Annotated in this window: 49 protein-coding genes and 1 pseudogene (1 of these 50 running past the window's edge); 32 read left to right on the top strand and 18 right to left on the bottom strand. The window is 34.9% G+C overall.

Features of this window, described 5'->3' with window-relative positions; genetic code table 11:
* From ACJ5H0_RS06125 to ACJ5H0_RS06105, 5 genes are all read right to left on the bottom strand, one after another.
* Positions 1-224, bottom strand: partial view of an MFS transporter gene (locus ACJ5H0_RS06125; protein WP_411248165.1) — the beginning only. Its footprint begins 379 nt before the window's first position; 224 of the gene's 603 nt are visible here — the first part of the coding sequence; the start codon lies at positions 222-224; its stop codon lies off the left edge, out of view.
* A complete protein-coding gene (locus tag ACJ5H0_RS06120; RefSeq protein ID WP_411248163.1) occupies positions 187-1,029 on the bottom strand; it encodes an MFS transporter in 843 nt (280 codons plus the stop codon). Before ACJ5H0_RS06120 ends, ACJ5H0_RS06125 begins: the two co-directional genes overlap by 38 nt.
* Entirely contained in the window at positions 1,026-1,676 is a 651-nt protein-coding gene (locus ACJ5H0_RS06115; RefSeq protein ID WP_411248162.1) for a uridine kinase family protein, read from the bottom strand. The genes ACJ5H0_RS06120 and ACJ5H0_RS06115 overlap by 4 nt, the downstream gene beginning before the upstream one ends.
* Before the next feature lie 44 nt (positions 1,677-1,720).
* Positions 1,721-2,842 (bottom strand): glycoside hydrolase 100 family protein, encoded by a 1,122-nt coding sequence (locus ACJ5H0_RS06110; RefSeq protein WP_411248160.1) that lies wholly within the window; start codon positions 2,840-2,842, stop codon positions 1,721-1,723.
* Between the two features lie 62 nt (positions 2,843-2,904).
* Positions 2,905-5,328, bottom strand: a complete 2,424-nt coding sequence (locus ACJ5H0_RS06105; RefSeq protein WP_411248158.1) for a TonB-dependent receptor — start codon at positions 5,326-5,328, stop codon at positions 2,905-2,907.
* Between the two features lie 245 nt (positions 5,329-5,573).
* Between ACJ5H0_RS06105 and ACJ5H0_RS06100 the strand changes: the two genes are divergently transcribed.
* A complete protein-coding gene (locus ACJ5H0_RS06100; protein WP_411248156.1) occupies positions 5,574-5,999 on the top strand; it encodes a LacI family DNA-binding transcriptional regulator in 426 nt (141 codons plus the stop codon).
* The gene (locus ACJ5H0_RS06095) at positions 5,884-6,507 is read left to right on the top strand and encodes a substrate-binding domain-containing protein (protein WP_411248154.1); all 624 of its coding nucleotides are present in this window, start codon (positions 5,884-5,886) and stop codon (positions 6,505-6,507) included. Before ACJ5H0_RS06100 ends, ACJ5H0_RS06095 begins: the two co-directional genes overlap by 116 nt.
* Positions 6,508-6,639: 132 nt before the next feature.
* Here ACJ5H0_RS06095 and ACJ5H0_RS06090 read toward each other — a convergent pair whose 3' ends face one another.
* The 5 genes from ACJ5H0_RS06090 to ACJ5H0_RS06070 form a co-directional block, all read right to left on the bottom strand.
* Positions 6,640-8,583, bottom strand: coding sequence for a UvrD-helicase domain-containing protein (locus ACJ5H0_RS06090; protein WP_411248152.1), 1,944 nt, complete (start codon positions 8,581-8,583; stop codon positions 6,640-6,642).
* Positions 8,565-9,242 (bottom strand): toprim domain-containing protein, encoded by a 678-nt coding sequence (locus ACJ5H0_RS06085; protein ID WP_411249481.1) that lies wholly within the window; start codon positions 9,240-9,242, stop codon positions 8,565-8,567. The genes ACJ5H0_RS06090 and ACJ5H0_RS06085 overlap by 19 nt, the downstream gene beginning before the upstream one ends.
* A gap of 49 nt (positions 9,243-9,291) precedes the next feature.
* Entirely contained in the window at positions 9,292-9,927 is a 636-nt protein-coding gene (locus ACJ5H0_RS06080; RefSeq protein WP_411248150.1) for an ATP-dependent nuclease, read from the bottom strand.
* Positions 9,890-10,723 carry an AAA family ATPase gene (locus ACJ5H0_RS06075; RefSeq protein ID WP_411248148.1) on the bottom strand — a complete coding sequence of 278 codons (834 nt, stop codon included), beginning with the start codon at positions 10,721-10,723 and terminating at the stop codon, positions 9,890-9,892. Before ACJ5H0_RS06075 ends, ACJ5H0_RS06080 begins: the two co-directional genes overlap by 38 nt.
* A gap of 257 nt (positions 10,724-10,980) precedes the next feature.
* On the bottom strand, positions 10,981-11,085 hold the full coding sequence (locus ACJ5H0_RS06070) for a hypothetical protein (RefSeq protein WP_411249479.1): 105 nt from the start codon (positions 11,083-11,085) through the stop codon (positions 10,981-10,983).
* 221 nt (positions 11,086-11,306) lie between these two features.
* Between ACJ5H0_RS06070 and ACJ5H0_RS06065 the strand changes: the two genes are divergently transcribed.
* The 10 genes and pseudogenes from ACJ5H0_RS06065 (at position 11,307) to ACJ5H0_RS06020 (ending at position 24,078) form a co-directional block, all read left to right on the top strand.
* The gene (locus ACJ5H0_RS06065) at positions 11,307-11,846 is read left to right on the top strand and encodes a hypothetical protein (protein WP_411248146.1); all 540 of its coding nucleotides are present in this window, start codon (positions 11,307-11,309) and stop codon (positions 11,844-11,846) included.
* Positions 11,847-12,114: 268 nt separating this feature from the next.
* Complete coding sequence (locus ACJ5H0_RS06060; RefSeq protein WP_411248143.1) at positions 12,115-13,734, top strand: T9SS type A sorting domain-containing protein; 1,620 nt, start codon at positions 12,115-12,117, stop codon at positions 13,732-13,734.
* Between the two features lie 186 nt (positions 13,735-13,920).
* The gene (locus ACJ5H0_RS06055) at positions 13,921-15,531 is read left to right on the top strand and encodes a hypothetical protein (protein WP_411248141.1); all 1,611 of its coding nucleotides are present in this window, start codon (positions 13,921-13,923) and stop codon (positions 15,529-15,531) included.
* A 220-nt stretch (positions 15,532-15,751) separates the two neighbouring features.
* A complete protein-coding gene (locus ACJ5H0_RS06050; protein ID WP_411248140.1) occupies positions 15,752-17,029 on the top strand; it encodes a hypothetical protein in 1,278 nt (425 codons plus the stop codon).
* Positions 17,007-17,063 (top strand): annotated as a pseudogene (locus ACJ5H0_RS06045) (hypothetical protein); the annotation flags it as partial. The gene ACJ5H0_RS06050 and the pseudogene ACJ5H0_RS06045, both read left to right, overlap by 23 nt.
* A 30-nt stretch (positions 17,064-17,093) precedes the next feature.
* On the top strand, positions 17,094-18,380 hold the full coding sequence (locus tag ACJ5H0_RS06040; protein ID WP_411248138.1) for a DUF5977 domain-containing protein: 1,287 nt from the start codon (positions 17,094-17,096) through the stop codon (positions 18,378-18,380).
* 6 nt (positions 18,381-18,386) lie between these two features.
* A complete protein-coding gene (locus ACJ5H0_RS06035) occupies positions 18,387-22,004 on the top strand; it encodes a DUF6443 domain-containing protein (RefSeq protein WP_411248136.1) in 3,618 nt (1,205 codons plus the stop codon).
* Positions 22,004-22,408, top strand: coding sequence for a hypothetical protein (locus tag ACJ5H0_RS06030; protein WP_411248134.1), 405 nt, complete (start codon positions 22,004-22,006; stop codon positions 22,406-22,408). The genes ACJ5H0_RS06035 and ACJ5H0_RS06030 overlap by 1 nt, the downstream gene beginning before the upstream one ends.
* 361 nt (positions 22,409-22,769) lie before the next feature.
* Entirely contained in the window at positions 22,770-23,090 is a 321-nt protein-coding gene (locus ACJ5H0_RS06025; protein WP_411248132.1) for a hypothetical protein, read from the top strand.
* Positions 23,091-23,514: 424 nt separating this feature from the next.
* Entirely contained in the window at positions 23,515-24,078 is a 564-nt protein-coding gene (locus ACJ5H0_RS06020) for a hypothetical protein (protein WP_411248130.1), read from the top strand.
* Between the two features lie 217 nt (positions 24,079-24,295).
* On the opposite strand, the gene ACJ5H0_RS06015 is transcribed toward ACJ5H0_RS06020, so the two are convergent.
* Entirely contained in the window at positions 24,296-24,457 is a 162-nt protein-coding gene (locus tag ACJ5H0_RS06015; RefSeq protein WP_411248128.1) for a hypothetical protein, read from the bottom strand.
* Positions 24,458-24,673: 216 nt separating this feature from the next.
* Between ACJ5H0_RS06015 and ACJ5H0_RS06010 the strand changes: the two genes are divergently transcribed.
* The 5 genes from ACJ5H0_RS06010 (at position 24,674) to ACJ5H0_RS05990 (ending at position 30,437) form a co-directional block, all read left to right on the top strand.
* Positions 24,674-25,210, top strand: coding sequence for a hypothetical protein (locus tag ACJ5H0_RS06010; RefSeq protein ID WP_411248126.1), 537 nt, complete (start codon positions 24,674-24,676; stop codon positions 25,208-25,210).
* A 385-nt stretch (positions 25,211-25,595) separates the two neighbouring features.
* Complete coding sequence (locus ACJ5H0_RS06005) at positions 25,596-27,479, top strand: PIG-L family deacetylase (RefSeq protein WP_411248124.1); 1,884 nt, start codon at positions 25,596-25,598, stop codon at positions 27,477-27,479.
* The gene (locus tag ACJ5H0_RS06000) at positions 27,454-28,101 is read left to right on the top strand and encodes a hypothetical protein (RefSeq protein WP_411248122.1); all 648 of its coding nucleotides are present in this window, start codon (positions 27,454-27,456) and stop codon (positions 28,099-28,101) included. The genes ACJ5H0_RS06005 and ACJ5H0_RS06000 overlap by 26 nt, the downstream gene beginning before the upstream one ends.
* Positions 28,102-28,201: 100 nt before the next feature.
* Entirely contained in the window at positions 28,202-29,893 is a 1,692-nt protein-coding gene (locus ACJ5H0_RS05995) for a sodium:solute symporter family protein (RefSeq protein ID WP_411248120.1), read from the top strand.
* A 25-nt stretch (positions 29,894-29,918) separates the two neighbouring features.
* Complete coding sequence (locus ACJ5H0_RS05990; RefSeq protein WP_172279045.1) at positions 29,919-30,437, top strand: DUF2911 domain-containing protein; 519 nt, start codon at positions 29,919-29,921, stop codon at positions 30,435-30,437.
* Between the two features lie 319 nt (positions 30,438-30,756).
* On the opposite strand, the gene ACJ5H0_RS05985 is transcribed toward ACJ5H0_RS05990, so the two are convergent.
* The 4 genes from ACJ5H0_RS05985 to ACJ5H0_RS05970 form a co-directional block, all read right to left on the bottom strand.
* Positions 30,757-31,179 (bottom strand): hypothetical protein, encoded by a 423-nt coding sequence (locus ACJ5H0_RS05985; protein WP_411248118.1) that lies wholly within the window; start codon positions 31,177-31,179, stop codon positions 30,757-30,759.
* A gap of 680 nt (positions 31,180-31,859) precedes the next feature.
* Positions 31,860-32,309 carry an SRPBCC family protein gene (locus ACJ5H0_RS05980; protein ID WP_273648396.1) on the bottom strand — a complete coding sequence of 150 codons (450 nt, stop codon included), beginning with the start codon at positions 32,307-32,309 and terminating at the stop codon, positions 31,860-31,862.
* Between the two features lie 57 nt (positions 32,310-32,366).
* Positions 32,367-32,780, bottom strand: coding sequence for a DoxX family protein (locus ACJ5H0_RS05975; RefSeq protein WP_411248116.1), 414 nt, complete (start codon positions 32,778-32,780; stop codon positions 32,367-32,369).
* A 20-nt stretch (positions 32,781-32,800) separates the two neighbouring features.
* Complete coding sequence (locus tag ACJ5H0_RS05970) at positions 32,801-33,226, bottom strand: SRPBCC family protein (protein WP_411248114.1); 426 nt, start codon at positions 33,224-33,226, stop codon at positions 32,801-32,803.
* A gap of 133 nt (positions 33,227-33,359) precedes the next feature.
* Between ACJ5H0_RS05970 and ACJ5H0_RS05965 the strand changes: the two genes are divergently transcribed.
* The 12 genes from ACJ5H0_RS05965 (at position 33,360) to ACJ5H0_RS05910 (ending at position 48,009) form a co-directional block, all read left to right on the top strand.
* Positions 33,360-34,328, top strand: a complete 969-nt coding sequence (locus ACJ5H0_RS05965; RefSeq protein WP_411248112.1) for a GlxA family transcriptional regulator — start codon at positions 33,360-33,362, stop codon at positions 34,326-34,328.
* 268 nt (positions 34,329-34,596) lie between these two features.
* Complete coding sequence (locus ACJ5H0_RS05960; protein ID WP_411248110.1) at positions 34,597-35,139, top strand: peptidoglycan-binding protein LysM; 543 nt, start codon at positions 34,597-34,599, stop codon at positions 35,137-35,139.
* A 202-nt stretch (positions 35,140-35,341) separates the two neighbouring features.
* Positions 35,342-35,887, top strand: a complete 546-nt coding sequence (locus ACJ5H0_RS05955; protein WP_172279031.1) for a peptidoglycan-binding protein LysM — start codon at positions 35,342-35,344, stop codon at positions 35,885-35,887.
* Between the two features lie 452 nt (positions 35,888-36,339).
* Complete coding sequence (locus ACJ5H0_RS05950; protein ID WP_411248108.1) at positions 36,340-36,843, top strand: peptidoglycan-binding protein LysM; 504 nt, start codon at positions 36,340-36,342, stop codon at positions 36,841-36,843.
* A gap of 242 nt (positions 36,844-37,085) precedes the next feature.
* Positions 37,086-37,631, top strand: coding sequence for a peptidoglycan-binding protein LysM (locus ACJ5H0_RS05945; protein WP_411248106.1), 546 nt, complete (start codon positions 37,086-37,088; stop codon positions 37,629-37,631).
* A gap of 80 nt (positions 37,632-37,711) precedes the next feature.
* A complete protein-coding gene (locus ACJ5H0_RS05940; protein WP_411248104.1) occupies positions 37,712-38,512 on the top strand; it encodes a fimbrial biogenesis chaperone in 801 nt (266 codons plus the stop codon).
* A 9-nt stretch (positions 38,513-38,521) separates the two neighbouring features.
* A complete protein-coding gene (locus tag ACJ5H0_RS05935) occupies positions 38,522-41,326 on the top strand; it encodes a hypothetical protein (RefSeq protein WP_411248103.1) in 2,805 nt (934 codons plus the stop codon).
* Between the two features lie 10 nt (positions 41,327-41,336).
* Positions 41,337-42,770: a hypothetical protein gene (locus tag ACJ5H0_RS05930; protein WP_411248100.1), complete on the top strand. Its 1,434-nt coding sequence runs from the start codon at positions 41,337-41,339 to the stop codon at positions 42,768-42,770.
* A gap of 604 nt (positions 42,771-43,374) precedes the next feature.
* Positions 43,375-44,109: a sensor histidine kinase gene (locus ACJ5H0_RS05925; RefSeq protein WP_345987778.1), complete on the top strand. Its 735-nt coding sequence runs from the start codon at positions 43,375-43,377 to the stop codon at positions 44,107-44,109.
* Positions 44,109-44,753, top strand: a complete 645-nt coding sequence (locus ACJ5H0_RS05920; protein WP_273648385.1) for a response regulator — start codon at positions 44,109-44,111, stop codon at positions 44,751-44,753. Before ACJ5H0_RS05925 ends, ACJ5H0_RS05920 begins: the two co-directional genes overlap by 1 nt.
* 291 nt (positions 44,754-45,044) lie before the next feature.
* Complete coding sequence (locus ACJ5H0_RS05915) at positions 45,045-47,600, top strand: ATP-binding protein (RefSeq protein WP_411248096.1); 2,556 nt, start codon at positions 45,045-45,047, stop codon at positions 47,598-47,600.
* 97 nt (positions 47,601-47,697) lie between these two features.
* Positions 47,698-48,009, top strand: coding sequence for a response regulator (locus tag ACJ5H0_RS05910; RefSeq protein ID WP_411248094.1), 312 nt, complete (start codon positions 47,698-47,700; stop codon positions 48,007-48,009).
* A 493-nt stretch (positions 48,010-48,502) separates the two neighbouring features.
* On the opposite strand, the gene ACJ5H0_RS05905 is transcribed toward ACJ5H0_RS05910, so the two are convergent.
* Together ACJ5H0_RS05905 and ACJ5H0_RS05900 are read right to left on the bottom strand one after the other, a co-directional pair.
* A complete protein-coding gene (locus tag ACJ5H0_RS05905) occupies positions 48,503-49,312 on the bottom strand; it encodes a helix-turn-helix domain-containing protein (RefSeq protein WP_411248092.1) in 810 nt (269 codons plus the stop codon).
* Entirely contained in the window at positions 49,312-50,241 is a 930-nt protein-coding gene (locus ACJ5H0_RS05900; protein WP_411248090.1) for an aldo/keto reductase, read from the bottom strand. The genes ACJ5H0_RS05905 and ACJ5H0_RS05900 overlap by 1 nt, the downstream gene beginning before the upstream one ends.
* A 285-nt stretch (positions 50,242-50,526) precedes the next feature.
* Here ACJ5H0_RS05900 and ACJ5H0_RS05895 point away from each other — a divergent pair, with 285 nt between their 5' ends.
* Positions 50,527-50,766, top strand: coding sequence for a hypothetical protein (locus ACJ5H0_RS05895; RefSeq protein WP_411248088.1), 240 nt, complete (start codon positions 50,527-50,529; stop codon positions 50,764-50,766).
* Between the two features lie 22 nt (positions 50,767-50,788).
* Positions 50,789-51,184, top strand: coding sequence for a hypothetical protein (locus ACJ5H0_RS05890; RefSeq protein WP_411248086.1), 396 nt, complete (start codon positions 50,789-50,791; stop codon positions 51,182-51,184).
* A 676-nt stretch (positions 51,185-51,860) separates the two neighbouring features.
* Here the strand turns inward: ACJ5H0_RS05890 and ACJ5H0_RS05885 are convergent.
* On the bottom strand, positions 51,861-52,250 hold the full coding sequence (locus ACJ5H0_RS05885; protein WP_411248084.1) for a hypothetical protein: 390 nt from the start codon (positions 52,248-52,250) through the stop codon (positions 51,861-51,863).
* A gap of 1,823 nt (positions 52,251-54,073) precedes the next feature.
* On the opposite strand from ACJ5H0_RS05885, the gene ACJ5H0_RS05880 reads away from it, so the two are divergent.
* The coding region (locus tag ACJ5H0_RS05880) for an amino acid adenylation domain-containing protein (protein ID WP_411248082.1) at positions 54,074-57,671 on the top strand (3,598 nt) is incomplete at its 3' end.

Genomic DNA, 57,671 nt, shown 5'->3' with positions numbered 1-57,671 from the left:
TTAGCAAAAGGTACCAGGAGCAATGCGGAAATCATGGTCACAATATTATAAGAGCCATTCATAAGTCCCGTTTGTCCCACCGCTACTTCTACCTGGTGCAATATGTTTTTTGCCCAAGTCAGGTCGGATGCTGCAATGGGTATTCCGCTTTTAGTGCTTTCCAGAAGATGATGGGCTTTCATTTCATCAGCTTCGGAAACTCCGTACAGTGACCATTTCAGCATGGGCGTGATAAACTGCCAGTACACAAAAAGGGCATACCACTGGAAAAGGTACACCAGGGCCAGTTGCCAGAGAACTTTTGGCATTTCTCTGATGGCAATGATTATTTCTATAAAAGGAGTAAAAAACGTGCTGCTTTCTTTGGCTTTTTTTTATTTCCTTAAGCTCATCTTCGGTGGGCGGAATCTCCGGTGTTTTATACACAGACCAGGCTACCGATGCAATGGAGCAGAAGGAACCTAAGAAAAACGAATAGTAAACCCAGACCGGAATACCGCCGTTCGTAGAATTTCCTGCGAGATATTTCTGAAAAACAAACAGTGAAAGATTTGCCAGGGTAATACCCGCCCCTACAAACAGGCTCTGCATCTGAAAGCCGAATGTCTGCTGGTCTTCAGGGAGTTTATCACCAATAAAAGCTCGGTAAGGCTCCATAGCTGTATTATTCGCCGCATCCAGGATCCATAACAAACCTGCTGCCATCCAGATGGTAGAACTGAAAGGGAATAAAAATAGAGCAATGCTGCAAAATAGAGCACCGAGCAAAAAGAATGGCTTTCTTCGTCCCCACTTAGGACTCCAGGTCTTATCGCTGATGGCTCCTATCAGAGGCTGTATCAGTAACCCTGTGATAGGCCCGGCCAGATTCAGGATAGGAAGCTGCTCAGCATGGGCACCCAAAAAAGAATAAATAGGATTTACGGCCGTCTGCTGAAGTCCGAAACTGTACTGAATACCAAAAAATCCAACATTCATGTTCCAGATCTGCCAGAAGCTCAGGTGGGGAATGATTCTTTTTGCTTTCATAAACCGGTATTTAAAAGTTCATAGTTTTTCCCCAGAATAAGATCTGCTTTATTTTTAAAATTTCTGATAATCTGATGTTCTATTTCCAATACTTTTTCTATAAAATCACTTTGTTCATCCCGGTTACGGTTCATCCGGTTTCTGTAAGTATCCTTATAATCCCTGTCTATGAAAATTTTAAAATCAAAATCTTCAATTTCAAGGACGTAAGTGCCTTCTGCAATAATAATACTATATTCTGATGTATCCGCTATTTCATTGCTTATAGTATTCTCACCGTAGTTCACTAAAGGTTTTTCTATTTCCGGATCTCCATTTTTAAAGTCCCTTATATTTTGAGAAAGTGTATAGAGATCAACCTCATGTATGCCTACGTTGTCCAGAGATTTCAGACGGTTTTCGTGATTAGTTTTCGGGGGGAGTTTAAAGTAATCATCCATTTGCAGAACAATGCCCTTCAGGTTTTCCTGTTCCAGGATCTTCTGAACGGCAAAAGCTGTTACGGACTTTCCGCTTCCGCTTTCTCCTGCAATTCCTATCGCTATTTTCTGCTCTTTATGTAAAGTGAAACGTTTTTTCAGTATTTCTGTGATCTCTCTGGCGGTGGCCAGGTGTTTTTCTTTCAGTTCGATAATATCTCCAATCATTTTTTTAATTTTTTGAACCTATCTTGGTTATTTGAAACAATGCTTTACAGGGACATGAAAAGATATCCGGATGCAGAAAAACAAAGCTGCCCGGTTCCCAGTGGCAAGAGCTTGTCTGTTGAATAATATTCTCTGAAATGCTCACCCTTTTCATGCATTAATGTTTCGTATTCCGTCATAATTTTTTCAGGAATCTCCCTGATTCCCTTTTTCTTAAGACCCAGGCACAGCCATCCTAAAAATATAGGCCACGATCCTCCGTTGTGAAAATGGTAGGGTTGGTTTTTAAAGCTGTAACTGTAGTTGTTTTCCAGTAAACGCCAATCGTCATCTCCCGGAAAAATAACCGGGTAAAAGACAGGAAGCATCCAGTGCTTAAACTCATCACGGATACCCTTTAGAAATTCTGAAAAAGCCTGTATATCCATTTCAAAATCTAAAAGTAGAGCCAGTGCATTTCCGGCCAGATCAAACCGTTCGTCGTATCCGTTTGCATTCAGTGACGCCCAGAAGTAGGGTTTTGCTGAAGCTTTTGCGTAGGCTTTTTCATGATACCTGGTTACATTGGAATCATTTTTATAAAAATTCTGCTGAATGAGATTTTTTGTGTTTTCCGATACTGCTTTTAATTCGGGATCATTATAAACTTCTGAGGTGTTTTTCAATGCCCAGTATCTCAGAACATTATCATACAGCGTATATCCTGATGTCACATATTCATCCGCCCAGTTTCCTCCAAGGGGGCTGTAGACCAAACCTCTTTGATTGTATTCCCAGGTCTTAAGGCATGAAAGCGCCTGATATATCTTCTCTTTCAGGCTGCTTTTAAGCGTATCATCTGATGTTGTTTTAAGGTATTCACAGGTCGTAACAATCCACCATGCCGTAGCATCCGTTCTTCCTACATGTGTTCCGTAACTCGCTTTGCTATTCACCACATTGGAAGGAATCTGCCCGTTTTCTGCCTGATGTTCGGCTAAGGTGAGAATAGATCTTTTAAGCCCGGAAATGATCTGCTCATCATGGATTAAAATTCCGGCATATCCTGTCATCATCGAATCCCTTGACCATACTCTTGCATAATTATCTTTTTGCTGTGCTGAGGCCAGAATACCCTCTTTTGTAATGGCTTTTCTGATGATCTCTATGGCTTCCTGTTTAAACATATTTTTTATTTTTTTTTAAATACAGAGCGGATTAAAAAAAAAGAGTCCGTCTATAACAACTATTAAAAATCAAATTTCACACTTGCGCTGTAGCTGCTTCCCGGAAGTGTTCTGGCTCTTACAATTCCATTTCCGCCTGCGATGGATCCTTCTTCGGCCTCCGTAACTGCAATGGCGTTAAAGATATTATTGGCATTCACGTTTACTGAAAGGTTTTTCATGATCTGATAAGAAATGTAAGGATTTACAATAGCATATCCCGGCATCACCAGCTTATTGGAATCCTGGGTGTATGCTTTTGTGGTTCCGATCAGATAAAACCCGACATTCACTTTACCCATATTGAAATTCGGGTTTACGGAATACATCAGCTTTGGGGTTCTTCTCGGCGTGTTCCCAATAATAGAAGGGTCAAGTGCATTTTTGATCTCAGCATGGGTATAAGTAAGCCCTGCTTTTACTTCAAAACTTTTTGTAATTCTGTAATATCCATCCAGCTCTACTCCCAGAGATTGGTATTTATTTTCTGTTTTCCTCTGGGTGGTTGCTTCGTAATTCGCTTCTTTTGTTCCGGCGTAGAAAAGTGTGGTATTCAGGAAATATCCCGCTCCTCTCAGTTTGTATCCCGCTTCTATCTGGTTGACCTTATTTATTTTTACAGCATCCAGGGCAGGATCGTCATTATTGGTATAATTATATCCTGAAAACAGGATTCTGTCTGCAGAAGCGCTTCCACCCTGGCTTACTCTTGCAAATACAGCATTTTTACTGTTGAGTGCATAATTGGCGCCTACCGAATATCCGAAAATGCCATATCTGTAGTTGACCGGAACATTAATGTTATCATTGGATCCCACCATTTGTTCAGGAATATCAATGACGCCGTTTCCATTCATATCAAGGCTTGTATAGGTAACGGTGGCGCCTGAAAAAGTTCCCGTTACTTTTCCGATATCGTATCTTGCTCCGGCATCTATCGTCAGCTGATCTGTTGCATTGATTTCAATCTGGGCATGGGGTGCGGTGATATCATATTTGGTATTGTAATCCCTCTTCAGGTTTCCCCAGTCTTTCATTCCGTAATTCAGTAAACCATGGTCTGTGATCAATGCTCCGGACGTATCTTTTACATCAACCAACCGGGCATTGCTGTCATTGACTTCCTGAATGTAATTGTTCCACATCCAGGACATATTGATGTTTTGTGTCGATTTATATAAGCCTGCATTCAATTTTAATTTGTTCCATTTCTTGTTGATATTCAAGTCATTCACGAAGTTATTGAAGTTGTTCAGCTTTACATTAAAAAGGGCCAGCTTCATATAATTGGCATTCATATCTACCGGAGTATTCGTCCCTGCATACACAGCACTTCCGAAATTGGTGAAATTAGCAGCAGTAAAGAAATCACTGCCTTTGCTTACACTGGCAGGAAAAGGGGCAATAAACTGTCCGCTGTTGGCCGCATAACGAATTTTTTCTTCCAGCTTCCAGCCTTCTCCAAGGTCATAATTAAACTCTGCCCCGATCACCTTTGAAAGGGAATGCATTCCATCCGAAACATCACTGTTAAAAATATTTCCGTCATTTCCTAAGGTTCTGTCGTGTTGCAGATTAATGGTTTGTAAAGCACCTGTGAGAATATTGTAATTCGGCAGAGAAGACCATTTAGGATCTCCGTCGGTTCCTGTAACGCCTACCGGCATCGGCATATAAGCGGCTGTTCTGTCGTCCAGGAGCTTTGCATATATTCTGAAGCTTCCTTTATCAAACTTTTTCAGTAAAGAAAGTCTGAACTGTCCGCCGTTATTGGAATTAAATCCGGTTTTTCTCGGTCCGTCCGATATCCTGTAAAACCCTCCTACTGCGATATAGGTATTTTCCGCTATGGATGTTCCGTAATCGAAATCTGTTCTGTAGTTTTTATAATTAAGACCAATCTGCTGCGTAATGCTTCCACCTTCTTTTTCTCCTGTTTTTGTAATAAAATTGATGATCCCTGCCGGAGAATTGCTGGCAAAAATAGAGGCAGATCCACCTCGTAAGGCCTCTACTCTGGAAACAAAAGAATCAAATCGGGTAAACTGGTCCTGCGTTCCGAAAGCAATGTCTCCAAACTGCATCACCGGTAAACCGTCTTCCTGGATCAGAAGGTATCTTGAACCTCCTGCCGAAACCGGAACTCCTCTTACCGTAATATTGGAATTTCCTTCTCCACCTGATGATTCCGAACGGATCCCAGGAATAGTACGGAAAATTTCCGCAGTTGTTCTTGGGGCAGCATTTTCTATATCTTTCATTTTTAATGTGGATATAGAAGTACTGGTTTTAATGGAAGCTTTAGGATTGGAATTTCCTGTGATCACCACTTCATCAATGGCCTTACTTTTTACAATCGTATCATTTTCTGTACTTTGGGAAAACATGAATGCAGCTGTATTCATCGTACCCAAAATAAGCAGTCTGGTAAAAATTTTTGATTCCATATCGTTTCGGAGTTTTTTTGTTATGATCCAAAAGTATTTTTTTTTACCCTATGTAAAATGAGCTTTATCCCGTATGTTAAATGATAATTAAATTCAAACGTTTGCGCAATCGTTTGCGGTGGATAACTTATTTGAATTTTAACTTTTTAATAACATTTTTATGGTTAAAATTAACGTTTTTTTAACTTAGATTTGCTCCGAAAACAGTCCTGAATTAACCCAAAAATGGCCTCAATTAACTTATAATGAAAAGAGTCACAATAAAAGACATTGCCGAAATGCTGAACATTAGTGTATCTACAGTATCCCGGGCACTGAAGGATCATCCTGATATCAGCAATGCCGTAAAGCTTAAAGTAAAAGAGGCCGCAGAGACTTTTAATTATGTCCCTAATGATTTTGCCATCAACTTCCGGAAGAAATCATCGAAAGTGATCGGGCTTATCATTCCTGAAATGTCAATGTTCTTTATTCCTTCTATTATTAAAGGAATATCTTCTGTGCTGCACAGAGAGGGGTATCACTTTTTTTTTGCTCTCCTCGGAAGAGTCTTTGATGAGGGAAAAGGAAAATATTATAACCTGCATCAACTCCCGGGTAGACGGAATCCTGATTTCTCTTACACGATATACGAAAGATCTTTCCCACCTGCAAAAAGCCAGAGACATTGAGCTTCCCGTTGTTATTTTTGATAAAACGATCTCGCAAAATCATTTCGATGAAATTATTTTCGATAATGGACTGAATGCCGGAATGGCTGCCGAAAAGCTGATAGAAAGTCATTGTAAAAGCATACTGGCTGTTTTTGGGGATGAAAACCTGGAAATAACCCAAACCAGAAGAGATTTCTTTCTTGAAAAACTCAAAAACCATTCAGGTATTAAGTGCAAAGTAATCTACTGTAAATCTGCCGATGAGGTAAAAGACAAGCTCAGTACCATTCTGGAGTATGAACATTTTGATGGTTATTTTGCCATGAGTGACGAAACGCTTGCAGGATTGCACAGTTCATTAGTTAAAAATAAATTACAGGCCTCTGCAGTAAAAGTAATTGCTATTACGGAAGGTATTCTTCCCAAGTACCTTGATGATTCTTATGAATGCATTATTAATGATGGGTACAGCATGGGGACTATGGCGGCAACGAAAATTCTGGAGATAATAAAGGGGGTGAATTGAAATTGTAAGTGTTTCTAAGTAATTATAATTGTAATTCATTGCCTTTAAAGTTACTACGAAGTCTGGAGACTTCGCAGAGCGAATAATTTAAAGAGTATGCATGTTTATCTCCATCAATATATATAATGAATACTAAAAATTATCAATATTTATAGTATTTTCTTCACCAAACCAAGCTATTGCAGTGTTTATAACAGATGGTTTAGGATTATGAAAAAAAACAGCTAATTTTTCTTTAGAACGAGTACAGCATACATAAAATATTTTTTCCGTTCTTTCTTTAATTTTAGGATAATTTGACAATTTTGATTTTGCTTTCCCATCAACCAAAGATTTATAAATTGTTCCATCATCAAAAACATATTCAAAATTATAATTATTCCAACCACCCTTATCTAATATTACAAGAACTTTTTCAAATTCTCTTCCTTTTGTTTTATGTTGGGTTGAAAACGGGGTAAAACCTTCTAAATAATTATATAGATTAATGAATTCAGAATATTTAACTTTAGAAATTCTGTTATAGACATATTGCTTATTTTGTATAAACTCGTATAGTTTATCGTCAGCATAAACCAATTTATATTCATCTGCTTTTTCAATTACGTCACCAATCGTTTTTCCATCAGTTTTTGAAAGAGCTTCTATATGATCTTGTAGTATTTTTTTGTCTTCAATTGAATTAATCTTATAATCTGTAATTTTCAAAAATTCATTATATCTCTTTTCATTGTAAAGTCTTATACAATTTTGAATCTTAAATAAATGTTTTAATAAATTATCTCTTTTTGTTCCTTTCTTAATTAAGTCTTTTTCATTCTGTTTTTTATCGTCCGTAAGAATATCACTATTTAGGTAAATTTTTCTAAACAAATTAAATTTATATGATTTAGCTTCGTTAAAGAGATCAATATTTGAATTAATAAAGTCAGACATTTTGCCTCCATTAGGAACTTGTCCGGATTTTTCTATTGCATCTCCAAAGGTGTCATTTTCATCTATTTGAATTTGTGGATTATTTTTTAAGAAGACATCAACAATATATTTATATTCTAATATTTGGTCATTGTTATAAATGTCCATTAAGGATCCAAATTGAGATTCTTTTGCGATGAGATTATGAGTTAGATTTAACTCTTTACACTTTAAATTCCCGTCTTTATCTTTCTCATTAAAATCCCATTCTAAATATTTTCTAACTTTATCCAAATTATTTTCCGCAGAATATAAAAATCTAATTTCCCCTACCTTAATTGTACCATCTTCATTCATATTTGGGGGAATAGGGTTTGTTTTTTCCAATTGCGGTAATTGCTCTAAACCATCATTTCTTACTTTATTAGCTAAATTAATTACATTCAGTGGACTTCTTCTGTTTTCTAGCTTCTTAACTTCTTGAACCAAACCACCCGCATTTTCTTTATACTTATTTAAATCTCCGATACCATCTTCATAAATAGATTGCATTGCATCTCCGAAAAAACCTATTATATTCTTTTTTGAACCCTTTCTGAAATGATCTAGAAAAATCCTTATCACTAATTCGCTAGTATCTTGATATTCATCAATCAATATAAAATTAAATTTGTCTTTGATTATATCACATAATTTTTCATATTTTTCAAATAAATATTCAGCAATTACTAATAATTCATTATGTGAAATTATTCCTTTAGATAAATTTAGATTTTCCATATATCTAATACCTTCGGAAAACATTTCTACATTAGGGCTCTCTATATTTATTTTTTTCTGCAAGGGATTATTAGCTAGGGTAACTATTGCATGTTTTAATTCGTTTTGAAAATTTTTTATACAATCCCATAAAAAATCATGAATGGTTAAAACCTGTAAATTTTTATGATTTATACGCTCTTCAATTTCTTTAACAGCAGAATTTGTATATGTAATACAGGCAATCTTATGATTTGGAAACTTATCAATTATTCCAATTATACACTGTACTAATGTATATGTTTTTCCACTTCCAGCTCCACCACTTAATAAAAAATTATCCCCTTTTTCTATATGATCAAAAATCTGATCTATTTCACTTTTTAATTCTCTTTCAACCATAACAAACCTTCTTTTATATATTCAGGAATTTCCCAATTAGAATAATCATCATTACTATGATATAAGATGTCTAAGGCAAAATGGGGTTTCTTATTAATACATTCATTTGCTAAATCATAAGAATCTTTATTTTCATTATCAAAATGTCTAGGATTTTTAATTCCTTTAAAGCTATCTATTTTACTAATAACTAAATTCTTATTTTGTGGTATAGCTAAAAAAGAATCTTCAAAGCTTCTTGCGGTATATCCATCATAATCAGTTTGATAAGTAATACATACAGTTCCATTTTCATTTGGAACCCATTTATCATCTGTTTTAATCAAACATTTATCTTTTAATGTGAGAGATTTTAATTCTTCAAGAGTTTTGTTATTTAAGAAAAATTTAAGTGCTGGATTTGCATAATTATCTCCAATTGCGACACGACAGGCTTCACCATTTGTGATTTCTTTATCATTTTTATTTAGTTTTTTAACTTTACGAGTACTATCTAAGTCAGTAACAATAAGTGTTTTAATGCCTATAAAATCTATAAAAAGTTCAAATATTTCAGAATAAGCTCCAACCTCGATAATTGAAATATTTTGAGATAGTAATGGGATTTTTTTCTCTTCTTTATCAGAGTGAGATAACTGAATATCTATTTTCTTCATTATTGTTGGTAGAAGTATACGCTCCGTATCTCCCTCTATTAAAATAGCCTTGTCAGCAAAAAAAAATTTCTGCCCTACTTATAGTAAGATATTGTTTAAGAAATTGATATTGCTTTCCCGTTTCATCATATAGATTTTTTAAATCCTTTAAATTTTTAGAAGTTATAGTATCTGTCTTTTTTAAATATTTAATTTCATCAAAATCACTATCTGCAACAATATGAGAAGAATGTGTAGAAATTATTGTCTGTAAACTACGGCAAATCTCAAATTCTGTATTATCGACATTTTTAATTGTTTTTGATATTTTATATCCCACGATTGTTCTAATATTTTTTATAAAAACATATTGCATTTGTGGGTGAGTATGTGCTTCTGGTTCTTCTATAAACAATAAATTAATATCTGCGGGAGCTTCTAATAAAGACCTTTGAAACTCATATTTTTTTATTTCAATTTCAAAGATCATGCTTATAAGATTTAGGTATCCCAAACCATTATAGTGCTCTGGTAAATCCGACAGTTCATGTTTATAGTAAACAGTTGTATTACCTTTTAAAAGTTCTCTAGACTGTAATGTGGAAAGTACGCTTAATACTGATTCATTTTCACGTATTCCACCTAGACTTTTTATTTTTTCAATTATGTCTTCAAAAAAAAACTTTGTAAATTTTTGATAATTCTTCATCAGTATTAATTATAGTATCATAAAAATCATCTATTTTCTTAGCTTCATTTTCATCATTTTCTTTTCTTTCGTATATCTTTGAAGTTTGTAATGATAATGTCTTATCTGTTTCTTTGTTAGTAACATCTCTTCTAGCTGAAATGTATTTAAAACTAATGAAATCAGATATTTTCAAGTCTTCAATTAATATATAGTTATCCTCAATTATTTTTTGTGAAGTCTTGTCATAGAAAATTGATTTTTTCCTAGTTTCAAAATATTTTTGATAATGTAATTTGAAAAATTCCGAAAATCCTTTTACATTATATTTTTTAGGTGGCTCACAGGCTTCTGCCTCAACTTTTTTAACATTTTCACGATGTCTATATTGTGCTAAATCTTTCCTGATTCCTAAATAATTTTTATAACTTAAATAATAATCAAATCCTAATACAATATGGTTATTTTCGGGATCAAGATCTAACATTAATTTTTGAATATTGATGAAACTATCAGTATTATTATACAATACCAATATTCTTAATGAAATACCATTGTAGCATTTCAGATACTCTTCTTCAGAAAGCTCTGTAGGATCTTCAATAAGAATTTGTAATTGTTTTTTAAAAGACAAATTAAAGTCTTCAATTGAAAAGCTATTTTTATCACTCTGATTTAAAAACTTATCAAGAACTGTAAGAATAGAAGTTTTCCCTGAGTTGTTTTTTCCTATAACCAACGAAATTTCATCTTCTAAGTCAATTTGAAAATCAGAAAGTATTCTAAAGTTTTTAATAAAAAGTTTTTTTATGTTCATGGTATATATTATATCTGATCTCTTCTTTACTTCCAATGGATTGTAATTTGATAGAGAGGTATAGGAGCTTGTTGCTTTGTAAGTTTTCTTTTATATTAAATTATTATATAAATATACTTAGCCCTTTCGTTACTTTCTTACGGTTTTCCATAAATATCAAAAATAAAAATCTCCTTAAAATTTTCTATCAGTATTTTCACGTAATTTCTTAAAGATTTCGAAAATTTAATCAAAAAAATCCCAACTTTCGTCAGGATTCATTCATTTATAAGTTTAAAGAAATCAGATAAACTAAGCTTTCTTGCTTCACATATCCTGAAGAGAGTTTCAACAGGCACTCTGTAGGCTTCTTTACTTTTTATTTTTCTAATGGTACTTTCTTCTACACCATGATTTTTGGCAAAAGAAGTTTGTGACTTGCCTTCTTGGAGCCAAGGTATTAACCAGTTTTTTGTAATGTATGAGCAAATTTTTTTCGTTTATATCTGTCATAGAAACAAATGAAATAATTTAATAATAAAAAATCACGGTCGATCGAACGTAATTGAATTTCTTTCATTACATTTATAAAAAAATACAAACAATGAAAAAGATAAAAACACATTTCGATCCCCGGTTTCGGACAGATAAGAATCCCTCCGGCTTACAGCTAATGGAAACCTTCTTTCAGTTCAATGAGCTGGATGTTTCTAAAGAAAGGCTCAGCAACTTGATGAATTATGCGGTAAAGAGGAATAGCTGGATCCATGAAGATCCGGCGGTGATCTTTGAGTTTTACCATTCGATGAGGTCACTGATCCGGGCTGGCTATCTCATCATGCTGAAGGAAAGGAAATGGACGGTTGATACCCGGCCGGAAAAGATTTCCCCGTGGGTTCTTGGCCTGCTTTCGGAGAAGGAATACCGGAATCCGCTGCTGGTTTTCAAAACAGCATTCAGGGAATATAGCCCCAAAGAATTTGATTATTTTATGTCCGGGATCGTCTATTTCTCAATGGGCGTCTATGACAATCTACCGGAAAGGAATATCGTGATGCCCTACATTCATACGGTTAAAATGCTGGATGCCGCACACCTTATCCTTGAAAGAAGGAGAGAAAAGAAAATGGTGGGTACAAATTAGGACCAAGAAGGCTATGTTAAGCTTCTGAAAATATCATTTTGAGTATTTTCTTGATTATTTACATTTCAAAATTTAATGCGTCAATTTCTGTCGTTATACTGCAATACCTTTGTAATATAGTAATCGTAACATTTTGTAAATGAATAATCAAACATGATGTAATTCATATTAAATCTTTTTAAAGTGAAATTAGCAAGTCATAAAAAATGTTAAATTTGCACGGTTTTAAATCAGACATAATTAAACTTAAAAATATATAACATAAGGGATGAAAAAACTCTACTTCAATGTACTTTCTATGTGCATTATTTCCGGGCTATCGGCCCAGGAAGTGGTTTGGCAAAAAGATATCAAATCTTCCACCCAGGATTTCCTAAGCCAGGTAACCACAACAATTGACCAGCAGTATTTAATTACGGGAAGTGCCATACAGGCGGGAAGTCAAAAGAAAGATGCTACCCAGCAAAACAATGGCTACGACTTTCATTTGGTGAAACTCAACCAACAGGGAGACCAGGTTTGGGAAAAATATTTCTCAGGAAACAATCATGATTATTTGTCATCTACCGTAGCTACCCAGGAAGGAGGCTTTCTAATTTCAGGAACCTCATATTCCGGAAAGGGATCAGATAAAAAAGATGACTCCAAAGGAGGATCAGATATCTGGCTCATTAGAATTAATGAATTTGGAGATGAATTGTGGCAGAAGACTTTAGGAACAAGTGCTGATGAAGAAGCCAGATCGGTTATCCAGACTACAGATTTAGGATTTGTAGTGGCAGGAAATGTTCAGAATGCATCCAAAGGCTATGGTTCAAAAGATATCCTGGTGATCAGACTCGATAAAAACGGAAAAGAACTTTCACAACTTATTTTAGGAGGAAGAGGATTAGACGAAGTGGAGAAGATGATTCCCACAAGAGACGGAGGGGCACTTCTGGGAATCTATTCAAGGAGTTCCGAGTTTCGTGTTTCCGATTCCGGAAATCAAAACTCAGCCACAGGAACCTCAGGTTCCGTATCCCGCTATGCAAAAACCACTGAAAACTTTGGTGAAGGAGATTACTGGATCGTAAAGCTAAATAAAGAGGGAAAGGTAGAATGGGAGAAGAACTTAGGAGGAAAAGGAGATGATCATCTAAGAACACTGGCTTTAACCTCAAACGGTTATATCATCGGAGGAGAATCCAGAAGTGAAAGATCCGGAAACAAAACAGTAGGAATAGAAGAAGGAACAGATTTATGGTTGGTTTCTTTAAATGAAAGAGGAGATGAACAGTGGCAAAAATCCTACAATTTCAAAAACAGGGATGTTTTGATGGGAATGAGTGTGATACAGAGCCAGGAATCAAGAGCCAGGAATCAAGAGGTTACCAAAGGAATATTGTTGGGAGGATATACTCAGGCAGAAGGAAGAATAGAAACAGATGATGAAACATTCTGGATGCTGTATCTGGATCCTAATGGAAATGAACAGTGGAGAAAGCATGTAAAGGGAGAATCCAGAAAGAGAGAGGAGAGATTATCAGATATTAAGCTGAACAGGGATGGTTCCATCATTTTAGCAGGAACCAGTGCAGAGGAATTAGGGAAGGAGAACTGGAAGATTGTGAAGCTGGGAGACAAGCAACTGGATCAGTTAATTGAAAAACAGGACATCAAGATCTATCCGAACCCGGTGTCTGATTATGCTTATGTAGAAATAGGATTTGATTTCAGGGAAGCGGATATTACTTTGTATGATATGGGCGGAAGACAGCTTCAAAGTTTGAAAACCAAGAATAAGGTGACTAAGATTAATACACAGCCATTGATACAGGGAGCTTATTTGGTGGTAATTAAAACAGACATGAATAAAACGGCTAATGCTAAATTGATTAAGAAATAAATAATGGAGAGATTAAAAATACACTTAAAAGATCCTGTTATAACAACATCTTATATAAACATTAATAATATAGATTTGAAAAAGATATTACTATTACACATATTTTTCATAATTTTTAGCGTTCAAGGTCAAACGTCAGAATATCGAGCTAAACCTGTTGATATTAAATCTCCGCAGAGCTATGAAATGGAAAGATTTGGAAATATCCCAGTAAATCTCTATTCCGGAGGTATTGATGTAAGCGTCCCGGTTTACTCTACTGAAGTGCCAGGAACCGGAGAAAATTTCAATATTAGTTTAGCCTACAATTCCTCAGGATTTATACCTGCTAAACAATCCAATTATGTGGGACAGGATTGGTTTCTAAGTTATGGAGGTGCTATTACCCGTACTATAAAAAATCTACCAGATGATGTAAAGCATTATGAAAATACAAATGGTCTTTTTGATGGAGGAGGTTATCTGGTAGGTGCAAGAGCTGCTGCAGGATTGGGGTTGACAAACCAGAAGATTTTCGATGTACAATATCCTCGTGCTAAATTAAGTAATGGTTCATTGCAAGATTATTTCCCCTATTTGAGTCCCACACAACAGATAGGTTATTTTTATGAATTAGAACCCGATAAATTTAATTTTAATTTTATGGGAATCTCCGGTTACTTCTATATAGGTATTGACCTCAAACCTGTAGCAGTATCTAATGATCCTAACTTAAAAATAGATATTACAGGAATTTCTACTCAAAATGACCCCAATGCAGGATGTAAGCCAGCTTCTTCTGAGATTATCATTACAGACGGAAAAGGAAACAAGTATTATTTTGGAGGTGATTCCGATAATCTGGAAATATCATATGATCTTGGAATTTTAGGGGAAACGCCTCTCCAAACGCCTGCTTACAATATGAAAATAATGTCTTGGTACCTAACCAAGATTGAATATATGAATGGACGGAATGTTATTATTGAAAACAAAAAGTACGGTCCCGAATGGACCAATTTTTGTCATGGTAATTATTTTCCTCCCCAAGACTATAACAGTACTTCTTCTACAGGATTAAAGCAGAGTTTTTTTGACTTAAATTTTTATACATCTGGCAAACGTGAAATAAGGCCAGATTTAAGTCCTTCTAATTATTACAATGGTCCACAAAACAATTTTAATGGAGCAATGAGTATGAATTTGGTTAAAAAGGTATTTCCTCAAAAAATAACTGTTGATAATGTTGCAACCATAATCTTTAACTATACAGAGTTTCCTGCTTATACTTCCTATGTTGATAATCATGGTACCCCGTATGCATACGGATACAAATCTTTGAGATTAAGTAGCGTATCTGTAAATAACAACCAAAATAAAGAAATAAAAAGCATAAGCCTTAGCTATAACAGAGTAAAGGATTATTTCTTTCTATCCTCTGTAGTGGACAGCGATAAAAAATATTCGTTTGATTATTATAAAACTTCTAACCTTCCGGAGCATAACACTTTTGGTATTGATTTTTGGGGCTATTGGAATGGCAAACCGGAAAACAACCAACTTATTCCTAATTATGTATATAATAATTCACTAGGGACATCTGATATTGTTGGAGATCAAAGAAATCCGAATTCTGAATTATGTGATGTCGGACTATTAAAGAAAATTGAATATCCTACTGGGGGATATTCTTCATTCTATTATGAACCCCATATCTATTCAAAAACCATTTGGAGGGACATAAATTCTAATTTCTTACAATACCTTAGAAACCAAACGGGAAATGCAGGAGGTGCAAGGATAAAAAAAAATACTTGATTTCGATGGAGAAAATCAAAATACCCGTGATTTTACCTATGACAAAGATTCTGATAATGGTTCCATTTCTCCGAAAAGTAGTGGAATAAATAATTCTTTTTTTTCCTATGTTTACTTGGATTACCCCCAACTTTATCTTTTTCTTAATCCCGATTATCATCGCGTAACACCTACTGAATCAATCACTAGTATTAATCCTAATACTTATACTAATAATCCGGTGAATTATTCGCAGGTGAATGAATGGGTTAATAATAAACTTTATAAGAAGTACTATTTCTCAAACTTAGAAAGCATTCCCGATAGCATACCCGACAAACAGCTTAAAAGAGAATTTATTGATCCTCAGAGAGTTGCTGATAGTTATAAAAATTTAACACTACTATATCAGGACTATGGTTACTATAGAGGAAAACTACTTAAAACCAGTTATATGGGAGAACAAGGAACTCCTATAAAAACGGTTGAGAATCAATATAGTTTGCTAAAGTTCCAAAATAAAGATCAATTTGTAACATGGGGTTCTTTTGAACATTTAGTGTATGATCGTTATTATAAAATCAACCTTAATCAACAACGTCTTACCTCTACGACAACAACAGATTATCTTAATGGAAATACAATAAGTACAAAAACCGATTATTTCTATGATACGAATTTGACAAATAATCTTACATCGGAAGAAACGACTTCTACAGACCAAACGAAATTGAAAACTATTTATAAATATGCTAATGATATTTCAGGTTCTACTGATCTCATTCAGAATAATTTATTAAGTATTCCTTTGGAAACGACGAGGTATAAAAATAACATTGCCATATCCAAAACAAAATTAAGCTATTCCAATAATTGGAATGGGTATACCAAACTTTTGCCAAAACAGATTCAATCTGTTTTGCTTAATACCATTGATAGCACTTCTGAAACGACAGATAATGAAATTATCTATGACCAATATGACACTAAAGGTAACTTATTGCAATATCATACGAAATCTGGAGTTAATGTGAGTATTATATGGGGATATGGGCAAACTTTGCCTCTCGCTAAAATAGAAGGTATAGACTATAATTCATTATTAGGTTTGTCTGGTATGTCCACTATAATTACTGATTTGCAAAATAAATCTATGGCAGATGTAGATGATTCTACAGAGCAAACATTGATTGGTGCTCTGGATATTTTTAGAAAAAATCAGTATCTGGCAAACTATCAGATCACCACATATACCTATAATCCATTAATAGGTGTTAGTAGTATCACTCCTTCCAATGGAATACGTGAAATATATAAATATAACACAAGTACTAATCAACTCGAAAAAATTGTTTCAAAAGATAATGAATTGTTAAAAGAGTATAAATACAAATTTAAACAACCGGTCAGTGGACTTTTTTATAATGATGAAATATCCAACTATTATATGAAAAAAAAATTGTCCGGCAGGCCTAGTTGGAGAGCGATATTTATACATTGTTCCCGAGAAAAAATATAGTTCTACCATAAGTAAGAATGATGCTAATCTGAAAGCAATAGCTGATTTAAATAACAATGGTCAATTGCAAGCCAATCTAAATGGAAATTGTGTGCCTGCTACTTGTATTTTTAATTCTGCAGATGCTATTCCGAATTTATCCATAGGCGTTTCTAAAATTAATCCAGCAACAGTACAGTTAACTTTTGATTTTATATTTATAGCTGATGATCTGATCATGAAGAATCTTCTATCCCAAGGGATAACTGTTGGGAAAATTACAGGAGGTTGTGTACCCTCTTTAGAACGATCTATTCAGATTATTAGTAGAAATAGAATTTGGCTAGTCTCTATTAAATCTAACGGAGATATCATCTTAAAGTATCTCAGTGAAACTATTGCAGATACACCTTCTTCAGTAGTCAATTTCTTAGTTACATATGACTTATATTATTACAATACTGAACAAAAACAAGGCTTTACAAGAAATAATTGTACAATAGGAACCTCAGCTGATATCTATACCTACGTAGTTCCCGCTAATACTTATATGTCTGAAATTTCGGTCTGGGATGCCAATCAAAAAGCATTAAATGATATTAGTACTAACGGACAGAATACAGCCAATGCCAATGCTATTTGTCTATTTTTTAATATAGAAAAAAGTCAAACTTTTACTAAAAATTGTCCTCCGGGAGGGACAGCAAGCTATACATATGTAGTACCCGCTAAAAAATACTCTTCTGACATTAGTCAGGCAGATGCTGATCAAAAAGCACAAAATGACATCAATGCCAATGGACAAAATCAGGCTAATGCCATACCATGTTTTTACAATGCTGAAAAAAGCAAAGTATTTACTAAAAATTGTTCTCCTGATGCTGTATCAAATACTTACACCTACATTGTACCCGCTAAAAAATATTCTTCTGACATTAGTCAGGCAGATGCTGATCAAAAAGCACAGAACGATATTAATACCAATGGGCAAAATGAGGCTAATAACAGTCCTTGTGTATATAATGGTTGCGATATAACTTCATTAAACGGAATTACATTAGGAGTTGGCTCCTTTGTTACCCAACCTAGCTCTGGACACTACAATGTAAATTTAACTATGATGGCACCAAATAACAATTTCTGGTATGTGAGCAACAATATAGCAAACATTCCATCTTCCTGTCGACCAACATCAAATAAATTAATAGAAAATGTTATTGAGTTTGCTACTAAAACAAATTGGAAAATTTCAATAAACTCCAACGGAAATATTGTCCTTACACCAGGCATTACCAACGGTGGGCCTGGCGATGGTGGAATGGCTGTTGCTGGTAAAGCAATTTCTTTCAGTTTTGAATATGATAAAAACTAAAATACGATGAAAAAGATAAAGCAAATAATATCTGTAAGTGCTGTACTTGCAGTTAGTTTAGCACATGCCCAGCTTTCTCCAACGGAAAACTATGTATATTCAAAGACCATTCTTGATTATGATACCAATAATCAACAAACCAAAACCTCAGAAACGGTTCAGTATTTTGATGGACTGGGAAGACCTAAGCAGGTTATAAATATAAAAGCATCTCCAACAGGAAAAGATGTAGTCATCCCTATTGAATATGATGGCTTCGGAAGACAGGTAAAAGATTATTTACCTATTCCCCAAGGTCAGACCTTAAACGGAGGTATTGTTTCAAATCCTTTAGCCAATGTAATAAATACTCCTTACGGACAAGAGAAGATCTATGCTGAAAAGACATTGGAAAACTCTCCTTTGGATAGACTTCTTGAACAAAAACAAGTAGGAACAGCGTGGAGTGATAAGCCTGTAAGGTTTGAATATGGAACCAATGTAGCCTCGGAAGTTAAAAAGTATGTAACTGTAACTAATTGGGTAAATGGAACTACATCCTCTACAATGACTTCCTCCACGGCTACTTATGCTGCAAATCAACTTTATAAAAATACTGTAACTGATGAAGATGGCAATAAGACCATAGAGTTTAAGAATGGAAAAGGTCAGACTATTCTGGTAAGAAAAGTCATTAATGCTACGGACAATGCAGATACTTATTATGTTTACAACGAATTTGATCAGTTAGCTTTTGTCATTCCTCCTAAAGCCTCTGTCGTTGCTAATGTAAATACTACGGTGAGTGACCTATGTTATATTTACCGGTATGATGGAAGAAACAGACTTGCTTTAAAAAAGCTTCCTGGTAAAGCATGGGAATATATGGTGTATGATAAGCAGGATCGACTGATCATGACCCAGGATGCTGTAATGGGAGCTAATAAACAGTGGCTTTTTACCAAGTATGACCAGTTTGGAAGAGTTGCTTACACAGGAATATATACATCAGCTCAAGTTTATGGACCTCCGGGTAGAGAAACTGAGCAAGCAAAGGCTGATGCTGTGGGAAGTAACAATGTAGCGAGAACTGCTTCCGTAGGATTTATTGTGGGAGGTCGGGGAGCTTATTACAGTAATAATGCTTCAAGTTATCCTAATACCATTACCACCCTTTTAAGCATCAATTATTACGATACCTATCCTGTATACAGTTTCAATCCAACATTTCCAACCAGTATTTTTGGAGTTCCTGTTATAACAGATAGCTCCACATCAAATGCAGTGAGTACCAAAAGTCTTCCTGTGATGAGGCTGGTTAAAAATATAGAAGATGACAACTGGACCAGTAATTATACCTATTATGACAGCAAAGGAAGAGTGGTAGGAACTTATACCGTTAATCATCTGGGAGGATATACCAAAACGGAAACTTTACTAGACTTTGCAGGTACTCCACAGAAAGCGATCACAACTCATATGAGAAAACCGGGTGAAGCAAGTGTTAGCATCAATGAGCGTTTTGTTTATGATAATGGAAACAGGCTAAAACAACATTATCATCAGGTAGATAGCAACCCCGAAGAATTATTAACGGACAATACCTATAATGAACTTTCACAGTTAAGCAATAAAAAAGTAGGAAACAATCTCCAAAGTATTGATTACAATTACAATATCAGGGGTTGGCTGACAGATATCAATAAAAACCAGATGTCTGTGGCTGATTTAGGCGGGAAGCTTTTTGCTTATAGAATCAAATACAATCAGAAAGAAGGAATTACAAATCCGGACCCAATCTTATTCTCCGGAAAAAATGTTGAGGCAAAATACAATGGGAATATTGCAGAAGTAGATTGGAGGGCAGTGGAAACAATCGGAGCCAATCCTTCTCTTACTCCTAAGAGGTACGGATATGTTTATGATAAGCTAAACAGGCTAACAGCAGGATATTATCAAAACCCAAATAACCCCAACAGCAAAGAAAATATAGAATCTTTATCGTATGATTTGAATGGAAATATCACCAATCTTTATAGAACCTCAGTTTTGCAAGGGACAATTGCCACAAAAATTGATGATTTAGAATATACTTATGCAGGAAACCGGGCCACTACTATAAAAGATAACAGTGGTAACAAGACTGGTTATGAAGGAACATCAGGACTTCCTATAGGATATGATGTTAATGGTAATATGATCAATATGGCAGATAAACAAATCAATGGAATAGTGTATAATTATTTAAATCTGCCCAATGCAATATCTGTTGGTTCAAGTCAGGCATATACTGATATTACGACCAAGTACGGATCAGATGGGACAAAGCTAAGAAAACAAGTCGTAAAAACACTTGTTGGAATAACAAGCACTACTTCTTCTACGGAAACTACTGATTATCTTGATGGATTTCAATATATAAATGTAACGGGATCCGGAAATAATGGAGGAAGCACGGAAATGTTTGCTGCTAATCTGGAAACGAGTAGGGCTTTGGAAATGGAGGCATATTCTGCTGAGACTTTAAATGTTGTTCCCGGTTTAGGAGCAAAGAATCCTGAGCTTCAGTTTTTCCCAACCACAGAAGGATTTTATGATTATGGAAAAGATCAGTATATTTACCAGTACAAAGATCATTTAGGAAATGTAAGGATAAGTTTCACAAGAAACAGCACAGGCGCTCTTGAGATTACAGATGCCAATGATTATTATCCATTTGGGATGAATCATTTAAAAACGGGATTCTCCTTTTTTAGTCCAAGTGCTTATAAGAATTACAAGTACAATTGTAAGGAACTGCAAGAGACGGGTATGTATGACTATGGAGCGAGGATGTATATGCCGGATATCGGAAGATGGGGTGTTGTGGATCCGCTAGCAGAAACTTCCAGACGTTGGTCTACATATGCCTACGCATATAACAACTCTATAATGTTTGTTGACCCTGATGGAAGGCAAAATACAGATTGGTATCAAAAGCAGAAAGATGGAACTTATAAAAATATCAAAAAATCTACAGATTTAGTAATACTTGATGAGAAAGGTAAAAAAGTTCCTACATTTACTTCTGCAGGTCCACTTGGGGGATATAATGAAGATTATGCGGAAGGTGTAAATGAGGCGAGAAATCAAGGGGTAATTTCTGAAAGTGATGCTAAAGAAGCAAGTAATATTGCTACAATATACGGGATAGAGAAAGGAGGAGAAGGCACTGCAGGGGCAATTGCAGGAGCAGAGGGACTCTATAGTTTACTTAAAAACCCTAAAGGAGCTTGGGAAGCTCTCAAGTCCCTTAAATCATTGTTTTCCTCAGGAGGAAAAGCTTCATCACTTGCTTTAGAAATTTCAGCATCTGCAGAAGCTAATGGAATCAAAAGCGCTCAAAAATCAATTAATCCAAGTATTGTGGCTAATTATTATGAGCAAATGGTAGGTGGAACTTATAAATCGACAGGTGGAGCAGGTTACATTTATGAAGGAAAATATATCTTGACAGATGGTAATCATAGAATGAATGCAGCTCTACAATATGGACTGAAAACGGGTAATTTTAAATATGTAGAAGAAATTATTACGAAAGGTAATTTTCATCGTGCAAACCCGAGTAACTATGGAATTAAAATCTATAAATTACCCACAAAATAATGAACAGTAAACTATCAAAAATAAACTTTCAAGAATTACAGAATTTAAAAAATAAAGAAGAATACATTTTTATAAACTTTGATTATTTATATTCTATTAAAATAATACCTTTCTTTGAAAAAATAGAAATCAATGAAAGAAATTCTCTGATTGATTATTTCTTTCATTTAACAAATACAAACATTAGAATTGATGATCTTTTAGGGAAATTACATGTTATTCTACTTAAAATCTTAGTTGATGGAGAGAAAAACCTTATAATTAATAGTATTGGTTTGTCTGAAAATTCAATAGAATTTTTAATAGATAACATGAAGAAAATATTAGATAATTTTGAAAATAAAAATCTAATTGTTATAGAGAACAATTCCCATGAACCTTTTAAATTCAATTATTCTAATTAAATTCTGAAAAATGATAAAGCCACCTAATTTGGTGGCTTTTATATTACATAACTGATTCCCCCCCTTGCTGGTGCGAGCGTCACGCTCGTGCCCGAATAAAGATTAACAATCTATATATAAATCCGAGAAGGTACATTTTCTCGGATTTTTATTTTTAGTATTTAAGATTAATGGACCTGAAAGTAGCTTTGTACCAGAAATATACAAATGGAAATAAGGTAGTGTAAGAAACTACTGTAATGATGACCAGAAAATTCTGGAAATAGATTTAAATTTGCAATTTATGAATGGGTAACGAGCGTGACGCTCGCGCCAGCGGAGGAATATATTCAAGTAACTCATTTTAATAATAATGATTAACATGCCAAAAACAATAATTGTTCCAAAGAATAAAGAAGCAGAAAATGCATTAGATTACGATACAGCTACTAAAGAACAGATAGTAGAATTAAATTTATCCGAGCAGGAATTTGAAAAATTATGGAATGAAGGTGTGTTCTCCTTAATTAATAAAGTTTCAGAATGTAATATAGATGATTATGAAGACGAACATGTCACAGATTTAGGTCTTATATCTAACACATTAATTGAGTTAAATAAAATTTTAAGTGGTTCAGAGAATATTATTAAAATGTTTGAATTTGCTCTAACATATAAGACTAGTATACATTTTTATTTTTAGGATATTAGTTAAAACCTTGGTTACCATATGAATACTTTCGTATGGTCAAGTAACATAACCATTGCTATTTTTGCAGTGGTTTTTGTGTTAATGACAATCCTTTATTGCGATGAGGGTTTTGAGACATCTTTAACCTACATTGGTTTGCTTTCATTTACCATAACAAGTGTTTTATTAATTGAGATCACATTCTTACAAAAGAATAATAAAAAAAGGATTTTGGAGGTAGTTTTTCACAAGGTTTTGTATTTTTTTCTTGGTTTTACTATGTTCTGTATTTTCTTTTTTGGAATAACAGATGTTTTTACAAACTAGGAATTTTATAGTTTTCTGATATTAAATAAATCGTAATTAACCAATATTAAAAATTAAAATAAAAAGCCTTTATCAATTCGATAATGAAGTTGTTTATTATATTGTTGATATGAAAATCAATTTAGAAGAACTCAAACAAATTATTCCCAATATTAAACTTGAAGAAGATAATAGTTACTTAATATCTTACCCATATTTTATTAATTACTTTAAATTGAAAGATAGGCTGAGTAAGCAAGATTTGATTTGTGGTGTGTTTATGATCTATGGTTGGATGCCAACGATCTTAAAAAACATAGATTGTACTGATATAGATAAGATTGTTGACTTGTTTAATAAAGCAAAGTCAAGTGATAATATTCTAACCGAAATTGAGATTGAAAACTTGAAACCTTTTACAAATAAGTCGTTGGTTGGATTATCTAAACTTCTTCATTTTATCAATCCTAATGTTTATCCTATTTGGGATAGTAAGATTTGTAAATACTTTTTTTCGAACGGTTTCTATTCTAAAATAGGTAATGTCTCAATTTATTTAGAATATGTAGATGCAATAAAAGAAACTATAAAATTTGGCTTACCAAATGATTTTGATAATTTAAGAGAACAACTGGGATATAAAATTACTGATGTAAGGCTGATTGAATTGGTTATCTTTTTAAAACCAGTTTGACAGTTGGTTTTTTATGATGGTGAGTGGTTTGTTTTAAGTTTTTTTTTTTAAAGATAGAATGAGAAGATTGTAATGAGAGTTTTGAGGCATCTATATCCCCACCGCTGGCACGAGCGTCTCGCTCGTATTGGTAGACAAAAACAAACCCTTCCAATTAGCGAGGGTTTGTTGTTATAATGCAGCAATATTTTTAATTTTTCGTGCTTGAATAAGCCATCTACAATAGAATGCAGATGTTTTTTTGGGAATCAAGCTTTTTGATGTCGCTAAAACGGTTGAGCATTGCCGGATCTTTAAAGATGTTTATTTCCTCAGTTTCTCCTAGAAGATAACTGATAGTAGTTCCTAAAATCTTCGCAATATTTTTGGCTACTTCCATAGAAGAATAGGAAGCTTTTTGCGATTTAATTTACTAATGCCATATTTTTTCTATATTTAGAAGAAGTATATAGTAAGACAATGCTGATAAACCTGATACCTCCGGACGGGGGCATGTTGTATAAAGAAACGGATATGGCTCAGTTTTTTCCTGAGCCTTTTAATGCAATAACTGCTGCATTTTTTTTTAGCCATAGCCATTTTCTGGACCATTAAATTGAAGGGTCGTTTTAAAGAATATCCTTTTTTAACCTACTGTTTAGTTTTATTGTATATTGGTGCCATAGGCGGAACTGTTTACCATTCATTCAGGCAATGGCCGGTATTTATCATGATGGATTGGATGCCCATTATGCTACTCTGTTTGTCGGCCGGATTTTATTTTATAGCAAAGAGCACCAGATGGTACTATGCTGTTGTAATGGTTCTTGTCTATGTGATCCTTATGTTGGGTTTGAGAAATTGGATTTTGGTAGATAACATTGCGCTATTTATCAACATCAATTATGCAATCATGGCTTCATTTGTGCTTTTTTCGGTACTAAGGTATTTGCTATATACAAAGTGGAAAGCCGGAAAATGGGTAGGCTTTGCTTTATTGTCGTTTGTTTTCGCACTCATTTTCCGCATTGCTGATCAATGGGGATGGTTGAGTTTCGGAACCCACTTTTTATGGCATACTTTCGGGGCGATAGCCACATTTTGCATGTTTAATTACATCTATCTTACGCAGAATACAATGAGAAAAACATAAGGAGTGTTCATTTTCTTTGAATTCTAATTTATCCATAAGTCTGTTGAAACTTAACCAAAAACCGGGGGTTCGACGTAATTAAAAGTCACAAAAGTTTATATTTTTTAAACACGCTAGTACATTTTGGAATGTGTAAAGAAGTACGGCAGAATTAAGTTCTCATAAGGTGGACATCTGTGATTTTCGATAAAATTTTAGTGTACTTTTATACATAAAGCATATAAGTTATTAATGGTTTAAAAATCTTTTGTGACTTTTAATTACGTCGAACCTTCGGTTTGTGGTTTAATAAAAATTTAAACAGTTTTTTGTGAAATTCACAGTGTGATTCTTTTAACTTTGAAAAAAGTATGATTTACTTATATTTGTCGCAAAGCAAATTTAAATGTTCAAAAAAGTAAGTACTGTATTTATTCTTGGCTTTTATACGGTTTTTTGTTCGGCCCAACAGGTTCGACCTTCCCAGTCTTCTGAAATTTACCGTGAACTCAAAACACTTAAACATCTTCCTAAAGTTTTATACCTTGCGGCTCATCCCGATGATGAAAATACGGGATTGCTCTCCTGGTTAATCAACGACCAAAATGTAGAAACTGGTTATTTGTCTTTGACAAGAGGTGATGGGGGTCAGAATTTATTAGGCACGGAGCAGGGGGCTGCATTGGGTTTAATCAGAACGCATGAGCTTTTAGAGGCAAGAAAGTTAGATGGTGCCCAACAGTTTTTTACCCGTGCGATTGATTTCGGGTTCTCTAAAAATACGACCGATACTTTCAAACAATGGGATGAAAAGACCATTATAGCGGATGTTGTTTGGGTGATCCGTCAATTCCGTCCGGATGTTATTATTTGTCGATTTCCTCCAACTGCAGCGGCAGGCCACGGACAACATGCGGCTTCGGCCGTAGTTGCAGAAAAAGCCTTCAGGCTGGCAGGTGATAAAACTGCTTTTCCGGATCAATTAAAATATGTGAATGTATGGCAACCCAAACGCGTATTGTGGAATACTTTCCGGTTTGGTGGGGTTAATACAACTTCTGAAAATCAACTGAAAGTTACTGTTGGGCAATATGATCCGCAGCTGGGAATGGGCTATGGTGAACTGGCAGGATTAAGCAGAAGCCTACATAAGAGCCAGGGAGCAGGAACACAGTCTGTAGCCGGAATCAAAACTGAATATTTTTCTCATGTTATCGGAGAGCCTGCAAAAGCAACACTTTTTGACGGAGTCGTTAAAACCTGGACCTCAAAAGGAAACGCTGACATTGACCTGGCACTAGATCAAATTATTGCCACCTTCAATTTCAATAATCCTGACCTGAGTTTACCCGCTTTGCTTGCCTTACGAAAAAAGGTTATGGCACTTCAGGATGCAGATCTGAAAAAGGATAAAATTAAATCTCTCGACCATATCATTCTGAGCTGTGCCGGATTTATGGGCGAGGTGGTGACGAATCAGGCCGAGGCCGTAGCCGGGGATCATTATAATTTCAGGTTAAATCTGATTTCAAGAGCTGCTGATCCTGTTGTTTTAGAAAATGTACAATGGTTACATCAATCAGAAAGCTTCAATAGAAAACTGTCAAAAGATTCTTTAATTACCATTCAGCATGACATTCAGATTCCTGCAGATGCAGCACTTACAGAACCATACTGGTTGGCAAAACCTCCCGCCAACGCAGCAACTTTCTCTGTTCCGAATGATACTTTAATTGGTTTGCCTGAGGCAGAGTCATCCCTGAATGTGTCGCTTGGTTTAAGAATAGGCTCGGAAAAATTTCAGGTTAAACTTCCTTTATCTTTTAAGAAATTAGATCCGGTGCGTGGCGATGTGGTCGAAGGCCTGCGTATTGTTCCAGCATTGGAACTGAAATTTATACAACCGCTGTATGTGGTTAAAGAAAATGAAGATTTGCATTTGAGTTTAAATGTTAAGGTGAATTCCAACAAAAACTTCAATAAAGGTATCCTCAATCTCATGTATAACGGAGAGCGAGTAGGTAGCGTGGATATTAGTTCGCTCAATGGAAAAGATACTACCATCGATTATGTTATTCCAAAAACGAAACTGGCTTCAATTAATTCATCCCGCTTGCAACTGGAAGCCAATTTTGTTACAGATGGAGTTACCTATAATAAAAAGCAGATATTAATTCAGTATCCGCATTTACCTTCCTTACAATATTTTGCACCTGCCACTGTAACCGTTATGAAAGGTGACATTCAGGCGAAGGTTAAAAAAAGTGGGGTATATAGAAGGTGCGGGTGATTTCATTCCTGACTTTCTACGCATTGCAGGTATCCAGGTAGACGTCCTGAAAGATGAAGATTTTTATGGCAATATAGATGAGTCTGCCGGAAACGGGAGTCAGAGCAAGCTGTCGCAATATGATGCCATCGTACTTGGGGTTCGCGCTAATAACACAGAGAAAAAGCTGGGTCGCTGGATGCCTTTTCTATGGTCTTACGTAAAAAAGGGTGGTAATCTGGTGATGCAGTATAACACCAACCAGGATACAACCGTTGATAAATTGGGGATATACAATTTCAGTATTGCCAATAAACGGGTTACCGAAGAAAATGCTGCGGTTACGTTTTTAAACCCTGATCATAAATTACTGAACTTTCCAAACAAAATTACTCCTGATGATTTTAAAGGCTGGGTGCAGGAACGTGGTGCCTATTTCCCTGCACAATGGGATGCAGCGTATGAACCACTTTTTGAAATGCACGATACCGATGAAGAGCCTCTTCAGGGATCTACTTTATATGCCAAATACGGTAAGGGTAATTTTATCTATACGCCGTTGGCATTTTTCAGACAGCTGCCTGCGGGAAATGTGGGGGCGGCACGTTTATTTTTTAATTTTTTAAGTGCACAGAAAAACTGATGAACAAACAACTTAAAAACTGGAATATCTGGTATATACTATTAGCAGTAGCATTAGTATTCCAGATCGCATTTTATTATTGGTTTACTAAATTCTGGGCATGAGTAATATAGATTGGACAGTTCTCATTTTTACACTGGTTGCAGTGGTGGTTTACGGCGTATTCATCGGCCGGGGCCAAAAAAACAACGAATCCTACCTGAAGGCAGATAATAAAATGCCGTGGTACATTGTGCTGATAGGTATTATGGCTACACAGGCTAGTGCAATTACATTTCTTTCAGCACCGGGCCAGGCCTATACGGACGGTATGCGTTTCGTTCAGTATTACTTTGGTTTGCCTTTGGCGATGATCGTTATCTGTATTACCTTCATCCCTATTTTTCAGCGCCTGAATGTGTATACGGCCTATGAATACTTAGAAAACCGTTTCGATAAGAAAACAAGGGTACTCACTTCATTGCTTTTTCTTTTTTCCAGGGGTTTGTCAACAGGAATCAGCATTTACGCGCCGAGTATCATCTTATCAAGCGTTTTAAACTGGAATATCTATTTGACCAATGTTTTAACGGGCGGCATTCTGTTGATTTATACCTATGTTGGCGGTGCAAAAGCGATCGCTCACACCCAAAAATTGCAGTTTCTCATTATTTTGGGAACAATGGCTTTTGCAGGGTACCTGCTTATCGAGAATATGCCGAACGGAATTGGTTTTAAAGATGCGCTGTATCTGGCTGGGAAATCAGGCAAGCTCAATGTCATTACCACAGAATTCGACTGGAAAGACAAATACAATATTTGGAGTGGATTGATTGGCGGTTTTTTCTTGGCTCTTTCTTACTTCGGAACGGACCAGAGTCAGGTCGGGAGGTATATTACGGCCAAAGACAATACCAATGCAAAAATGGGTTTGCTGTTGAACGGATTGGTTAAAATTCCAATGCAGTTTGCCATTCTCCTGATCGGTGCCCTGCTTTTCGCATTCTTTTCTCTGAAACCGGCTCCGATTTATTTTAATGAACGTTCTTATCAATATTTAAAGGAAACAAAACCTGAACAGACTGCGGTTTTTGAAAAAGAACATCAGGATTTGCAAATAAAATTTAACGCAGAATCAAAAGAAATTTTAAAGCTAAAAGAAACTCATTCTCCCCGGCTCAACAAAACAATTCAGGATTTTAAAAATACGCAAACTGAGGTGAAAGCATTGCACGGAAGGGTAGAGGAAGCAATTAATAAATCAAATTATAATGCAGAGAAAACGGATACGAATTACATTTTCCTGTATTTCGTAAAAAATAACCTGCCTGTAGGAATGATCGGTTTACTGTTTGCCGTCATTTTTCTGGCAAGCTGGGGTTCCATTTCTGCAGCACTGAACTCCCTTGCCGCCTGCTCATTAAAGGATGTTCATCTGATATTCAGAAAAGATATTCCTGATGAGAAAACCGAATTGAAATACAGTCGCCTGCACACTTTGGCCTGGGGCATTTTCTCCATCGGGGTAGCCATGTTTGCCACGCAAATGGGTTCGCTTATCGAAGCGGTGAATGTATTGGGTTCACTTTTCTACGGCCCGATCTTAGGGATTTTTCTGGTTGCATTTTATTATAAGAAAATCAACGGTGCGAATGTATTTATTTCTGCCATTGTATCAGAAATTACCGTAATTGCCGTTTACCAGTTGGATATCATTTCTTTCCTCTGGCTTAATGTAATCGGCGCAGCGGCAGTCGTTATATTTTCTGCAATTGGTTTAGTATTTTATAAGCCGAAAGATGTAAATTCGTAAACAACAAATAAACAAACAAATTATTATGAAAACAATGATTAAATCTGTTACTGTAGTTTTTGCTGCAATGACGCTTTCAGTAAATGCTTTTGCACAGGACACTAAAAAGCCTGCCAGCCCTCCGGCTACTGCTACAGGAAAAATTAAAGATGCCACCATTACCATAAACTATAGCAGTCCTTCTGTTAAAGGGCGTACCATCTGGGGTGGTTTAGAAGCTTACGATAAAGTTTGGCGTGCGGGAGCTAATGAAGCAACTACTTTTGAAACGGATAAAAATATTACCGTTCAGGGTAAACCGCTGCCTGCAGGGAAATACAGCTTCTTCCTGATTCCTAAAGAAAGTGGAACATGGACTGCGATTTTCAATAAAGAGCCGAAACAATGGGGTGCTTACAAATACGAACAGGCAAAAGATGCTTTACGTGTTGATGTAAAAACAAAAGCTTTACCGGCAACACAGGAAAATTTAGTGTATAAAATCAACAGTAATGGATTCACAATGGATTGGGATAAAATCTCAGTTCCTGTGGAGATCAAATAAATTGAGATACAAGAACAAAAAATCCCGGATCATCCGGGATTTTTTTTGTTTAAATTGATCGTATAACAAACATCACTATTATAAATTTCAGTGATATAGTCCTTCTTGTTTTGCAATAACTTTATAATGTGATCAATTACTTTAATTATTTTTTGGGATTACTTCAAGACCGTTTATTTTTCCAACAGGGGCAATCTTAATATGTTTATCTCCTTTGGTCACATAAAAATAATAGGTACTGTTAATATCGATCATATAGATTTCAGTTGGTCCTTCAGATTCTGAAGTGATGGTATAATTGTATTTCAGGTTTTGAGTGTCAATTCTTTTTTTTTATCATACGTCCCTGGCCTATTCCAAGACCGACAAACAATGCGAGGAGTTCAATGGATACAAGTATTGAAAAAATCGGGATCATGATTTTTTTCAGCTCATTCTTATCTGTTTCAGGGTTTATTTTATAATTTCCTAACAGCTTTTTGCTCCAGCTTTTCTCTCTATTCTTTACAAGGATTACCTGCAATAAAAAGAAAATGAGCACAACAGAAAAAATAACGATTATCAAAATCGGACTGGAGGCCATGTCAGCAATCGGACTTATAAGAATATCTGTTATGGACGAGTATTTCAAAATATTAATATCTAATTGATAAAAAAGGATACTTTCCTTTAAAAGTCCAAGAATAATAAGATATAAATATCCCAATGGCAATAATCCCTGAATTTTTTCTAAATATTTCATGCAACTAAGATATTATTTTTATGACTACAGAATGTGTAATACTTATTAATTTTTATGTTGATGATTAAGCCTCACGGAAATATTATTGATTATGTTTCTACTTATGGGATGATCAAAATACAATTCAAACGAATGATATAATCTTGCTTTCTGATGCTTATTTTTTGAGTTATACTGAAATACGAAATCGGCGAGTTTGAGGTTGGGTTTGTAAAAAATCTATCAAAGTTTAATTTGATAGATTTTATCCTTAATTTTTTTACATTTAATAAGCTACCCCCAATATCCACCGAACCCCAAAAAGATCTGTTATTTCGATGAACCGTTGTTTTTCCATCTCCGGAGAAGAACTTTCTTTATCTTTAGCAAGCCGCATTATAAGCCTAGACCGTTCGGATGCATCCTGACAGGGAAAATAAATTGCAAGTTGGTTGCCCGTTTGGTAACCTTCATCATGAACAAGGTCGGAACCATGAAGAACGATGCGTTCAGAAATTAGAGAACTACTAATCACCGGTTTATTGTAATATTGATTCAGAGGTATTTCCAATAGTTCAAAAAAAAAGTTCTCCTCCAAAACAGGATTGATAAAAGGTAAATGCTTCTTTACAGTTTCCCGTTAACGTTATGAATACTCCAAATCTTGCAGATTCATTTTGATGGTTAAGCATATAGTTACGTTAAGCATCCGGAATTTCAGGTTCCACAAGCCTTTTTAATTTTTCAAGAGACTCCTGCCAGCCCAGATAGCACATTTCTGCTGGTATTTGTTCAGGAATACCGGTTTGTTCAATTCTGATTTCTGTTCCGCACGATACTTTGCCGAATGAGACTGTAGTAGTCATTTCTCCCTGCAAAGCCGGATTATCAAAGTGCTCAATATATTTAAGAAACTGCCCTTCTCTGATCTCAGTATAGGTACCACCGAAAGAATGTCCGTTACCAGTGCTGAAATTAATAAAAGTCATTTTAAACTGTCCGCCTTCTTTAAAATCTGCCTGCTGCACAGTGCATATAAATCCATAGGGTGGAATCCAGGAAGCATAAGCTGTTACATCGGCAAATGCGCGGAAAACTTTTTCCGGAGCTGCCTGGATTATTCTGTGTAATGAAACGCTGTTGTTTGTCATTTTTTCTGATTTTAGAGGTTTGAATATATTTTAGTTTTTTTTTAATTGTCCAAAGACTTATTGTACTGAAGGGATTTTATCATAGGAAGTGGCTAATTCTTCTTTTCGGACATTCCATTTCCGCAAACGATAAGAGATCATCAGTACTGCCAAAAATACAAGTGGCATCAACATATATCCCGGATTACCGTCAACACATGCATGGCTTATAAAAGCAAATATCAGGTTAAAAGCCAGACCGGCATAGGCCCATTCTTTTATTTTATCAGGTACCTTATTAAATGATATGGCCACAATTCCTAATATCTTACAGATAATTAATGCGTAGGCAAAATAGTCCGGATACCCCAGGGCTTTTGTTCCTGCATTTACATATTCGGGTGCAAACAATAAAGTTGCAGCAGGCATAACGCCTTCCCAAAGGATCAGTACAATGGTAGCTGTCCAGAAAATTATTTTATTCTTTTTCATATTTAAGGATTTAGTAATTATTAATTATTTGATGATTCTGCATATTTTACAAAATTGTCCATAATAGCCTGCCAGCCCTGTTTCTGAAATTCGGGATCATTCTCGGTTTCAGGATCAAAGCTTGTTGTTATCAATGTTTTTCCGTTTTGTATATCGAAGATGGTAGAGGCTGTTCTTCCATCAGCCATGGTATAACTTATTTCCCTGTTTGGGTCAACCTTATCGTAAGTACCGGAGAAATCGAAACCGAAACTCCCATCCCTGGCTTCCATTCTGTTTGTAAATGTACCTCCGACTCTGAGATCATTATTACTACTGGGACAATGCCAGCTTGGGTGTGCCGAATTCCAGTTCATAATATCTTCCGGTGAATTCCACATTTTCCATACTTTTTCCACAGGAGCATTAACTTCGGCCTGTACCTGAATTTTTTGTTCGTTTTTCATTGTTTTAATTTTTTGTTGTTATTGTTATGACAAAGATCGAACAGATAATAAAAAAACGGGTGTTGTAAAAACGACAACCTAAGGGGTGGATTACGACAAAAATTATAAGTATCTTTATCACAAAATAAAAGGTATGCAGATATCAGTTTTTGTTCCTCAATATGGTACCATAGAAGCCATAACCCCGGCATTCAGGACTTTTCATACTGCGAATGAGTTTCTTTCCGTATTTGGGAAAAAGCCAATCTTTAAAGTAGAATATGTAGGATTAAATGAGTATGTTCCTGCTAATAGCGGAGAGTATACGATAAAGACAAACAGGCTCCTTCAGAACGTTACCCATACGGATCTGCTTATCATTCCTCCTACCTTTGGGGATATGGAGGAAGGCATAGCGGCAAATGCAGATGCAATTCCCTATTTCAGGAAACTTTATTTCGAAGGAACAAGCCTTGCCAGTTTATGTGTCGGAGCCTTCCTTCTTGCAGAAACAGGTCTTCTGGACGGCAGTAAATGCTCTACCCATTGGGCTTATATTAACGAGTTTAAAAATAGGTATCCGGAGATAGAAGTAGAAGACGGTGCCATTATAACAGAACATGATAATATTTACAGCAGTGGTGGAGCGAGCAGCTTATGGAACCTGATACTTTACCTAGTAGAAAAATATTCCGACAGGGAAACTGCCATTATGATCTCAAAATATTTTGCTCTGGATATAAGCAGGGATAACCAGTCGCAATTTGCCATTTTCCGTGGTCAAAGAAGCCATACGGATGAACAGATTAAAAGTGTCCAGGATTTTATAGAAGATCATTATGAAGAGAAAATGACGGTTGAAGATCTTGCTGCCTATGCCGGTATAGGACGCCGTACCTTTGAAAGAAGGTTTAAGGATGCCACAAACAATACTCCTGTAGAATACATACAGCGGGTACGCATAGAGGCTGCTAAAAAGTTTTTTGAAGCATCCCGGAAAAATGTTTCGGAAGTAATGTACGATGTAGGCTATACGGATACGAAGGCATTTCGTGATATTTTCAGAAAAATCACCGGACTTACCCCCATTGAATACCGGAATAAGTTTGCCAAAGTTTATTAAGCCATAGCATCAGGTTTTTTTACAATAAGCCTGCAAAAGGTATTGATTATAGATACAATTTCAAAAGAGATTAATTTGCTCAACGAGAAAGTTACTAGTAAGGAGTTTAAGATTATAATATGAAATAACTCTATCAGATTGAATATCTTTATGATAATACACTTAATAATGAAAAAGTCTTGGTAATGTCATATAATGTTATTAGCTTTATAATGAATTCTGAATTCTGAATGACAATATTATTACACCTCACTAAATTTATTTAATCATGAAAAAGCAAATCTTTATCGTTGCGTTGTCTCTGGGAGCAACTGCCTTAGGAACCCACCGGGCTATGGCACAAAATTCAGAGCAGGTGAGTACATCAGTCAATATTATTTTATCAGACGTTATTGCAATGGATATTGGCTCTGCTGCTTCAGAAGGTGCCGTAGATTTTAATTATGGGAGCACAAAAGATTATAATTCATCAAAAAATGTGACCGTTCCCAATAGTTTAGTCATTATTTCCTCTAAAAATTTTGATGTAAAAGTAAAATCTGAAGGGGCACACTTTGTAAATGGCGCAAACGTTATTCCTGTAGATATATTACAAGTAAAAGCGATACCAGGCGGAAGTTTGGTGGGAACTCTGAATGAAGTCACTTTATCTCCAAATGATCAGGTATTGGTGAGTAATGCAAGTTTGGGTACCAAACAGTCTTTAAATATTGCTTACTCTATTTCTGCGGAAAATGCATCCAAGGTACTTTTAGGAAAACCACAAGGAACTTATACACAAAAAATAACTTATACTGCCACTGCATTGTAATTCAATATCAATTTTAAATAGAAAAGCCCTCGATACTTTTGTAGTATCGAGGGCTTTTCATTTATCATATGAGTAAATCTTGTAGTTATTTTACTACATGAACTTCCGTTTTCCACTACAAAGAAACTTTTAGCACCACTATAAATTTGCAGTATACAAAAGATAACAATTAAGTAAAAAATAACAATAAAATATTACCACCATGAAAAAACAAATCGTAATCACAGCCTTAACTTTTGGAGCAATCATATTTGGAACTAACAATGTTCAAGCTCAAAATACAACTGCAACTACAACCGTAAACATTACCCTGAACGACGTAATATCTATTGACGCAGGAAGTACAGCCATTGGTAATACGGTTGATTTTAACTATGTTACTGCAGCAGACTATAATTCTGATCAGACGATTACTAAAGCCAACTCTTTAAAAGTAACTTCAACGAAGAACTTTAATGTTAAAGTAAAAGCAGGAGGTGCTAATTTCATGAATGGAACGAACTTAATCCCTGTCAATGTTTTGACCATCAAAGCAGCTACAGCTGCCGGAACCATGGGGGGAACAAAAAATGCTGTAGTTTTATCTGCAACGGATCAGAATTTAGTTACAAATGCCCCACTGGGAAGCGCATTAACACTGAATTTGGACTACACTATTCCAGCTGCAAAATCATCATCTTCTGATATTTTAGGTAAACCGGCCGGAACTTATACTCAAACAGTAACTTATACTGCAACAGCTTTATAAATTAATTTTTCATATTAATATTTTGTGATTTGGTGTTTCGAAGGCTTCCTCAGGAGGCCTTTGATTTTATATATATTGTACCGGTATAAATACAATTCAAAATCCGGGAATAAGTATCTGTCAGATGTAAGGTAGAATCTTTGTTTTAAATAACAATGATAACACATTTACCAACCTGTAAATATTTTTTGTGAAAACCTAAATAAAATTATACGCAAACGGTAGTTTATATTGCGACAGCCTTATAATAGAAATTACAGGAATTTATATACGCCCTCAACAATTAGAAAGTGTTGAGGGCTTTACTATTTAAGTTAAATGAATAAACCTTGTAGTTATTTTACTACATGAACTTCCGTTTTCCACTACAAGGAAACTTTTAGCACCACTATAAATTTGCAGTATACAAAAGATAACAATTAAGTAAAAAATAACAATAAAATATTACTATCATGACAAGACAAATCGTAATCACAGCCTTAACTTTTGGAGCTATCATATTTGGAACTAACAATGTTCAAGCTCAAAATACAACTGCAACTACAACCGTAAACATTACCCTGAACGACGTAATATCTATCGACGCAGGAAGTACAGCCATTGGTAACACGGTTGATTTTAACTATGTTACTGCAGCAGACTATAATTCTGATCAGACGATTACTAAAGCCAACTCTTTAAAAGTAACTTCAACGAAGAACTTTAATGTTAAAGTAAAAGCAGGGGGTGCTAATTTCATGAATGGAACGAACTTAATCCCTGTCAATGTTTTAACCATCAAAGCAGCTACAGCTGCCGGAACCATGGGGGGAACAAAAAATGCTGTAGTTTTATCTGCAACGGATCAGAATTTAGTTACAAATGCCCCACTAGGAAGCGCATTAACACTGAATCTGGACTACACCATTCCAGCTGCAAAATCATCATCTTCTGATATTTTAGGTAAACCGGCCTGAACTTATACTCAAACAGTAACTTATACTGCGACTGCTTTATAATAAAACACAATTATATATAAATATGCCCTCAATACCGGTAAAGTGTTGAGGGTTTTTTATTCAAACCAGATGAATAATACTGTAGTTATTTTACTACATCAACTTCCTCTTTCCACTACAAAGAAACTTTTATCGCCACTGTAGATTTGTAGTGTTCAAAAGAGAGCAAATAAACAAGAATAAAAATTAATAATACTACCATGACAAAACAAATCGCAATCGCAGCCTTAACTATTGGAGCAATCATGTTAGGATCTAACAATGTTCAAGCTCAAAATACAACCGCAACCACAACCGTAAACATTACCCTGAACGATGTAATCTCCATTGATGCAGGAAGTACTGCAATGGGAGGGACAGTTGCCTTTAACTATGTTACTGCAATGGACTATAATTCGGAAAAAACAGTGGCTCAGGCCTCGGCTTTGAAAATCACCTCAACGAAGAACTTTAATATAAAGGTAAAAGCAGGTGGCCCGACTTTCGTCAATGGTTTAAACTCCATCCCTGTAGATGTTTTGACAATCAAAGCCGCAGCAGCTCCTGGAAATATGGGCGGAACAAAAACTGATGTGATTTTATCAGCAGGAGAAAAAACTTTAGTAGCAAACGCTCCTCTCGGAAGCGCATTAACACTGAATCTGGACTACACCATTCCAGCTGCAAAATCATCATCTTCTGATATTTTAGGTAAACCGGCCGGAACTTATACGCAAACAGTAACTTATACAGCGACTGCTTTATAATAAAATTTTTAGTTTGTAAAGGTCCATTTTGATGCGTTTTCAGTAGTTTTGGGAATCTTTATTATTAAACTATTTACACCATGCACAAGTTCATTTATCTTTTCATTTTCTTTATCCTCGCGGGATATTCCTCACTTCTGGCACAAAGTATTTCTATGTCGCCTACACGGTTGTTTTTTACAGGTAATCCAGGTGAAAAAGTAACAAAGACAGTCACGCTTCAAAACAGCTCCGATAAGGATTATGTTTTTAATCTCAACTATAAAGATTGGGTTAGAGAAGAAGACGGAAATAAGGTTTATCTTGAAGCAGGCAGTTCAAAAGCTTCCAATGCGTCCTGGATATCTACTTTAGAAAATACTGTAACAGTTCCTGCAAAAAGTACAAAGGAAATTGTAGTAACCATGCAGATTCCTACAAATGCATCAAAGTCTGCCGTCACAAACAGCATGTTGTTTTTCACCCAACTTCCTCAGCAGGCTGATAAGGCACGTATTCAGAATGGTATTGGTATTATCACCTTATTTGAGGTGGGACTCCACATCTTTTATACTCCACCGGGTAACCACGTAAAAAGTTTGGATATTACCAATATTTCAGAAGCTAGTAATGAGAATGCAGCGAACAGAAAAGTCGCAGTAAGTATCCATAATGATGGAAACACCATCAATGATGCCACCGTTGAGTTTGAACTCACTAATACAGACAGTGGTAAGGAAATAAAATTACCCGCAATTTCCATCTCTATGCTTCCCGATACCAATCAGGTCGTTCAATTTTCCTTGCCAGAGAACATTTCAGGGAACTTCCTTGGCGTGGTTATTATCAAAATGGCAGAATCAAATGATTTACGCGTAGGAGAAAAAAACTTTAAATTTTAAAATTAAGTCTTGAAACCACAGAATGGAATACCGATATCATTGCTAAGAAGAACAATCTTATTTTTTGTAATTGTTTTTCTGCACTTTTCGTTGGCCTTTGCGCAGGAAAAGAAGGATATTCAAATCCATTTTGAAAATGACAGCGTAGCTGTTGAGAAAGGTTCTACTTTTAGCAATTTCCTGGTTATTGAGAATAAAAGTTCTGAAGAGATTACCATTCAGAATATTATACCCAAGGAAAAATATCCGGGATTGCTTTTCTATCCTAAAAATGATTTTATCTTAGGTGCGGGCCAGTCTAAAAATCTTCCTGTGAAACTGATCGCCAACGTGGATTTTATGAAACTTCGGTCCAATGAGATCCAATTCCAGATTTCGTACGTTACCCCGACGATTACCAGAACTGAAAATGCCTCTTTCTTCGTTACCAAAGGCGAGAACAAAAATATCGCAATTTATACAGCTACATATGAAAATTTCATTAACCCTGCTGTGCCCGAATCCTCAATCCTGCTGACTGTAGAAAACCAAGGGTACAGTAAACGAACCGTTAAGATTGATTTGCAATCCATTCCCGATGGTTTGGAAATGATGCCAAAGCAACAAACCGTATCTCTGGAGGGCTTAGAAAAACAAACGATTGAGATCAAAATTGCGGTCAGAAAACAGAATACAATTTATCCCGAATTTAATATTAATGCAATAGTCACAGATCTGCTTGATAATAAAATAGTAGGAAGCAACACGCTCTATCTGGTCGTTTTATCGCACAACAGACAAATTGCCCGGGGAAACGAAGCGATGGGCGGAAGTAATTTTGCGGAAATTAGTTATAATGAAAACAGTTCAGGTTTCAATTATTTTCAATTGAGAGGGAATACAGCGTTTCGGGTGACAGATAATTTGAGATCGCGTTTCAATATTAGTGCAGATTACTATCATGAAGACGGCCGTTATAACTTCTATGATACCTGGCTGGAATTGGAGAGAAAAAATACGGTATTACGGGTGGGAAATGTTAATAGCAATGATTACGATTACCCGATTTTCGGTAGAGGAGGGAAAGTTTCTACGAAATTTGGTAAAAACAATCAGATTGAAATTCTTGCGCTTGAAAATAATTATAACTTGTATGGTACTTATTTCCAACAAACAAAAGGATCTACCATGGTGGGTGCAAAATATGGTTTTGGGAATGCTAAATCTTTCAACGGGAAAGTATCCTATATTTTCGACCATGATCCGCGCTTTAACATAGATACACAGGTAGCGAATGCAGTAACTTCATTGCTAATTAATGACAAACACACCATCCGCATGGAGATGGGCCTGAGCCACGAAGAAGGTCTTTCGAATAAAGATGAAAATGCTGGAGCTTTAATGGGAGCCAATTATGAGGGGAAAATAGGGAGATGGGATATACAATCTTTCAATTCCTTTGCCACTAAAAGCTATGCAGGGATCAAGCGGGGATCTTTTTTCTCAAATCAGCGAATCGGTCACCAATTTTCCGCTTCTCAACGCGCTTTTATACAATATCAGAATTCGCAGGTAGAACCTGAGTTCCTAAGTTTCCAAAGTGAGCCAATCCAACCGGGGAATACCGCTAATTTGCGCTATTATTTCAACAGTACAGAAGCTTTGGGGTTAGGCTATCAGTTTTCTTTAAAGAAGTGGAATTTTCTACTTTCTCCAAAGGTTGAAAACCAGAAAACAGCTAATTTTTATACATCACAGGAGCTTTTTTCATACAAGTTGGAAGCCAATATAAGCACGACATTAGGTGCTCATGGATTCAACCTAACGGCGGAATATTCTTATTCAAAAGAGAACAATAAACAGGACTGGTTCAATAGTCTGAAAACAACTTTATCTTACAGATATAAATCATTTTCCCTTAACGGAACTGCCCAATGGAATGCTACCAGTGTCTTTGATTTAACTTCTTATTACAATGCAGACCGTAATTTTGCCAACTACAATGTATACGCCTCGTATAATTTCCAGATGCTCAATCATAATCTGACCGGATCTTTTTCTGCCGGAGCCTTCTATTCGGAACTTTATAAAAATTTAAACAGCAATATTACCGGTAATCTGGAATATAAGATTTCGCCTTCCTGGTCCACCACAGGTTATTTTAATCTTTCCGGTTATAAATCTACGGCTGAATATGCAAGCAGCGGCAGTTATTACCAGTTCAGGGTGGGAATTAAAAAATATTTTACCACCGCTACGGCTCTAGGAAATCATAAAGTGGCATTCCAGTTCTTTGAAGATAAAAACTATAATGGACTTCTGGAGTCCGGTGAATCGGTACTTGCTAATGAAATTGTAAAACTGGACAATTATGTAGCGATGACGGATAAGAATGGAAAAGTAGTTTTTCAGAATGTTCCTGAAGGTACTTATACCCTGAAGGTGAACGAAAGTGCGGGCTCCCGGTTGATGACGGATCCTGTCATTATGGTGCACAATAATATCAACCGCAAAGTGGGCTTGGTAAAAAACATCAGAGTAACTGGGAAATTAACGGAGATTAAACAAGCTTACGATACTGTAGAAACAGATGTAACAGGAATTGTAGTATATGCAAAAGGGGAAGATGGTAAAATTTATACCGCAGTGGTTAACCCAAAGAATGAGTTTGAGTTTTTCCTCAAAGACGGCAAGTATGATCTCTATATTGAAAATGACAAATACAGCTATACACAACCCACCCAAACCATTTTGGTGACAAAAGAAGGTTACTCAAAAACCGTGATTTTTGAATACAAGAAGAAAGACACCATCATTAAGGTGAAAAAGTTTTAAATTTAAAAGTATGAAAAAGAAGAGGGCTTTTTTAATAGGAATTTTTACTGTACTTTGCGGATCTACAGCTACGAAAGCTCAGGATGTGTACCTTTCGGTTCCTGAAAATAATATTTTTAACAGGAGCGAATTTACCTCAGTACCTACAAGAGTAATGACGAACGCCAACAGAACAAACTGGGATTATGCCTTTTTAGGGATACTCCCGACAGCTCCTACATTTACCTCTGTTTCGGGACCAACTTTTACCCACTCTTCTTCCTCGCTTACTTTACCCGCTTCCATTCTACTGTGGCAGTTGGAAAGTATGGGTGGGCAGCTGCCATATACCGGATTAACAGGTTATTTACCAGGTTTTCAGTCGTTCAGTACAAGCGCCATAAAATGGTTTGAACCACCATCGACCAGTCTTGGGGGAGGGTTCAATCGGGGAAATATCAATTTTACATTTAAAATTCCCGCTTCACAATTTACTGCCAATACCTTTCGGGCTGGGAATTACTCCATGGAAATTACTCAAAATTATAATGACTTTACACCACGTAATTTTAAAACTATTTTAGTGATTCCTTCATCTATACGATGGATTACAAACTCTTTAACAAAATACATAGAAATATCTTCTTTGAATGACTATCGCAATACGGGCACGCGGGTATGGGATTTGGGGAATACGGAAATCGCGCATACGGTCGATTTTAATTTTTGGGCAAAAGCTGCTTCCACTAACGTTCAGTTCACTTCCTCTAAAGGTGTTTCAGGAGCCAGAAATATAGCAAGCATTAAATTGGCTAGCAATGGCTCAGCTCTCACGACCAAAGCCTTATCTGCCGATTTTCAGAATTTTTCCACGGCTAATTTCAGTGTTGTAGCGGGAAACAGAAATAGCTTTATTCCAGAGCTTCATGTGTCTGCGGAAGATTTTAAAAACTATTTTTTTGAAGCTGGAACTTATACGTTTGAATTGAATTTCAATGCCAGAAGCATAGATAGCTCAATCAATAGTTTACAAAATACGGCTGTTCAGATAAAGGTGCTCCCTCTGTCGGAAATTACCATTCCCAGTTCCGGCCGAAATGTAAATTTCAATTTTAATACCGCTGCCCATTACACCAATGGTCAGTCACAAATGGTTCCAAACCAAATTATGCTTTCCAACAATGAAAATTTCGAGCTCTATGTTAAATCGGACGAAAATTATTTCAAGAAAGGTGGCCTCCAGACCGATATCAATTCCAACATATTACAAATAGGCGTAGATGGAAGTTCTGTAAATGTTCCCTTATCCAAAACTCCTCAAAAAATACTTTTTAACGGAGCACCGGTTTTGGACCGGGGATTGAACATAAGATACACCATACCACCTGCGGGCGCTCAAAGTTTAGTAGGAAAGGAAAATACCACTTACTCTATCAATGTTTATTATAGCTTTACGGCAATTTAACAATACTTTAGAGTAGTCAATATTTTAGAATTTCAACTTCAATTTCATCTCTTGTTTTCAATGCCGGCGGAATTCCTTAAAAAGCTCCATAGACATAAATAAGCTTTATACCTTCAAATAATTCTTTTTGTAAGTATTTCATTCCAATATTTCATGGCTGAGGGTCAATTATAGCGGTTGGTCCAAACACAAAACTGTCCAGGATTCCCAATATATTTTGGTGTCTGGCTATCAATTATTGCCGCTTCGGGCACCTATTTTTAATTTGCATCATTTGGCTAGATTCGATCAGTAATCTGATGATATTGTCGCATGCTCCATCTTTTACCTTTTCCGGTAGTGCCGGTAAACGGTTTTACAGAATAGAAACTCTGCCGAAATTTCACGTCATGCAAAGCAAGTTTTAGTTAATAAAATAATGCATTTATTGTTTTCAAATAGATACTATTTCATTTTTCTTTTTACTAATATGATATTTTTTATAACTTGCTAACTCCTGGAAGAAAGGGCTGAACTGTATTTTTTAATCATATTGAAACAATATACCTTTCTGCCTTCTTCAAAAAAGTAATTCAAAAGCTTCTAAAACTGTGATACTTAATTTATGAATGATTTTATCAACGAACTACAATTGAAAATTGAAAGACTCGAAAACGAAATCAATTTTAAGAACGGACTGATCTCGATATTGTCTCATGACTCAAAAGAACTTTTTGGAACCTTTCTGTGGCTGATAGAGGAGCTAGAGCAGAAGACCATAAGTGAGGAAGATTTTTTTAAGTTGTTGCCGCAGGTAAAAAAAGATGCCCAGAAGAATCTGCAAACTATCCAGGACAGCGTTGCCTGGCTAAAAACGCAATACGGGGAATTTAAGATTAGACCCGTTAAAATTATGGTGATAGATCTTTTTCACTATTTAAAAGAAAAATACGCTGCTAAATTAAAAGAAAAAAATATTCAATTTTATTTTAAGGGAGATCATAACGCGTTTCTTACAAGCGACCGCCTGTTGATCGAATACGTTTTAGATAAAATTTTTAACAATGCGGTAAAATATTCCTTTCCGGGACAGGATGTTTATTTACAGGTAATTACAGAGAGTGATCAGGTTGTGCTTTCTGTAATTGATTCCGGAATGGGAATCAATGAAAAGTATTTACCTGCGATCTATACGTATGGTAATCCTATATTCCTGGGGACTGCTGGCGAGAAAGGAGCTGGGTTAAGTTTGAAAATTGTAAAAAATTTTATATCCTTGCTGCATGGAAACATCCAAATCATTTCCACTGAAGATAATGGCACTACGGTTTCCCTTTTTTTACATAAATTTATAGAATAATGGGTTTAAAAGTAAACATTCGTATTGTAGTAGCAGATGATCATGGTATTGTTCGGATGGGCTTGATACAAACGATCAAACGATTGATTCCCGATGCCATCATTTCAGAAGTAGAGGATTATAAATCGCTGTACAAATTAATTCTGAATGAAAAGCTGGATCTGGCCATTATGGATGTTAATATGCCTAATGGTACTGTTCAGGAAGCAATAGATTACATAAAGATTCACCAGCCTGAATTAAAAACTCTAATATTTTCTTCACAGGATGAAGAGCTGTATGGGATGCGCTATCTAAAAATGGGGGCAGGAGGCTATCTAAGCAAGCTGAGTTCCGCTGAAGTAATTGAGACCGCTTTAACGGCGATGGTCAGTAAAGGCCGATATATCAGTGATAATATAAAAGAAGCGATTTTTTTTGAATCATTAACCGGCTCAGGAAAAAATTCTCCCCTTGAAGCACTATCAGACCGGGAATTGCAAATTGCCAATAAACTTGCAGAAGGCCTTCCCCTTAAAGAAATTTCTAATCAGTTGAATCTCCATTCATCAACGATCAGTACGTATAAAAACAGGTTGTTTGAGAAGCTGAAGATACGATCTATACCTGAATTGGTGGAAATTCTCAGGCTATATAATCAGTAAATATTCTATCATAAATTGATTGTGATTCAATGAAATGATGCAATATGCTGCTTTTCTTTCTCCTTATCTGCTTCTTCGTGCAAAGCAGCAGTCAGATCGAGAGAATGACGCATCAATTCTCATACAGAACTGAAATTTTTCGGAATTGATAATAAGCATTTTAATATAGAGTTTCTCTCCGGAATATAGACTCATTATGATCTGTACTCATTTCCAATATTTTCCGACAAATTTCTAAATTAATTTGCTACTAATATAAAATGACCTATTTTTATTACAAAATACTATTCCATGCCGAAAAAAATTATAAGAAATCTTAAAATTGGTGTAGTGATTTCTTTGGTACTTCTGATTGCTAGTTCTATAGCATCTTATGTCAGCATACATAAGCAGATGGAGAATAGGGAAAACCTCATAAAAAGTAAAGAATCTATAAGCTTAGCAAAAGATTTATTAAATACTCTTTTAAATGCTGAAACGGGAAATAGAGGATATCAGCTTACCGGCCGGGAAAATTTTCTTGAACCTTTCAATAAAAGCAAAGATGAATATCCGTTGCTCGTTTCGAATAAAGATAGGCTTAATCTTAAAAATAAAGATCAGATTAAGGTCTTAAATGAACTGCTAGATGCTTCACAAATGATGATGAAGGAATATGCCTTACTTATTAAGAATCGTCAACAAGGAATATTAATGAGTCCGGAGGAACTTGTACAAAACAAGGAGGCTATGGACAGATGTCGCAGACTCGTTCAGAAATTTGTAAAACACGAGGAGGTTCAACTTGCTATAAAAAATGAAGATCTGAAAAAATCTTCCCAGTGGACGGTTTTGTTCATTATCTTTTCTGCCATTGCAGCCATTGGTGTAACCATTTTTGTTTATATACAACTAAAATCTGACCTTATTCGTCGTGGTAAGTTAGAAAAAGATCTGTTTGATACTAAGGAAATGCTTGAGGAAACAAGTTCAGTAGCCCAAGTTGGAGGTTGGGAGGTCAATATGAAGACCGGAAAGATCTTTTGGTCTCAAAGTACAAGAGAAATTCACAAACTGAAAGATGATCTCCAGCCTACTTTTGAAAATGCCTTGGGATTTTACAAAGGAGAAAGTGGAGAAAGAATAAAATATTTGTTTAACAGGGCAATACAACAAGGAATTCCTTTTGATGAGGAGCTTCAGCTTTCACGTAATGATGGAGTTACGACCTGGGTAAGAGTAAAAGGTATTCCTGAATTTGAAGATGATATTTGCAAAAGGGTTTTCGGAATCATTCAGGACATTGATGCATTCAAAAAAATGTTTCTCGAGGTTTCCCGGAAAGAGGCAATAATGCAATCTTTTGTCACTGATGTTCCTGTTCCTTTGGCCATGTTTGATAAAGACCTCAACTATATTGCTGTAAGCAGCAGATGGAGAGAGGAATTCCGTATGAATAATGTAGATCTTATCGGCAATAATCTATTCACGATATCACCTAATATTCCCGAAAAAGGAAAAGAGATCTATGAGAATGCACTATTGGGGAAAACGTATATTAACGGTGATTTTACGCTAAAAGTAGAAGGAAAAGAAGAAACCCAGCATTACGACCTTAAAGTTGGACCCTGGTATCTTACAAAAGATGAAATAGGTGGTGTAATTATTTCTATACAGAATATTACAAATGCTGTAAAGATAAATGAAGAATTGAAAAATGCCAAAGAAACAGCAGATATAGCCAGCAAGGCAAAATCCGAATTTCTGGCCAATATGAGTCACGAGATTAGGACTCCTTTAAACGGAGTTATTGGTTTTTCAGACCTTCTCCTTACGACACCGCTGAATGAAACACAGATGCAATATCTTAATTATATCAATGAGTCAGGAGAAAACCTGCTTAGCATCATCAATGATATATTGGATTTTTCTAAGATAGAATCCGGAAAAATGGAGCTTTTGATTGAAAAATGTGATGTTTATGATATGTTAAGCCAGGTAATAAATGTGATCATTTATCAATCCCAGAAAAAAGATATCGAACTACTTCTCAATATTGAGCCGGGCCTTCCAAAAATACTTTATATGGATGAAGCAAGGTTAAAACAGATCTTGATCAATCTTCTGGGGAATGCTGTGAAGTTTACAGAAAAGGGAGAGATTGAGCTAAAAGTAGAGAAGTTGCACATGAATGATCGTACAATCGCTTTGCGCTTCTCGGTACGAGATACAGGAATTGGCATCCCTGTTGAGAAACAGAAATACATTTTTAATGCCTTTACTCAGGAAAACAGTTCCATCAGTAAACGATATGGTGGCACGGGTTTGGGGCTTACCATTTCTAACACTATCCTGGAATATATGGGAAGTCATTTGTCGCTGAACAGCGTAAGGGAAAAAGGGTCTGTATTTTTCTTTGACATTGAGATTCCTTACGAGATTCCTCAAGTGAGAGAGGAGGAGGAAATAACTATTAAAACGGCCTTAGTGGTTGATGATAATGAAACCAACAGGATTATTCTTGAGCACATGCTTACCTATAAAAATATCAAGTCTACCTTGGCTTCTAATGGGATGAAAGCCTTAGAGATCTTGTTGAAAGGTGAGAGATTTGATGTTATCCTGATGGATTATCATATGCCTATTATGTCCGGATTGGAAACAATAAATAAAATAACAGAGCTGTTCAATCAGCGAAAAGAGACTTCACCATTTATAGTACTTTCTTCTTCTTCTGAAGAACTGAGCATACTTAATTCAGTTAGAAAAATTGATAATGCTCATTTACTTTTGAAACCCATCAAATCACATGATTTATACAAAACTTTAAAAAAAAGTAGACCAAAGTTATTCAGTAGAAATTACTAAGGATTATTCTGAGAAAGTTACGCATGTATTTACCTCGGAATTAGAAGTGCTTTTGGTTGATGATAATGTAGTAAATATGGTCCTGAATAATAGGATAATGAAATCTTTTGCTCCCAATATACATCTGACGGAAGCAGTCAATGGACTGCAGGCTTTGGAAGAATGCAGGAAAAAACACTTTTCCATTATTATGATGGATGTACAGATGCCAATAATGGACGGTATTGAGGCAACACGCAATATCAGAATGCTGCCGGGATATGAACATATACCTATCATAGGCATTACGGCAGGAAATGTGTTGGGTGAAAAAGAAAAGTGCCTTGAGGCCGGAATGAATGATTTTCTTCCCAAACCTGTAAAGCAGGCAGATCTTCTTGAAGTACTCAAAAAGTATATTAGTGTTTAGAATCTATGAAAAAAGGAATCAATTTTTTGTTAATATTAGGGGACAATATATTTAATATACGAAATATATAACGGATTAGGACATAAAAAAACCGACATCGAAGAGTGAAATCTTCAAATGTTGGTCTTGTGATTAAGACAAGCGTATCTTCGAACACTTTTATAGACGATTTGGTTCGTTTGAGTCAAATTAACCAAGAGTTGCAAAATTCATTTTTACAAATAATTTCTATTCATTTTTTGTCTATGGCTTTTAATTCTACAAATCAAAAAAATTAGTAGAATAGTAGGCCTTACGTTGGATTCAACGGTTTTTTAATTATAAATGAAGATTTAATTAAGAAATAGGAAATAGTATGATATTACTAGATAGTTAGATTGGAAAATATAGTTTGGTACATTAAAATATCAAATAGTATCATACTCATATAAAAGCCGGCTCTGAAGAGTTTTAAACTACCCAGAGCCGCTTCATATGTATTAATTATCATTTTTTACAAAACTAATGTAGGTGCTTTTCCAAATTTCTTTTTAAAAGCATAGGAAAAATGAGAAAGGCTTTCAAATCCCAGGTCAAGATAAATGGAAGATGGACGTTGGTTTTTACTTTCGATGAGATGTCTTGCCTCATTCAATCTTTTATCCTGCAGCCATTTTCGCGGGGGCATTCCAAATGTTTTCTGGAAGTCTCTCTTAAATCCTGAAAGGCTTCTTCCTGTCAATTGGGAAAATTTTTCAACCGAAATATTAAAATGATAATTGCTGAGCATAAATTTTTCAAGATCTATTTTGTAAGGCTCAGAAAAATCGAATAGAAAGTTTTGTAGTTTAGGCATGGCAAGAATCATAAGTTTAATGCCTTCCTTCACTTTTAAAAGTCCCATTTCGTCGGTCATTTGAGCACCTGAGTTTCTGGCATAGGGAACAATAGACTGGAAATATCCTTTTAGAAATTCATTATGAGGGATTATCAAATTAGGAAGTCCAATGTATTTACCAGCCGCTTCCATTCTCTCCTCCAAAATAATCTTACGCATTAGATCTTCCTGCAGAGATATAACGATAGTTTCATAATGTCCGCCGGGAAGAGGTGTTTTGGTAAGGGTTCCCAATTGATTTTTTCGTATTAATAAAACCTCTCCCGCAGAGATGGAAATATTCTGCTCTGAGGTCTCCAAGACAAGTTGACCTGAAACCTGTAAAACTAAGGTATGATGATTCCAAAAGCAGACCTTTTGTTTCTGCTCCGAAGAAAGATAGGAATAAAATATAACGCCGGGTAAAATCTCTGCTGGACTTTCCATTATCTTTGAAGATAGGTGCCGCCTTTTATGGCGCCTATTGCAAATGTAGTGTTTAAAATGTTCATTTCCTCAGGAGTGAATATAATTTCCATTGCAGAAATATTCTCAGGTAGTCTCGATCTGCGGCTCATACTTACGAGAGGCATTATATTCTTACCTTGTTCCTTTACCCAGGCAATAGCAAGCTGTGTCGGTGTGAAACCTTTGCGTAGAGCCATCTGTTTGAGCACTTCTACTTTTTCAAGATTATGAATCAGGTTTTCACTCTTAAAACGGGAGAAATGATTTCGGTAATCATTCTCTGATAATGGTGACTGAAGATCCCCGCTCAAAAGCCCTTCCGCAGTATTTGCGAAAGCGATGACACCGATTCCTAATTCTCGGGCGGCAGGTAATAAATCTTCTTCTATCTGGCGGTCTGCCAAAGAGTATCCGATTTCCAAAGCACTGATTGGATATATATTATTAGCTTTACGAAGCTGATCCGTTGTGATCTCCGATACTCCGATATGACGTACCTTCCCTTCCTTAACAAGACCGGCGATTGTTCCAATAATATCTTCTATAGGAACACTGCCATCCATCCTGCTTGGCTGATAAAGATCAATGGTCTCAATTCCCAGACGGGTAAGAGAGTAATTGACAAAATTTTTGATTGCTACAGGACGAAGATCCATTCCAATCCACTGACCATTGTGGAAAATAGCGCCAAACTTGACACTGATGAATGCATCTTCACGTCTTCCCTTAATTGCTTTTCCAATGAGCATCTCGTTATGACCTGCACCATAAAAATCTCCGGTATTGAGAAAATTTATTCCATTATCCAATGCCTGACGAATAGTAGCAATACTTTCTGCTTCATCAGGTGTCGAACCGCCCCAAACTGATGACATTCTCATGCATCCCAAACCAAGTTTTGAAACCATAGGTCCATTTTGACCTAACTGTATTTTTTTTAATTTCTGACATTTTGATTTATTTAATTTAATAGGACAAAGTTCAGGTATTATTGCATATTCTACTTTTGTGTACGGTTCAATTTACTTGCTTGTGTGGTTCAAGAAAAGTATTGATCGTTTATACTTAAATCTTTGAGCAGAAAAAATAACATAACCTGGCTTAATTTTTTCGTCCGCTTTTTTTTATTTGAATGAAGAAATATCGAAACATTTGCTAAAAGTTTTTTGAAAGAATTTTGCAATTTTGAAGCTATGAAAACCTTTAATGATTTAATATCATACAACAAATATCTGAATCTTTCACTTCCTCATCATCCATTAATGGACAGCAGAGTGTGCAAACAGGCTATTCCAAATTTTCCGCAGGTGAGTGATGAAATTCAGGTTAACCTTTTTAAGATTTCGCTGAAGAAAAACTTTAACGGAGACATTAATTACGGAAATAATAAATATTATACCGAGAACGGATTGATGCTTTTCAGCAAGCCGTGACAGGTCGTTTCTTGGGACAGCCTTGACTTTCTGTGACGGGTATGCATTTGTTTTCTATCCTGATCTCCTCAAACAAAATCCGATTGCTGCTAAAATCCATCAGTATAAATGTTTCAGTTATGAGATCAATGATGCGTTGTTTGTGACCATGGAGGAAGAAGAGACTATTACCTGGCTTTTTACAAAAATTCATATGGAGTTGCTGGAAAATAAAGCCAATGCTAATATTAATATTATTCTTTCACTGTTAAATGTTGTTCTTTCATATGCAGATGCTTTTTATGAAAGACAATTTAAAAACAAAGCAACAAAGACTGTTTCGATTTCTTCAAAGTTAAAAAGCTTACTGCAAAACCGTTATAAAGATTTATCAAAACCTGTTTATAAACTAGTGGAACAAAAAGGTTTACCATATTAGCTGTCCTTAATCAAGAAAAAAGACTACAAGCACAGGAAAAGAAAAACAAGATAGTAGAACTGGTTTTTAATTAGCATTGTCACGAAAATGGTAAAGTAAAAACCTAAAAAGGTAATGGATCTCACAGGTTAGAAAACAATGGTCTATAACTATTTCAGAGATAATAAAGGTGATATTCCAGACTGTAATTAACCCGTAGGCTTGAATTTTATACTATAATTAGCTTTTATTAAGTTGAAAGTTTTTTGAGTTTGTAAATTAGATTAATAATAAGTTTTGTTCTTCTTATATTTTAGTACTTTCCAAAATATGACTAAAAAGATATTGGGATAACAATTTTTTTTTCATTTAAAGTGAAATTGACTAAACACAAAACTCTGCAGCAAATATTTATTGGAGTACCTATGTATTTGTATAAATGAGTGAGATTTATAATTTCTCTTGTAATAAATTCAAATTTAATTAAACGCTACACAAATTTACAACAATAAAAATTAACCGTTAAACTGATTTTAAAAAGATAACTAATTCAATCAATCTCACATCAGTAACTTCATAACCAAATTGTTCTCTTAAATTATCAAAATCATTTGGTAAGCCAAATTTTATAGTTTCTTTTATTGCATCTACATATTCTAAATAAATTGAGACGTTGCCTATTTTAGAATAAAAACCGTTAGAAAAAAAAATATTTGCAGATCTTACTGTCCCAGATAGGATAAACATTTGGGTTAATAAAGTGAAGAAGTTTTGATAATCCAACCAAAGAATTATTTGTAAAAGGTTTCAAGCTTTTAATCTCAATTTCGGTCAGAATATTATCACTTGATTTTGCTTTATTAAACAGATCGACAATCTTATCTATATTAGTATAATCAATCTTTTTTAAGATCGTTGGCATCCAACCATAGATCATAAACGCACTACAAATCAAATCTTGCTTACTCAACCTATCTTTTAATTTAAAGTAATTGATAAAACAAGGATAAGATATCAAGTAACTATTATCTTCTTTTAATTTGACATAAGGAATAATTTGTTTAAGTTCTTCTAAATCGATTTGCATATCTACAATATAATAAAAAGCAACTATATAGAAAAAGCCGGCTTAATTTTAAGAAAAGATACTTTGATTTTTGAAATATATTATAAAAATAAACCCACTCAATGAATAGATTTATCTTATTATTAATAAATTCTGTGACTTTTAGGGGATACTTATTTTTCAATATTTGTTGTATTTTGTAACTTTTATTTGAGAATTATAGTTCATGAGTGTGAAAATAGAGTCATTAGTTATTCCCCATTCCATTCTATCCATGAGTTCTGAATCCGAAAATATCCATCTCTTATTCTTTACTTTCGAATACGAATATTTGGTTACCCTACCATTTTTGTCCAACTTAAAGGTAAATCCATAATATTCGGCTCTTCTCTAGGCCATTCTAAATTCCAATAGCCTGTATTGCCATTATCATATAAGATGACATTTCTTATTTTATCACTAGGTTAAGAACAACCTATTAATATTAAAGCGAAAATTGTATATTTTAAAAATTTAATCATTAAGATTATTCATTTTTTTTATTGGTTGAAGTTCATATTGTTGACCATCATTTTTTACTGATACTTGCATTGGATCTCCATTGTAACCTCAAATAGGGGTGATTTGAACTCCGCCAGTATTGTTCTGAATTATTCCAATCTATTTCAGCAATATTCCCATTAAATCTACCAGGTGCAATATGAGCAAAAGTCTGGTTCCATGAAATAGTTGTACTACTAATTTTAGAATGAAACCAAGTTTATTTTAACTCTTTTTTTAGTGACTTATTTATTTTAAATCTTTCATTAATGATTTATATTAATAGTTAATCAGTTAAAACACTGGAAGGAGAATTTTTTTGTATTGATTGGATAAAGTTTTATACTTTTTTTTATGCTGTTATACAGGATGTTATATTAATTAACACACGGTTTATAATAAAATGATCAATAAATTAAATTTTTTTATTATTTTCGCTACATCACTAAATTATGAAAAAAATATATAAAAAAGCATTTTAAAACTCATGCTTAAGTCTCAATATTGGGATTTTAATCTATTTGTCTTTTTAAGTTTTGCAAAATTAGTTGTGATGCATAGGACAGAGTTTTGAAGAATAACTAATCATGTGAAACAAAAGAAATATGAATGTAAGATTACATTGGTATGCTATGCATATTAAATTCCAAGGTGAAAAAAAAAACTGCGCTACAACTCAGTCAAGAGAATCTAAAAGTTTTCCTACTTATCAACGACGCTACATCTTTTATAAGATTTAAATTTAAAAGATTTCTGTAAAAGCCAATGATATTTTCCGGACATACAAAGTAAAACGATGTTCATCTATGGACAATGTTTATCAAAAAGTTAATATATATAATCAACTGATAATTTTATTTGTACAGCCAATAGTACCGACCTAACAGGAAAAATAGAATGGCATATAAACAGTTCATCTATTTTATTATGTAAAGAAATCAGTATCATACGCGCTTAAGACTATCAGTGACTTTAAACAAAAAATATATTTATGAATGCAAACGAAGAATTAAATAGTTTTCATTTGGCTTCAAAGTATTGGAAAAAAAAGGTATTAAATAGAGATAAAAATATCAAACTTCTAAAGGAAAAAAAAAAGTATTTCAAATATTAGAATTGATAGAGAGGATCTTTCTTATTTTAATCAAATTACAGGTGATAATCTAATAGCACAATATACGGTGATAACCGCTATTTATTCTTTTCTACTAAAGAGGTTAATACGTGAGTTTGATGGTTATCTTGCTTCAAATTGTCTCGATCCATACAATTCATTACTTCTTTCGCTTCCTGTAAACTTAAATATGCCTTTTAAGGATTATCTTCAAGAAGTTAAAGAGGAAATTTTAGTGAGTTTAACTCATCTTAATAAATATAAGGTAAATGAGACTGATGATATACTTGATTTAAGCAGCTTTTCAAATTTTAGCATTACTGTAAATTCTAAAAATAATACCTATTGTAGCGGAATTTTATTTGATCTTAAAATCAATGAAAATATGGATATGGATATTCATATTATTTATGATGAAGTTTTTATAAAAAAAGAAATTGTAGATTATCTGGCTCAACATTTTACTTATTTTATAATCAATTTAAAAAAATATATAACCTCTAATTTATCCTCATACTCTTTATTAACAGAAGAGGCAGAAGATAAACTCATTGTAGATTTTAATGCTACTAAAGGTGTTTATCCCAAAGACAAAACGATTGCTGCATTATTTGAAGAACAGGTAGAGAAAACTCCTCATAATATTTCAGTTATGTTTGGAGAAACAGAATTAACTTATTCAGAACTAAATCAAAAGGCTAATCAATTTGCAAATTATATTTCTTCTAAATATAAAATAAATACTGGGGATATTGTTGGTATTTATTTGCCTAAATCTGATCTCGGAATAATTTCTTTTCTGGCAATTTTAAAATTAGGTGGGGTATATCTACCAATTGATACTAACTATCCTCTTGAAAGAATTCAGTACTTAATCAAAGATAGCGGCCTAAAATTGCTGATTAATGATGGAACAAATACACTAAACATTGATAACTGTGATTTAATATCTGCAAATTCGATAGTGTGGGACAAGTATGACGCAGCTAATATTAATACGGTTATTTCGTCTAAAGATTTGGCTTATATAATTTATACATCCGGTTCTACAGGAAAGCCAAAAGGAGTTATGATTGAGCATCACAGTGCAGTAAATATGTTTGTGGATCAGATTAGAGCTTTTGAAATAACAGATAAAGATAAGGTAGTATTGTTTGCTTCAGTGTCTTTTGATGCCTCAATATCAGAGATTTTAATGGCTTTAAATAGTGGGGCTGCATTAGGGATTCCTGCAGAAGATGAGATTAAAGATAAAGAGCGGTTTGTAACTTTTTTAAAAACATTCCAGGCAACAGTTGTTACTTTTCCTCCAAGCTATTTAGGGCTATTGTCAAATGATGATATTTCAGGATTGAGATGTGTGATAACAGCCGGAGAATCTGCGAACCCTTCGGTGGCTTTAAGTATTACTGAACTTGGAATAGATTATTATAATGCTTATGGTCCTACGGAATGTACGGTTTGCGTTTCCATATATAAAGTAACGAAGGATGATTCTAATAAATCAATCATTCCTATCGGGAAGCCGATTGCTAATACTCAGGTTTATATTTTAGATGAAGAACTACAGCCCGTACCAATTGGAGTGTCCGGAAAAATATATGTTTCTGGGGCTGGTTTAGCAAGAGGATATTTGAATAAACCGGAACTTACCAAGGAAAAGTTTATTGCAAATCCATTTCTAGACAAGGAGCAGATGTATGATACTGGAGATCTTGGCTGCTGGTTGTCGGACAGAACTATTGAGTTTCATGGGAGAGTAGATCAACAGGTAAAATTGCGTGGCTTTAGAATCGAACTTGGAGAAATTGAAAACACAATTCTACAATATTCTAAAGATTTAAAACAGACTGTAGTAGAAGTAAAAGAACATAATCAGGAAAAAGTACTGGTAGCCTACTTAGTGGCTGGCACTATTGTAGACAAATCAGGTTTACGCAGTTTTTTACAAAGCAAATTACCAGATCATATGATTCCTGGGTTTTATGTTTCACTGGAAAGATTACCGCTGACACCAAATGGAAAAATTGATAAAAAATCTTTACCAGAGTTATCTGGCGTTGATCTGATAAGAAAAACCTATGTTGGCCCACGAAATAAAACAGAGGAGACTCTGGCGAAAATCTGGGAGGAAGTTTTAAATATTGAAAAAATTGGCATTCATGATGATTTTTTTGAATTGGGAGGGCACAGTTTAATCGTAGGGCAGATCATAAATAGAATAAATCAAAAGCTAGGAAAGACAATATCTTTTAAGACATTTTTTTCAAATGCTACTATCAAAAAGATTACAACACAATTACAGGATGATAATTATTTACCAATTTTAAAAGCTCCGTATGCAGATTCTTATCCTTTAACGGCATCTCAAAATAGATTATGGATATTGAGCCAGTTAGAAGGGGGTTCATTAGCTTATAATATGCCTGCTGCAGTGAAATTGAATGGAGTTCTTGATATTGATAAATTTGAAGAAGCGTTTAAAAGACTAATTAACCACCATGAAATTTTAAGAACGTATTTTAAAACAAATAATGAAGGAGAAGTTCAGCAATTTATATTGCCGGAAAATCAGTTAAACTTTAAAATTGTACAGGAAGATTATAGCTCCACAGAAAATCAGGAAGAAAAAGTTAGAAATTATTTATCTGAAAGAAATAAAGAAATTTTTGATTTAGAAAATGCCCCGCTTATACGTGCTTCTTTAATTAAGCTAAGAAAAGATGAGCATGTATTTTTCTTGTCAATGCATCATATTATTGGAGATGGCTGGACAATTGAGTTAATTATAGACGAAATTGCAAAAACATATAATGCCTTAAGAAAAGGTAAGACCATTGATCAGCCGGAATTAAAAATTCAATATAAAGATTATACTTTATGGATTAATAATGAGTTGCAGCACGAAAAATATAGAGCAGCTGAAACCTATTGGCTGAATCAATTCTCAGGGCAGATCCCTGTTTTAGATTTGCCAATTTGTAAAACCCGTCCATTAGTTCAAACATACAATGGAGATGTGGTAAAACATACTTTTAGTAGAGAATTTTCAGAAAAATTAAACCGCTTTTCCAAGGAAAATGACCTGACATTGTTTATGACTTTAATGTCTGGAATTAATACTTTATTGTATAGATATACTGGTCAGGATGACATTATTGTTGGTACCCCTATAGCAGGAAGAGAACATCCGGATTTAGAGAATCAATTAGGACTGTTTTTAAATACCCTTGCAATACGTACTCGAATAAAAGAGAAAGTTAGTTTTTTAGATTTGATTGTTGATCAAAAGGAAACTTTATTAGAAGCATACGATCATCAAAATTATCCTTTTGATTTGTTAATAAGCAAATTAAATTTAAAGCGAGACACTAGTCGCTCTACCTTATTTGATGTTTTGGTAGTATTACAGAATCAATCTCAATTAAATAATATAAATACCGAAGAATTATCGGATATAGAAATAAGCTATTTCGACTTCAATAACAAAACAACACAGGTTGATATTAGTTTTAGATTTGTTGAAACGGATTCATTACATCTTATAATAGAGTATAATACAGATATTTATGAAGGATGTTTAATAGAAAAAATGTTTTCTCATTTTGAGAATCTTCTTACTCAATTACTAGAAAATCCTCTGGCTGCTATTGAACAGATCAATTATTTATCCGAAGAAGAATTAAAACAAATACTCATAGATTTTAATAATACAGACGTAATTTATCCTAAAGAAGAAACAGTAGTTAGTCTATTTCAGGCCCAGGTGTTAAAAACCCCTGATAAAG

This window comes from Chryseobacterium proteolyticum, assembly GCF_046591535.1.
GTDB lineage: Bacteria > Bacteroidota > Bacteroidia > Flavobacteriales > Weeksellaceae > Chryseobacterium > Chryseobacterium proteolyticum.
The sequence above is the reverse complement of the archived record's forward strand: the minus strand, read 5'-3'. Positions and strand labels throughout refer to the sequence as shown.

Excerpts from the sequence above, each read along its gene's own strand:
- ACJ5H0_RS06120 (WP_411248163.1), bottom strand. The coding sequence starts at position 1,029 with ATGAAAGCAAAAAGAATCATTCCCCACCTGAGCTTCTGGCAGATCTGG.
- ACJ5H0_RS06115 (WP_411248162.1), bottom strand. The coding sequence starts at position 1,676 with ATGATTGGAGATATTATCGAACTGAAAGAAAAACACCTGGCCACCGCC.
- ACJ5H0_RS06110 (WP_411248160.1), bottom strand. The coding sequence starts at position 2,842 with ATGTTTAAACAGGAAGCCATAGAGATCATCAGAAAAGCCATTACAAAA.
- ACJ5H0_RS06105 (WP_411248158.1), bottom strand. The coding sequence starts at position 5,328 with ATGGAATCAAAAATTTTTACCAGACTGCTTATTTTGGGTACGATGAAT.
- ACJ5H0_RS06100 (WP_411248156.1), top strand. The coding sequence starts at position 5,574 with ATGAAAAGAGTCACAATAAAAGACATTGCCGAAATGCTGAACATTAGT.
- ACJ5H0_RS06095 (WP_411248154.1), top strand. The coding sequence starts at position 5,884 with ATGAGGGAAAAGGAAAATATTATAACCTGCATCAACTCCCGGGTAGAC.
- ACJ5H0_RS06090 (WP_411248152.1), bottom strand. The coding sequence starts at position 8,583 with ATGGTTGAAAGAGAATTAAAAAGTGAAATAGATCAGATTTTTGATCAT.
- ACJ5H0_RS06080 (WP_411248150.1), bottom strand. The coding sequence starts at position 9,927 with ATGAAGAATTATCAAAAATTTACAAAGTTTTTTTTTGAAGACATAATT.
- ACJ5H0_RS06075 (WP_411248148.1), bottom strand. The coding sequence starts at position 10,723 with ATGAACATAAAAAAACTTTTTATTAAAAACTTTAGAATACTTTCTGAT.
- ACJ5H0_RS06065 (WP_411248146.1), top strand. The coding sequence starts at position 11,307 with ATGAAAAAGATAAAAACACATTTCGATCCCCGGTTTCGGACAGATAAG.
- ACJ5H0_RS06060 (WP_411248143.1), top strand. The coding sequence starts at position 12,115 with ATGAAAAAACTCTACTTCAATGTACTTTCTATGTGCATTATTTCCGGG.
- ACJ5H0_RS06055 (WP_411248141.1), top strand. The coding sequence starts at position 13,921 with ATGGAAAGATTTGGAAATATCCCAGTAAATCTCTATTCCGGAGGTATT.
- ACJ5H0_RS06035 (WP_411248136.1), top strand. The coding sequence starts at position 18,387 with ATGAAAAAGATAAAGCAAATAATATCTGTAAGTGCTGTACTTGCAGTT.
- ACJ5H0_RS06030 (WP_411248134.1), top strand. The coding sequence starts at position 22,004 with ATGAACAGTAAACTATCAAAAATAAACTTTCAAGAATTACAGAATTTA.
- ACJ5H0_RS06025 (WP_411248132.1), top strand. The coding sequence starts at position 22,770 with ATGCCAAAAACAATAATTGTTCCAAAGAATAAAGAAGCAGAAAATGCA.
- ACJ5H0_RS06020 (WP_411248130.1), top strand. The coding sequence starts at position 23,515 with ATGAAAATCAATTTAGAAGAACTCAAACAAATTATTCCCAATATTAAA.
- ACJ5H0_RS06015 (WP_411248128.1), bottom strand. The coding sequence starts at position 24,457 with ATGGAAGTAGCCAAAAATATTGCGAAGATTTTAGGAACTACTATCAGT.
- ACJ5H0_RS06005 (WP_411248124.1), top strand. The coding sequence starts at position 25,596 with ATGTTCAAAAAAGTAAGTACTGTATTTATTCTTGGCTTTTATACGGTT.
- ACJ5H0_RS05995 (WP_411248120.1), top strand. The coding sequence starts at position 28,202 with ATGAGTAATATAGATTGGACAGTTCTCATTTTTACACTGGTTGCAGTG.
- ACJ5H0_RS05990 (WP_172279045.1), top strand. The coding sequence starts at position 29,919 with ATGAAAACAATGATTAAATCTGTTACTGTAGTTTTTGCTGCAATGACG.
- ACJ5H0_RS05985 (WP_411248118.1), bottom strand. The coding sequence starts at position 31,179 with ATGAAATATTTAGAAAAAATTCAGGGATTATTGCCATTGGGATATTTA.
- ACJ5H0_RS05980 (WP_273648396.1), bottom strand. The coding sequence starts at position 32,309 with ATGACAAACAACAGCGTTTCATTACACAGAATAATCCAGGCAGCTCCG.
- ACJ5H0_RS05975 (WP_411248116.1), bottom strand. The coding sequence starts at position 32,780 with ATGAAAAAGAATAAAATAATTTTCTGGACAGCTACCATTGTACTGATC.
- ACJ5H0_RS05970 (WP_411248114.1), bottom strand. The coding sequence starts at position 33,226 with ATGAAAAACGAACAAAAAATTCAGGTACAGGCCGAAGTTAATGCTCCT.
- ACJ5H0_RS05965 (WP_411248112.1), top strand. The coding sequence starts at position 33,360 with ATGCAGATATCAGTTTTTGTTCCTCAATATGGTACCATAGAAGCCATA.
- ACJ5H0_RS05960 (WP_411248110.1), top strand. The coding sequence starts at position 34,597 with ATGAAAAAGCAAATCTTTATCGTTGCGTTGTCTCTGGGAGCAACTGCC.
- ACJ5H0_RS05955 (WP_172279031.1), top strand. The coding sequence starts at position 35,342 with ATGAAAAAACAAATCGTAATCACAGCCTTAACTTTTGGAGCAATCATA.
- ACJ5H0_RS05950 (WP_411248108.1), top strand. The coding sequence starts at position 36,340 with ATGACAAGACAAATCGTAATCACAGCCTTAACTTTTGGAGCTATCATA.
- ACJ5H0_RS05945 (WP_411248106.1), top strand. The coding sequence starts at position 37,086 with ATGACAAAACAAATCGCAATCGCAGCCTTAACTATTGGAGCAATCATG.
- ACJ5H0_RS05940 (WP_411248104.1), top strand. The coding sequence starts at position 37,712 with ATGCACAAGTTCATTTATCTTTTCATTTTCTTTATCCTCGCGGGATAT.
- ACJ5H0_RS05930 (WP_411248100.1), top strand. The coding sequence starts at position 41,337 with ATGAAAAAGAAGAGGGCTTTTTTAATAGGAATTTTTACTGTACTTTGC.
- ACJ5H0_RS05925 (WP_345987778.1), top strand. The coding sequence starts at position 43,375 with ATGAATGATTTTATCAACGAACTACAATTGAAAATTGAAAGACTCGAA.
- ACJ5H0_RS05920 (WP_273648385.1), top strand. The coding sequence starts at position 44,109 with ATGGGTTTAAAAGTAAACATTCGTATTGTAGTAGCAGATGATCATGGT.
- ACJ5H0_RS05915 (WP_411248096.1), top strand. The coding sequence starts at position 45,045 with ATGCCGAAAAAAATTATAAGAAATCTTAAAATTGGTGTAGTGATTTCT.
- ACJ5H0_RS05910 (WP_411248094.1), top strand. The coding sequence starts at position 47,698 with ATGAAATCTTTTGCTCCCAATATACATCTGACGGAAGCAGTCAATGGA.
- ACJ5H0_RS05905 (WP_411248092.1), bottom strand. The coding sequence starts at position 49,312 with ATGGAAAGTCCAGCAGAGATTTTACCCGGCGTTATATTTTATTCCTAT.
- ACJ5H0_RS05900 (WP_411248090.1), bottom strand. The coding sequence starts at position 50,241 with ATGGTTTCAAAACTTGGTTTGGGATGCATGAGAATGTCATCAGTTTGG.
- ACJ5H0_RS05895 (WP_411248088.1), top strand. The coding sequence starts at position 50,527 with ATGAAAACCTTTAATGATTTAATATCATACAACAAATATCTGAATCTT.
- ACJ5H0_RS05885 (WP_411248084.1), bottom strand. The coding sequence starts at position 52,250 with ATGCAAATCGATTTAGAAGAACTTAAACAAATTATTCCTTATGTCAAA.